The following is a 51,805-nucleotide window of genomic DNA, read 5'->3' on the forward strand; positions in this document are numbered from 1 at the left end:
CATCAGGCATTTTTCCCCAAATATCAAAACCAGAACTCAGTGTTTTAAAATCACCAATAATCCAGCCATTGGCAAAATAGGGCATTTTTTTGTTGCTGTAAAACATCGGATCTGTCCAATTACCAAATGAAGTAAAGCCCCAATCTACCATGCGATCTAACGTTACATCATGCCAGTTTTTTAAGTATGATTGTGGGCTTGATTCGCCATAGCGACGTTCTAAATTAGCTTGGTAAAAACTGAACACTTCACCATGCGGCATTGGACCTTTGTGCGCTTTTCGGCGATAGCCATAATGATTGGCTAATTCATGGTCATAATCGGGTAGCCATTCAAACATATTATGGCGCTGCTGATTGGCGATATAACTTGTTTTTTGCGCTTCACGGTAATTTCCACTTATGCCTTGTGAGTCTTCAGGGGTAACATCATTAGGATCAATCAAGCGTACTGATTCATCATGGTAATCAACACCGGTAAATGTTGATGTATTAGACATTCTTGCGTTAGCAATACCGCTAGAAAAATATAAATAACCTTCAGGATCAATTAATGCCCATTTACCGTCGACTTTCTGAGTTCGAAAATAGCCAGTTGCATGATATTTTTTACCCTTTTTCCAGCCGCCAAATTGGCTGCGTTCAGGCCAGCCAGGGGAGTTTTTAAGTTGTGATAATTCGTTATCTGCGTATTGTTTAAGTTCTTCGGTTGAGGTGACTTTTAATGGGAAATCAATATCTGCCCGTTGACCAAACTTATCTACAATCTTGGTTAAATACTCTTTATTGGCACTAGGCGTTGTTTCAAAACGTAAATTATCAATAACAACTTCTGTTGGTTTTATTTGTGTTTCGGTATAAATTTTTATCGCATAAACTTGGCTAAAATCAATAATCGCTTTTCCGCCACGAATCGGCATTTTACGTGCAGCTGTTTTAAAGGCCGGTGGGGTGTCACGTAAACCGGTATCATGATCTAATTCAAAGCCTTTTAACTCAAAATACAGGGTGACTGTTTCACCTTTGTCTACAGCAACAGTTCGTCGTTGTGTTTTGCCTTCTACCCCTGTGATATTGGTAGATAGCATGATTGAACTATTACCTGTATTTCGAACATCATACATAAAAGCATTATTGCCAAGCTGAGTTGTAGACCAAGGTTGTTTGGGTGTTAGGATGATGCCTGATGAACTATGCTCAGTGGAAAATTTAATGTTTAGGGCATTACCATCAAGTGCGTTTTCTTGCACACTCACTTGTGCGTTTAAAACTTGTAAGTTTTCGGGTAATTGCAAGGCATTAAAATTAGCAACCATCACTTTGTTTGGTGGGGGATTTTTATTATCTACGCTTTGATCGCAGGCAGATAACAAAAATAGTAGGCTACTGCCGAAAATTGTATATTTTATGTAAGAACTGATTGATGTTTTCAAATTAATCACCTAGAAAAATAAGCTTTCTAGATATTGTATTGGTAACAAAAAAGTGACACATAAAAAATAAATTTTATCAGTAAGTTTTTTTATTTTCCCTTAATTGTAATCTTTGCGATTGCTCTAAAGCGCTCTGCAAACCTAATTATTAGCAAACTCGGCAATTCCTGCTCAAATTTAAATATTCAAAGGTAGTATTTAATTTTGAATTCACTGAATTATACAGTGATGAAAAGCTCACGGCGGCTTTAATAATACTCATTTTATAGCTCATAAAGATACTCTCCATAAAACAATATCAACTCTTGAGGTCGAGCTATTTTTTCATCATAAATCATTTTAAATACCCATATGTTAAATTAAATATAAATAACATGATTTAAATATTAAACTTGTGGTGTTAGTATGTGAGCAAATTGAACTTTAATATCATACTCATATATTAGGTATTTTAACGTGTATAAATCAATAATTAAAAAAACAGCTGCTTATATTCACACGTATATTTTTTTAATGTGCCTTTTATCTATTACTTTTATGAGTAATTCGGTAAGCGCTGAATTTCTTCCAGGGCAGAAACTGAGTTTTAATGACGACTGGCTATTTCACAAAGGTGAAGCGAAAGGCAGTGAGAATGTTGAGTTTGATGATTCATTATGGCAACCAGTAACAATTCCCCACGATTGGGCTATTGAAGGGCCTTTCGAACCTAAGTTTAATGCCCGCAATGGCGGTTTACCTTTTCATGGCACTGGTGTTTATCGAAAACATTTTCAGATTGATAAACAACATAAAGGTAAGTTAATTAGTGTTGCTTTTGATGGTGTAATGTACAACGCCCATGTTTATATTAATGGGCATTTTTTAGGTAATCGCCCATTTGGTTACATTGGTTTTGAATATGAATTAAGTGATTATTTAAAATATGGTGAGCAAGATAATGTGCTTACTGTCGCTATGTCGCCTGAAGACTTAAGTGCTCGTTGGTATCCAGGAGCCGGTATTTATCGTGATACTTGGCTTGAAATAAATCATCCTATTCATATTAAGAACAATGAAACATTTATTTCAACCCCTGAGATAACATCAAAAAAAGCAACAATTTCAGTTAGTACTATTATTAGCAATAAAACTAACGTTAGTGATGTTGTCGTCGTCAACAAAATCATTAATGCGCAAGGTAAAACGGTGGCAAATACGACCACTACCGCTTTATCTCTTGATGCAAACCAAGAACAATTGATTAACAGTCAGCTGATTGTTAATAAGCCTATTTTATGGGATATCGCTAATCCTTATTTGTATAAGGTACATACTCAATTATGGCATGGGGAGCAATTAGTTGATGTTCAAATTTCTCCTTTAGGGATCCGCACGCTTGAATTTACGGCTGATGATGGTTTTCACTTAAATGGCCGCCGCGTACAAATTCAAGGGGTTTGTTTGCATCATGATAATGGGCCATTAGGCGCAATTGCCAATAAGCGAGCGATTGAGCGTAAATTAGAAATTATGAAAGCGATGGGAGTTAATTCGGTACGCACCTCTCATAACCCACCATCACCTTTATTGGTTGAACTGGCCGATAAAATGGGGATTTTATTACAAGTAGAAGCTTTTGATGTCTGGAAAATTCAAAAACAAAGTGTTCACAACGCGTATAACAAATACTTTGATGAATGGCATGAACGAGATCTTCGCGACATGATCAAACAGTTTCGTAATAATCCATCGGTAATTATGTGGAGTATTGGCAATGAAATTATGGAACAAAGAGAAAAAAATGGTGCTGTTGTTACTAAAAAACTGACCGATATTGCCCATGATGAAGATCCCACTCGCTTAGTAGCTGCGGGTTTTAATAATCATGGTGGAGCAATTAAAAACGGATTAGCCCATGAAGTTGATATTGCAGGCTTTAATTACAAACCACTTAATTATCAAGATATTCACCAAAAACATCCTAATTGGCGATTATTGGCCAGTGAAACGTCATCAATTACTAGCACGCGGGGGAAATATCACTTTCCGGTCGAAAAATATAATACCCATGACTCTAGATATGTGACTAGTTACGATATTGTTGGGCCGTCTTGGGCATACCCACCAGATATTGAATTTGAATATTTAGCGAAAAACCCTGCAGTGATGGGGGAATATATGTGGACTGGATTTGATTACCTTGGTGAACCAACACCCTATGGCGGCAAAGATCATTCGGGTAATGGCTATTGGAATAAAGACTGGCCAGTACGTAGTTCATCATTTGGTGCTGTAGATTTGGTTGGTTTACCTAAAGATCGTTTTTATCTTTATCAAAGCCAATGGACTAAAACGCCGATGGTACATGTTTTACCCCATTGGAATTGGGAAAACATGCTAGATGAAACTATCCCTGTTTATGCTTATACCAATGCTGAAGAAGTTGAACTTTTTGTTAATGGCAAATCTATGGGCAAAAAAATAAAAGGTATTGATAAAGCGGAGTTGTTGGTTGATTTTTTACGCTGGGAGCAACTTGGCCAACAAAATTATCAAACCCCTTATCGCCTTCGTTGGGATGTCAAATATCAACCAGGTAGTTTAAAAGTGGTGGCTTATACTAAAGGCCAAATTGTCGCAGAAAAAGAGATACATACCGCAGGCTTACCTGCCGCTGTGGCTTTGTCACCAGATCGCACAGAGTTAACTGCTGATGGACAAGATTTGTCTTACATTACCGTTAACATCGTTGATAACAAGGGTAATTTAGTACCAACGGCTGAAAATAAAGTGAGGTTTTTTGTTGAAGGTGCGGGTGAAATTGCTGCCGTTGGTAATGGCGATTCAGCGAGTTTAGCCTCATTTAAAACTGATCACCGTCGAGCATTTTCCGGTCAAGCAATGTTGATTGTTAAAACCTTAAAAGGCAAAGCCGGTCAGATTAAAGTAAGAGCATATTCCGATCGCTTAGCCGAGCAACAAGTCATACTTAATGCAAACTAAATAAATTTAAACATATACATAAACACGAACATGTAGTGTCGTTAACTGACACAATTACATGACTAATAACGACCTAAAACTGGATATTAAAATATGAAAAAAACATCCATTTCATTAGCTATTTGCTCATTATTTATGACCTTGTCAGGTTGTAATGACGGTGATAAAACAGAAACAACATCAAATGCCACACAGCAGAATGCAGCAGTTGTAACCTCTGCCGAGCCTAAACCTTTTTATAGTGAAGATTGGGACGACCTCGCTAGAGTGAATGGACAACCAGATTGGTTTCAAGATGCCAAGCTTGGAATTTATGCCCATTGGGGGCCAGTCGCTACAGCAAATATCGGCATGAAACCTGGTGCCGGTTGGTATGGCTTAAACCTCTATATGGATAAAGTCTATGACTGGAAAACCGGTATCATTAGAACGAATGAGCAAAATCCAGAAGGTTTTCCTTCACCTATTTTTAAACAACATAAAGAAAAATACGGCCATCCGGCTGAATTTGGTTATAAAGATATGATCTCTCGGTTTAAACCGACAGGTTTTGATGCTCAAGAATGGGCGGAATTATTTAAAGCATCAGGGGCTAAATTTGCCGGCCCAGTTGCTATGCATCATGACAATTTTGCCATGTGGGATAGTGAAGTTACTCGTTGGAATGTTAAAGATTTTACCGGTATTGATGTTACCGGTCAGCTTAAAGAATCCATTGAAGGGCAAGGAATGAAATTTTTAACCTCATTTCATCATGCATTTACTTGGATTTATTATGCCAATGCTTATAAATTTGATGCGACGGCTGAAACTTCAGATTTATATACGGATCAACACGAATTAACTGATTTTAAACCGACCAAACGCTTTCATGATGAATGGTTTGCTAAACTCAAAGAAGTTGTTGATAACTATCAACCAGATGTTGTTTGGTTTGACTGGTGGGTGGAAGAATTAGACGAAGCTTACCGTAAAAAGTTTATCGCTTATTATTACAACAAAGGTAAAGAGTGGGGTAAGGATGTTGTTGTTAGCTATAAAAACACGTCTTTTCCAAAAGCTACAGGCGTGTATGACTACGAGCGCGGTCGACCTAAAGAATTAAAAGATACTTTTTGGATGACAGACACCTCGCCAGGAGCTTGGTTTTATCGCCAAGATGCTAAGTTTGTCACGCCAAACGAGATTGTTGATATTCTGATTGATATTGTTGCCAAAAATGGTTTGATGTTACTTAATGTCCCGCCAAATCCTGATGGTTCAATTCCGCAAGAAATCAAAGATATGCTAAAAGAAATGGGACATTGGCTAGCAATTAATGGCGAAGGCATTTACGAAACTCGTCCGTGGCGCGTTTTTGGTGAAGGCCCAACTCGTATTCGTGGTGGTGGTCATAAAATTGAAAAACAAAAAATTTCGTATAACCAAAAAGATATTCGTTTTACCAAAAAAGGTGACGACACCCTTTTTGCCTTGGTGATGGATGTGCCGACAGAAGATATTTTAATAGAAACCTTAAGTACTAATTTAAGTGTACTTAACGGCGACATTCAAACGATTCGTTTATTAGGTAGTGATGAAACGGTTAAATGGTCACGAGATAGCCAAGGTTTACATATTGAAAAACCTCAAAACATTCCTAGTGATTTTGCGTTGGTATATAAAATATCGTTGGTGAAAGAAGCTGAATGGGGCATCGGCGGTGAAGATGATCCAACCTAAAACTTACCTATAATTTTAGCGCTGGTTCAGCGCTTTTTTTCACAATGTGCGGTAAGCGTTTATTTATGCTTTTTAACGCTTACTAGCTTTGCTTTGTAGAAGTGTTTTGAATTAGGACTATGTTAACTATTTTAATTAATTGACCAAGAAAAATATGAATAAAACTATATACATAATGAAGTTTATTTTTTTTGTTTTGCTCCTAACATTAAGTGATAGGTTGTTAGCCGAAGGGCTTAATGAAAAAAAGCGACCGAACGTCATTGTTATTATTACCGATGATCAAGGTTATGGTGATATGTCGGTACATGGTAATCCTGAGCTGCAAACGGTTAATATTGATCAACTTGCCCATGATAGTGTCAGGCTTGATAATTTTCATGTTGATCCAACATGTTCTCCAACACGAGCAGCATTAATGACCGGTCGTTATGCTACACGGGTAGGTGTTTGGTTAACGTTTGGTGGTCGTAATCATCTCTATCGTGACGAAGTTACCATGGCGGATATTTTTAAGTATAACGGCTACAACACTGCCATTTTTGGTAAATGGCATTTAGGTGATAATTACCCGTTTAGACCGAACGATCGAGGTTTCGATTATTCGTTTATTCATCAAGGAGGGGTTGCTGGCGAAGTGCCAGACTATTGGGGTAATAATTATTTTGACGACACTTATTTTGAAAATGGAAAACCGATAAAAACGCAAGGTTACAGCACTGATGTGTGGTTTGATAAAGCAAAAGCGTTTATTGATAAACATGATCAAAAGCCATTTTTTCTTTATCTTGCGGTTAATACGCCACATGGACCATTTAACGTCGAAAAGAAATATCGTCAGCCATATATTGATGTCGGTATTCCAGATATGCGATCGCGTTTTTATGGCATGATCCAAACAATTGATAATAATGTTGGCCAGCTTCGTCAATATTTAGCGTCTAACAAACTTGCTGAAAATACATTAATTGTCTTTATGACTGATAACGGGACCACTGCCGGTTACGAAGGCCCAACTTTAGGCTATCCTAACAGTGGTTATAATGCCGGTATGCGAGGCCGTAAAACTTCTGCATATGAGGGGGGACACCGAGCAGCAGGCTTTATTTTTTGGCCAACAGGCAATTTAAAACATGGTGAGGTATTGCCGGAATTAACTTCACATATAGACTTATTGCCTACTTTTGTCGATATGTTTGATTTAACATTGCCACAGCCGATTCAATTTGATGGTATGAATTTATCACCCCTGATTCAGCATAGTGAAAAGGTCGAACAATCTAAGCTAGCGGCAATAAATGAGCGGACAATTATTGTGCATAATCAGGCGCGATTTGGTCAAAAACTTGGAGAAGGGCTGCCAATCAAAGATAAAGACTTTGCGGTGATGACAAATCGCTGGCGGTTAGTAGGAAATCAGCTTTTTGATATAAAAAATGATCCTAGTCAGAAAAGTGATATTTCAGCAAAACATTCAGAGGTTGTTGTAAGTTTAAAACAACAATATGAACATTGGTGGCGAGACGTTACTGCTAATGTTCGTTATGCGCCCACGGTGATCAATCCATTAAAGCAGCATACAACTCTTTTAAATAGCCAAGCCTGGCATGGAGAAAAGGTGCCTTATGATCAGCAACATGTTAGAAGTGGCTTTCAAGGGCAAGGTTATTGGGATATTAAGGTTGAACAAGCGGGTGAATATCAAATTGAATTAAGGCGCTGGCCACGAGAATCGGGTTTACGTTTTAAAGATAGTTATCAAAATCCTACTGATATTGAAGGCTTAGATCACAACTTTGCACTTTATGCTTTACCTGAAAAACGTTTCATACCAGCACAAGCACAACTTGTGCTCAATAATAAGTTGAAGGTTAAGAATATTCATAGCAATGATAAAAAAGCCACTTTTGATATTATCTTAAGTGAAGGCGTACATAACATAGAGGGCTTATTTATTACCGAAAAAGGTGAAAAGTATGGTGCTTACTATGTGTATATTTCGCCTAAATAAATGTTTATCACAAGCTCAGTAGAAAGTGGAAAATTTCTGGGTTGCATGGTACATAAACTCGTTAACATTCGAATTAACGAGTTTATGTTTTTCAAGATTAAAGTTATTTGCTTGTGTCTTCAAGCTTCCACACTCTCACCCAATCGTACTGTGTAGTGCGTTCATCCCAAGTACCGCTCGCAATTAAGCCGCCATCTTCAGGTACTGGATTCCAGTCATAAGTTTCAATTGCCATTTGGATCCACATTGAGACATTAAAGTCAGTGGGAGGAGTAATGCTATAAGCGTATTTACCGTCAAGATAAAAACGTACTTCGTTAGGCGATTTCCACCACGCACCGTAAACAAAATAACGGGACGAGTTTTTTTCGTTTAATGTAATGCTATTTTCTTTTTGAATACGTTTTTGACAGGAAGTTGAACGGTGAAACGCATTTGAGTGAAAAATATGATCGAAGTCTTTTGCCCACTTTTCGGCATTGGCTGTAACCCGACCAACGTTTTCTTGAATATCTAATTCATGCTTTGTAGTACAGTCTGAGTTTTTAGACATTAACCAAAAGGTAGAAGACATTTCGCTTTGGTTAGCTTTCATTCTGGTTTCATAATACCAACCTGCTTGACCAGGGTTAATGGAACGAACAATCGCACCTTGGTACAAAAACTCTTTGCCTTTGATCACTCGAGGAGAGGGCAGCTTCGAGACAGTAACTTGTAATTTTCCGTTTGCTACATTAATAGCTGAAGTATCGAATAAGCCGGGCGGTCGTCCAATCCACATCCAACCGTTGCCCACTGGCTCAGCCTGCCACTTGTTTAAATCTAATTTATCACCGTTAAATTCATCCGACAAATTAGCGACAGAATGCCAGGTGGTATTTGCTGGTTTAGGATCTTGTCCTGTTTGAAAATAAGGAGCAGCGCTAACTGCACTGGTAATTGAACTTAGCCCGAGTACTACCAAAGCAGGTGATAATTTTTTTGTAAACTTACTAACTTTCATTTTTAACATATTTATCTATTACAATATTGTGTTTTGTTAACTGTAATTAATTTTAAATATGAAAGCAAATAATTATTTATAAATATTATTTTTTGGGAAAAATTATCGCCTGTATACTGGTTGTTTTAGCTAAGGTTAATTAAATCTCTCTAACCCAAATATTTCTGAAACTAATCTCACCATTGTGATCTTGTAATAATATTGGTTTGCAACCATGGGCGTTGAAATACTCCGCTTTTCCTTTGTACATTGTGGTGCCTTGTATTTCAAAGTGGTCTTGGATCAAGACACCATTATGTAATACGGTAATATTTGCGGGTTTAGTTAACTCACCGGTATTATTAAATTTTGGTGCACGAAAAATTATGTCGTAACTGTTCCATTCGCCACTAGGTGATATAGCGTCAACTAGCGGAGCGGCTTGTTTGTAAATAGAGCCAGCTTGACCATTTACGTATATTTTTGTGTTATAAGTGTCTAGTATTTGTACCTCATAACGCTCTTGTATTTTAATGCCACTATTGGCGTGCCTAGGGGCGTCCTTACGGCGCTCACTTGGTTTTGGAGAACGCCACTCTAAATGCAATTGCATGTCACAAAAGCTTTGTTTAGTGATTATTGAGCCGGTTTTGGGTTTCACTGTTAGGCTGTTGTTTTCGTAGCTCCATTTAACTGGCTTACCATTAGTATGTTGCCAATATCTGTCAACATCACTTGCTTGTTGTAGCAAGGGAATGGCATCGGAAGGTATTGGTTTTGTGTCGATTTTTTTAGGGATAGGCTCCCATACTTCAGTTAATTTTGGATCAATGTTATTAGCATATGTACTCGTCGTTAATATCAGCCCTGTTAAGGCAAGGGTTGTTTTAAAATGTGATTTGTTATTATTTGTCATGATGTTTTTCGTTCTCATTTGGGATTTTTAAGGTAACTTATTAAGGTTATATCTCAGTACATGCCCCATAAGAGGGTTATTATTTTTGTCAGTTACGTTTGGTAAATCAATGGTATAAAGATAACCAGCGGTTAACTTAGGAACTGAGACCTTCAGCGTTTTGTTGTTAATTAAATTCAGATCTTGAGCTTGTATTTTTTGTAGATCGGCCTTTTCAGAACCATAGTTAGCGTGGTAATGATAACGGTGTTTGGTAATGTTTATTGTTTCTGGTAATTGGCTAAGTGGTTGATTAAAACTTATTTCGAAGCCATCAGAGAGCAGTATTACTTTGTTGACGATGAATATATCGTTTGTTTTTTTACTGATTTTCAGCAAGCCTTCATCACCGGCCCAACCAAGATGCACTTTACCTACCCACAAATCTCCTTCCGGTGAAAAGTCTAATCTGAAATTACCTATGCCAAGTTCATCACCACTAATAAACGGTATTAATGTGCCTTGCATTAGACCTGTTTGGGGATCAGGCAAAAAACGAATAAGGTTATTAATATTCATATCACCAATGATTAATTCACCTTCAGGTAAGCCAAATAATTCAGGTTTAACCGTTGCTAAGGGCTGAGTTGGCGAATTAGCTAGTTCACCTTGTGGAAATAAGGCGGCAGCCGGTTTACGGATATTAATTAAGTCTTTGGCGGTGACATCTTGATGTTTAATTTTCCAGTTTTTCTGCCAATGTAATGAGGCGGGGTGGCCAGCAAAGTCACCTTGATTAATTTGATGGAGTGGACTCGTGCCAATCCAATCGCCTTGATTATCTGTGACCCAAAGTTTGTCTTGCGGATCAATATAGATTCCAGCGGGTGAACGAAAGCCTGAAGCAAAAGGTTCAGCAGAGCCGTCAGGCGATATTTTTAATATCCAACCACGATAAGGAACACAAGAAAACATACGAGTGACATTTTTTCTAAAGCCGTCTAACCATTGTTTAAAGTCATGCCACTGACGCATTTTGTTTTCTGGTGGGCACATATCACTGTATTGGCCACGGATATATTGATTTATGCCGTTAAAATTAGAAGCTACGTTAAGTGAAATGTAATAATTGCCTTTGCTGTCAACGGCTGGACCAAAAGCAAATTCGTGATAGTTACCCGTCATACCAAAATCACTGTAAACAGTTTGATAAAGATCCGCTTTACCATCGTTATTTTTATCAATAAGTCGGGTAAGCTCGGGCATTTGCATAACGACAAATGTGTTTTCACTTTCCTGTACTATGCCTAAAGGTTGGTGTAAACCTGTCGCAAAGGTTTGCCAAGTTTGCTTTTTGGGATGATACAGAACGACATCTCCACTAATTGTGGTAAGTGCAATTCTGCCGTCTTTTAATGCACTCAAACCACTGATTTGAGGATCAATTGTTTTTGGGTAATCAACTCGTTCAATATCGTAATAGTCTAACCAATTGCTCTCTTTTGCTTGAATTTCGCCTTGGGTGAATACAAGTAATGTTATAAGTAAAGTGAAAAGGCTGATAAATAATTTCATAGTAATCTTACCTCGATACTAAAATTGGCGGCGTCTTTAGCTGTTAAATGCAATGTGCTGTTGATCAATTTGCCCTTGCTTACAAAAATTTTGCTTGGTGAGTTATTCAAGGTTTGATGGGATAAATCGAGCGTGATTTTTTTGTTTTTATCGGCGAGTCCCTTGATCTGGAAATTACGCTTAAAGCTATTTGAAGTAGCACCAAGAGTGATCTGTTCGATAACTTTTATATCTCCAACTTGGTATTGAAACTTTGGTGCGCCATTGATCAACTCGTATCCTTTGAAAAGGATTGGTTTATTTTGGGCAAAAGAAAATCCTGAGCCATCATTCTCTAAATACAAAATTTGTTGCTTATTTTCTTCTCGTTTTTTTTCACCGTTAAAGTTAGCGTGAGTGGGATAAGCGTAACGTACCTTGCCGATATAACTGTCCCAAACAACAGACAATTGAGGTGTTAAGCTTACGACAATGGAAGCTGGGTTTGTAAACGGTAAAACGCCTCGTTTAACGTAGGGAAACGGTTTTGCGGGAGGCTTGAATGGGGGAAATTTCGGTTTGTTTTGCTGTTCTTTGACATGCTGACTGACGGTGAGTATATAGTTATGGATTTCAGTGATGGTTTCTTTGCTTAAATGTCCCATAGGAGGCATTTGTATGGTGTCAGGATTTATCTTACCCGGTGATTGAACCCAAGATATAAAAGCATCCTCTTTTTCAGTTGGGTAGTTATCTCTTATGTAAACGAGTGAAGGACCGGTATTAAATTTGTCAAGTGAGTGACATGCATTACAATTTTTTTGAAAAGCCAACTTTCCTTTTTGGATCGCAGAGGCGTTGGCTGAAAAAACTCCACACAAGGTGAATGTTAGTAACAGGGCGAGAATATTACTTAACGAGTATTTTAAAATCATTATTTACTCTTAAAACTATTAATGGTTAGTGAAATTCAATACACTAGCTTGTTAATAACAAGGTAGGAAAAATTATTACCTTGCTGCTGGTTTTGGTTTAATGTTCGTCATTTTACAAACCAGATAAAGATTACCGTGCTTTTAAGAAATAATAAGTAAAAACTGATATTTAACCGTAACTTGGGCAGTTAATTTAACTGTTATATAACATGAATAATTCACAAGATTTAGCTGATTTACCTAACAAAACTGCCATCATTGAACAGCTAGACAGAATTAAAAATAGTAAAGCTTTTGCGCGTTCAAAAATTAATTGTAAATTGCTTAATTTTTTAGTGAATTACTACCTACAATCGTTAGGTGCTGAGGGCTCAGCTAAAGCGCCGAAAGAATTTGAAATTGCGACTGAAGCCCTGAATAAAGCGGCCGACTTTAACCCCGCAGAAGATGCATCAATTCGTGTTTATGTATCAAATTTAAGAAAAAAACTTGAAACTTACTATCAAAACGAGGGAGCGAATGAAACTTTTCAAATTACCATTCCCGCAGGTGGTTATGGTTTAGAGCTTAATTGGGTAGTTAAACAAGAACTCATGCCCATCAATAATAACAAAAAGGTTACAAGTGCTGCTTTTGTTAGAATTGCCATTATGTTATCTGTTTTGTTTAACGTCATTTTTATTGGTTATTATTTTTTATCTAGTAATTTGCAACCTCAGCCTCGTTTGCCAATTAGTTCGGATGAAATTCAAAAACAAACAGTTCGAGAACATGCGCTATGGCAGCCACTATTTGCTAATGGAAAGTCGACGTTAATTGTTATTGGTGATTTGTTTATGTTAACTGAGGTTGATCCTCAAACAAATATCCTTAGAGCAGTACGTGAATTTAGTATTAATTCAGATGAAGAATTTGAATCGTATTTACATCGTTTTCCAGGTAAAAGAGCGACGATAAACAAAGCTAATAGTGCATTTTTACTTAAAAATAGTGTTTTTGCCTTGCAGCATATTCTACCTTTATTTACTGAAAGTTCTCCGGCAACACTTCGATTAGCCTCAGAGTTAACTGCCACTGATCTTCGTGATTACAATATTGTCTATATAGGTTTATACAAATCATTAGGGTTATTAGATGCATATTTACAAGGATCTAATTTTGAAAACATTCCTCAGCCATCATCGCTTAAACACAGACGTTTAGAGCGTGTGTATACGGTGACGGGCAATTTACAACAGGAATATACAGACTATGGTAGTTTTGCTCAGTTTTCTGGGCCAAGTGGTAATTATTTTTACATTTTTGCGGGCTTTTCTGATGCCTCAGTCATTCAAATGGCTAAATATTTAACTCGTCTTCCACGTTTGACATCCGCTGAGTTTACTCAACACTTTCAGGCAGAAAACATGCCGAACAAAAATTTCGAGTTAATTTTTTCTGCTTCTAGTTTTAATCGCACCGATCTCGACTCAAATATTGTTGATAGTGGTTTATTAGATATTAAAGCTATTTGGTCTATGCCTAAGTAATTACAACTCAACGCTTGATTAATCTTATCCCTAGGGTCTATTTATCTTTGTTTAATAATTCAGCTGAGAGATAAAATCGTTTTAATCAAGGCAGAAATTATGTCGTTTAGTCATCTAAACCAATAATTTTTAACGCCGAGTAAAGCGATTTTAGCCTCAGCCCACAGGGCAATGGCTATTTTTTGCGCTAGCTGCATTAGAATTTCACTCATTTGGAATTCACGCATTTGGAATAAGCAAACAACCTTCATTATGCTTTGCTATCACTTAAAATAGCCTATTGCTGAAAATATAAACAAAGATTAACAGACCCTAGAGTATTTGAAATCTAAAAGCGCCGTTCTGGCGTTTAAAACATCTAGTAACTTTTGTGTAAATTCTTTATTATTGTCAGTCATAAGTAGTCATAACAATTAATTTTTAATCTCGTTAAGTCATATTGTTTCGTTATTAAATAATTGTCGACCAAGTGTTCATAATAATATCTATTTACAATGGGAACTATAATGATAAAAAACATCTTTCAATTCATGCTGATAATCATGTTGTCAGCATGTACGAGTGGCGAGTTACAAAAACTTGAAACTGATACTCTAGCACCTAACAATTTATTGGTTGAGGGTAATCCAACACCGTTAAATGTGCATAACAGCGCGCCAAGATTTTCTTGGCACGCAAACGTTAAACAACAATTTGCTTATCAAATTCAAGTGGCCAGCACAGTTGAATTGTTAAAAAATCAAGACATTGATCTTTGGGACAGTGGCAAAGTAAATAGTGAAGTGTCGTTAAATATTCCTTATCAAGGCAAAGCTTTAGCCGCAAACCAAAAAGCGGTTTGGCAGGTTAGAGTTTGGGCTGTCGGTGAAGAGCAGCCAACAGCATGGAGTGCTTTAAGTTCATGGGAAATGGGGCTGGTCAATAAAACAGACTGGCAAGCTCAATGGTTGCAAGTAAAAAACAGAGTAGTTGCACAAGAAACAGAGCAAACTTTAGATTGGATGATGAATGCAGCAGGTGTTCATCCAAATATCACAGAAAAACTATCTAAAGGTAAACACCAAACGCAATTGGGTGTAGTTGAACAATTAAAACAACAACCTACTGCCAGTTTGTTTAGACACGAGTTCCGTACTAAAACTGAAAACCAATTAGTTCGTGCTAAATTGCATAGTACAGCGGCCGGTTATTATGAAATCTATATTAATGGTAAAAGGGTTGACGACAGATTAATGGATCCGGGTCAAACCGACTATGATAAGCGAATTTTATATAACACAGATATTGTCACTGATTTACTCGCATCAGGCCAAAATACCATTGCTGTTCATTTAGGTAGCGGTTGGTATGACGAAAATATTGCTTTTAGCCGTTGGAACAACCCAGATCAAAAATCAACTAAAAAAGTTAAAAAGACCTTATCTTACGGTCAGCCTAAGTTTATTGCTCAGTTAGAGCTAGTGTATCAAGACGGCTCAACCCAATTAGTGACATCTAATCAGGACTGGTTAAGCCACCCATCACCTATTTTAAAAGAAGGTCTGTTTTCTGGTGAGTTATATGATGCGAATCAAGCTGTAAAAGGCTGGAATTTAAATAGTTCAGCAACGAATAAAATTAATGTGTCAGCTTGGCAACCGGTAGAAGTGTTAGAAGAATGGCCAACTAAAGTATTAGAGCCCCAATTATTACCGGCAATTAAAGCAGTTAAAGAATTAAAGCCGGTTAAATTATATCAGCCAAGAAAAAATGTATGGGTGTTTGATTTTGGCCAAAACTTTACTGGCGTCCCTACGGTTAACCTTAAAAAATTAGGCTTAAAACCAGGGCAAGCAATTCATTTACGTTATGGTGAATGGGCAGACATTTACGGTAATTTAAGCCAAAAATCAGGTGGCGGTGCACCATTACTTAAGCAAGCAGATACTTATATTGCGTCAAATGACGACAGTGACGAATGGACACCGACCTTTACTTGGCACGGTTTCCAGTATTTAGAATTAACCGGTATCGATTTTGAGCCGGCACTGGATGTTGTTAAAGGCCACCTCGTTCGTAGCTCAGTTGAAATTGCCGGTCAATTTAAAAGTTCAAATCAATTAGTTAATCGTGTTCATGATATGGCGTTATGGAGTTACGAAGGTAACCTAATGGCTGTACCTATGGATTGTCCAATCCGTGAACGTGCGGGTTGGACAGGTGATGCCCATGCTGCGCTGATCACGGGTAACTATAACTATAATATGCAAAACTTCTGGGAAAAATACCTAGGAGATTTTCAAACGGCAACTTATGTTGCACCTGCAATTGTGCCAGGTAAGCGTACGCATGGTGGTAATTATGATTGGGCGGTAGCTGAAGTGATCATCGCTTGGGAGCATTACCGTCATCATGGTGATATCCAAGTGTTAGCCGATCAGTATTCAAGCATGCTTAAGTTTATGCGCTCGGCAGAGTCTAAATTAGATAATTCATTATTAAGAATGGGTTATGGTGACTGGTGTGATCCGGTATTAAAACCGGGTATGGGCAGAAAACGTTGTAATCCTGAATATACAACGCCAACTATTACTAGCTCTGCATTTTTAGCGCACGGCGCAGATTTAATGGCAAAAATATCAGGCTTGTTAGATAAACCTGAAAAAGTTGAGCATTTTACCAAATTATACCAACGCATTAGCGAGCAATTTAATAAAGAATTTTATGATGCGGAAACTGGTCATTACGGTAGTCAAACAGCCGATGCATTAGCATTACGCTTTGGTATAGCGCCAGAAGATAAACGTCAATCTGTCGCAGATGCTTTAAACAAAGATGTTGTTGAAAAATGGAATGGCCATGGTTCAATTGGTGCGTTAGGTCAAACTTACGTTTATTTAGCCTTAAGCGACTATGGTTATGGCGACACAGCATATCGAATCTTTACAGCAGAAGGTTATCCTGGCTATAAGTTTCAATTTGAAACATTAAAAGCTACAACTTTATGGGAGCGTAAAGGTGTATATGACCCTGAACTTGATCCAGAGCGTAAAAACCCACATGGCCGTTCGTTAAACCATCCATTCCATAGTGGTTATGACGGCTGGTTCTACGAAGGGATTGGCGGGATCAGACCTTTAGGCGATAATCCAGGTTATCAACATTTTCAGTTGAAACCCGTATTTCCGGTCGATTTAGACTGGGCTGAGGCAAGTTACAAAACGGGTTACGGTAAAATAGAAAGCAATTGGAAAAGGGATGGTAAATCAATTAAATGGCAATTTACTGTGCCGAATAACACCAGTGCGAAAGTTATTTTACCGGGTAAAGAAGCTCAAGTTTACCTAGCTGGTAAGCACAGTATTAGTATTGAGCAATAAAGTAATAAAGTTAAATTGTGGGCTTATTCTTTTTAAGCCCACACTTTCTCACCAGAACTAAGTTCTAAGATCCACAAAAGTATACTTTTAATTATATTTAACCTGTGTTCGGAATAAAAAATTAGCTAATAAATGTAATACAAATATTTTTGATGCTTTGCCTATTACAAGATAAATTTAAGCGGCAATAGCGAGTTCGCTTTGAGCTAAACATTGCTATAGCTTCCTCATACCCGGAAATGTATCGCAATTAAATTTAACACTTTAATAAGGATAACAGCTGCTGGAAAGCAAGTTATTTTCTCGAGTTTAAGTTATTTAATAACTTTTGTTATATAAATATTTAGCCGTTTAGCCAAGCGAATTAAGTTAGCTCGATCAAGGGTTAAATATTTTGCAGTTGCGCTCCAATTGTTGTTATTTGCCACTAGCGCTGAAGTTATTATATTTTTCTGAAAGTCATCAACAGCTTGCCTTAAATTTATATGTTGGTTGTTGGCGGTAAGTTCATTAATCTCATTTTCTATATCTTTCCCCTGTAAATCAGGAGCCGCAAGATCTGTATGAAGTTCATCACAATCGTTGATACTTAGCGTTACTATTCGTTTCTGTTTTTGTTTAGAAAACGCTTTTAAAGCGGCTCGGCTAAGTAAATGTTCTAACTCACGAACATTCCCTGGCCAATGGTATTTAGACAAGTATTGAATAACATCGGGCGTAGTTTTTAACTGTTTAATGCCGAGTTTACGTTTTATTTTTTCAATAAAAAAACCAGTTAACAAAGCAACATCACCCTCGCGCTCTCTCAGTGGTGGTACATTGATTGGATAAACATTTAATCGATGAAATAAATCAGCACGAAAATTGCCTTTTTTTACTTCTAATTGCAGATCACGGTTAGTGGCAGCAATAATTCGCACATTAACAGTAATGGTTTTATCTTGTCCAACGGCCTGAATTTCATTGCTTTGTATCGCTCTTAATAATTTACTTTGCGCGGTTAGAGGAAGCTCTCCTACTTCATCTAAAAATAATGTACCACCATCAGCAATAACAAACTTTCCTTCTCTGTTTTTGTCGGCGCCAGTGAATGCGCCTTTAACATGACCAAATAATTCACTTTCAATTAAATTATCAGGTAATGCAGCGCAGTTTACATAAATGATTGGTGCAGCATTTCGATCAGACTGTTGATGGATTTCATGAGCAACGATTTCTTTTCCTGAGCCACTTTCGCCTTGAATTAGTACATTATATTGTGAGGATGCAACTAAAGTGATTTCTTTCTTTAAGTGTAATATTTTTTCACTTTGACCAATTAATTCATTTTGTTCAACTACAACATTAGGTTGGCTTAACGCAGTAACTACTTGTTGTGAATGATAAATATTAAGTTCTAATTTTTCCAAGGTGAGTGCTGTATTTAAACTAACAGAAGCCATTGCCGTGATTAACTCTAATGTTCGTTCAGGGATATTATCAAAATTTCCTGGTGTTAAACTGTCTAAAGTTAATAAGCCGATCAATTGATCATTAAAATGCAAAGGTAATCCCATACATGCGTGAATAGGTAAATCACCATCATGCGAAATTAATAACCCGTCAAAAGGATCAGGTAAATCGCTGTCGCTTGGGAAACGAACAAATTTTTTTGACTGACATATTTTTTCTAAACGAGGGTGCTCTTTAATATTAAACCTTCTGCCTAATGTGTCTTTGCTTAATCCTTGTAATGCTAAAGGTACTAAATAATCACCTTTAACCGCTAACATCGTTACTGCTTCGCAAATAATTGTTTTTCTGATGGTGGATATTAGGTCATCAAATCGATATTTACTTGTAAGGGATTTCGTTAAATTTAATGAAAGTTCAATTAGGGCTGTCGAAGATATGTCGTTCATTAATGTTCCAATGCATAAATGGAATATGAATTATGTCAAATAGACACCTAAGAGTCAAAATGACACTTTTAATTTGTAGGTCAAATGGACACGTTGTTGTATTTTTTCTTCTGATGATTTCTCTTATCTTATTGATAATTAGTCAAAAAGTATTGTTGGCTTAACTCTTGTAATTACATTTTTAGCTCTATCACAGAACACTGAGCATTTCTTCTTTTTATCTCAGGCATATTATCAATTAATTATAAAGGAGCATTTAATGCTAACAACATCCCATATTGCAACCGTGAAAAGTACGATCCCCTTATTAGAAGCTGGTGGTACGGCAATTACCGAACATTTTTATAATCGATTATTTACACATAATCCGGAGTTGAAGCATATTTTCAATATGAGCAATCAAAAAACAGGTCGTCAAAAAACAGCGTTGTTTGAAGCTATTTTGGCGTATGCAAAAAATATTGATAATCTTGTGGTCTTAAAACATGCCGTTGAGCGAATTGCTCATAAACACACGAGTTTTCAGATAAAGCCAGAGCATTATGATGTGGTTGGTTTACACCTAATCGAAACTTTACGAGAGCTGTTACCGCAGCAATTTACTGCACAAGTTGAGTCTGCTTGGACTGCTGCTTATGGTGTGTTAGCGAATGTATTTATTAATAGAGAAGAGCAGCTTTATAGCGAGCGAGAAAATGCAAATGGCGGCTGGCGTGGTAAACGCGCTTTTTGCTTGGTTGAAAAACATCAAGAGTCGGCATTAGTTACTAGCTTTGTTTTTGAACCGATTGATCAACAACCAGTGATCAATTATCAAGTAGGTCAATACATTGGCATTGAATTAACACCTGAACATAGCGATTATGTTGAAATTAGGCAGTACTCACTTTCAGATAAACCTAATGGAAAAAGTTATCGTATTTCAGTTAAACGAGAAAGTGGTTTACATAACGGGTTGATGTCTAATCATTTACATGACAATTTAAAAGAAGGCGATTTAGTCGATTTACATGCCCCTGCGGGTGATTTTTTCTTTGTTGATCGCTCATCACCTATAGTTTTAATATCAGCAGGTGTTGGTATTACGCCGATGCAAGCGATGCTTGAAAAATTAGCAGAAGAAAAATATCAATACCCGCTATATTTTCTTCATGCGTGTGAAAGCGCATCTGAACATTCGTTTGAACAACGTACAAAATTACTTTGTGATGAAAATAACTGGCAATATCATACTTGGTATAACACAGAAAAAAGTTCAAAAGCCAATACGCATTATGGCTTAATTGATTTTAACAAGGTCGAATTACCGTTAGTTAGGGCAAACTTCTATTTATGTGGGCCTGTTAGCTTTATGCAGTTTGCTAAAGGCCATTTAATTGAATTAGGGGTATGTGAATCACGTATTCATTACGAGGTATTTGGTCCTCATCAAAATTTATAAATTTATTTAATTAAGTGATTGTTTGTTAAGTTATGAAGTGCTGAAAATAAAGCACTTCATTGCTTATTTATCGTTATACCATACCGTATAAATTCTCTCTAAGCGATCACTTACGGATTGGTATTAGACTTGGCTGTACGTGTTTGTTCTAACCCAAACCCCAAGCGTGTTTTGACTTACTTCAAATTTTGACCAGTTTAAAAAGTCGCTAATACTACAATAACCAGATAAGCCCGTATTAATACCGGCAACAATATTAAACCTAACAATATATTGATTTTCGATAGCGGATACCTGCCTGATCTCCCATTTTTTACCAATTTTACCGTTACTGTATTTGTTGCCTAATGCAATGTCATTAGGGTGCTCATTATCTGATTCCGCGTGACATTTAGCGTTTTCAAATATTTCAATCCAGCCTTCATTAGTAATATCGATATAGGAGTCATGTTCGTTTACCGCCTTTAAAAAATCTTCTAGCGTTATCTCATTTTCTCTATCGCCGGGTGATACTTTTGCTGTTAAGTTATTTTTAAAATGGAGGTGTGCAGGGTACCGTCGCCACCGAAAAGGGTAATTCAGTACAATTGCAGACAAAATAATGATTATGCAATTTAATAAGGTGGGTACAAATATATAGCTAAACCCTAAATTGTGAATAGCCTCACCTCCCATTAAAGCTCCTAACGCTGTTGCTCCTCCTGGTGGGTGCACACAGCGTAAGTAAGACATCACCAAAATAGATAAAGATACAGATAAAGCAGCAGCAATAATTAAATGTTCGTTTAAGTATTTCCAGCATAATACCCCAATGAGTGCGCTAGATAAGTTACCCCCTAAAACCTGCCATGGCTGAGATAGGCTACCGTGTGGCACAACAAATACAAGAACTGAAGTAGCGGCTATTGAAACCAATACATAAATATTACTAGACACGAGAGGCGCAATGTTTAGATAACTAAGTAATAATTGAGAAAAGTAAATAACTGATAAGGTAGCTATTAAGGCAGTAATTGAGCCTAGTAGAATTTCTTTTCGCGAATAAGCAGAAATAGGAATGCCTAAGTATAGCTTTAGTTCTTTAAAAAAATTCGCTGTTATCATTCTTCTAACCCAAGAGCTTTAAGACTAACCAACCTAAGTACGTAAGATAGTTTAAATAGCGCGGGCATGATCATTATCGTGATATGACCTGCAATTTGCTGTACCAATGTTAATTTATCTTCTATGCCATAAACTAATGATATTGCAGTTAATGTGACAAAAGCGGTAACCAACATTGATATATTAGCTAAACGCAGTAGATTTGATGCAGATGGCGTTTTCATTTGATTATCCTCATGATGTAGATTTTGGTGAGTTGCACAAAAATGTGCCCTTTGCACTAATTTGGAGCGCAAATGTTACATCAATAAAATAAGTTATGTATAATGAATAATATTTGCTTTTATTATTTGTTTTATTGATACAAATGAGGGTGTATGGATTACTTAGCCGCTAAAACTTTTCTTTCTATTTGTGATTTAGGTACTTTTGGCGCTGCCGCTGATGCACTTAATGTTACACAAACTACGATCACAGCACGTATAAAGGCTTTAGAAAGTGAATTACAATGTTCGTTATTTATTCGCAATAAAAGCGGTGCAAAACTTACTCATCATGGCGAACACTTTAAATCATACGCAACTCAACTTGTGCAAACCTGGCACGCAGCAAAAAGAGATTTACCTCTACCTGATACTTTGATGGATAGTTTAGCTATTGGTGTTGATTTAACGTTATGGAATCCTATTGCTGCTAAATGGTTACTACATATAAAGGAAAATAATCCAGATTTCTCTTTATCACTAGAGATTGGTGATAACAAACAGTTATGCGAAAAGGTACGTTCGGGGGCACTAGATGTTGCATTAGTTCATCAACCTGAATATAGCTCTCATATTGTGGTAGAGCATTTATTGGATGAAAAACTTGTACGTGTACAACATAAAAGAAAAACAGAACCTTACATATTTATTGATTGGGGAGATGAGTTTAAAAAACTCCACAATATGGCATTACCAGATCTCGCAAGAAGTAATATATCAATCAGTTTAGGACCTGCGGCTTTACAAGTTATTCTTAAATCAGGTGGGAATGGGTATTTTCGTACTCGTGTTATTAATAAATATTTAGAGCAAGGTTTATTAGAGTTAACACCTAACTCACCTCAGTTTTCTTATCCTGTTTACTTAATCTGTTATTCCGAAAAAGATATAAATATAAACCAATTAAAACAGAAAGTTATTCAAGTATTTGAAGAAAATGAAGACTGGTTTTAATTAGAGTTAATGAGCTAAAACAGGGGCTGAGGTTTAAATATTAGATAATCTAATAAAGGAAAGGTTAACGTATATAGCCCTTTTATTGGCTGAAATAATTTAACTATGTATCTAATCAAGTATATCTTGCATTCACTTAATAAATACCTCGCAAATTTATTTTTGATATAAATTTTCGAAGTGCATCCTAGAAATTTCAAATATGTTCTATTGAAAATCAACCAAATTAACTTCTTTTTTGCTTTTTACACACTTATTAAATAAATGTCGATGATAAAAAATCTTTGTTATTTTTGTTAAATGTTGACATTATGTGTTAAGTTGAACAACATTTAGTGGATGGGTTTTGAATTAAAATAAACACTCGATTTTTCTATATAGAAATTGATATTTATATATAATTCATATTTCATTTGTTTTTGTTGACAATATTATGCGGTGTTAGCTTGTTAAATAGCGGGACTTGTTTGTTTTAAGTTTTAAATTCGCGTAAATAACATTTATAAAATTTGTGGAGTTAATTGTGAAAATGATCAAAGCATTCAGGCTTATTTTACTTAGCCTATTGTTTTCAACTGGTGTGCAAGCCGAAAAGTTACAACGTGAAGTTGATTTTAACTTTGATTGGAAGTTTACCCTTGTTGATAGCACCAGCTTACCAACTGAATTGCCATTAAACGATAGTCAGTGGCGAGATGTTCGATTACCTCATGACTGGAGTGTTGAAGCTTCATTTGATGAATCACTAGAAGGCGCAACCGGTTATTTGCCTGGCGGTGTTGGTATTTATCAAAAACACTTTAAAACTGAAATTGATCCGTCAAAGCAAAATGTTTATGTATTATTCGACGGTGTTTATAACAATGCTACATTCTGGCTAAATGGTCATGAATTAGGTGAAAACCCTTATGGTTATTCGCCTGTTTATTGGGATTTAACCGATAAATTAAAAACTGATGGTAGTGATAATGTGTTAACTGTGCATGTTGATCATTCTCGTTATGTTGATAGCCGTTGGTATACCGGCAGTGGTATTTACCGAAACGTTAAGTTAGTGACGGTAGATAAATTACATATTCCAATTTGGGGGACTTTTGTTACCACGCCTGAAGTTTCTGATGAACAAGCGAAAGTAAATGTTCAAATTCAAGTTAATAATACCGGTAAAAAACGGTCAAGCTTTCATTTAGAAACGCGCATTATTGACAATACTGGTTTAGCGGTAGCGCACGATAGTGAAAAAGTACGTTTAAGCGGAAATAGTGAAAAAACGCTTGCTCATACCATGACAGTAAAAGCGCCTAAGCTTTGGGATACTGAAAATCCAAATTTATACACAGCAATCACCACTATTAAACAAGATGACAAAATTGTTGACCAGTACGAAACACGTTTTGGTATTCGAGACATAAAATTTGAAGCGAAAAAAGGCTTTATGTTAAATGGCAAGCCAACCTTTATGAAAGGGGTGAGTCTGCATCACGACGGCGGGCTAGTTGGCGCGGCTGTACCAAAAGGCGTTTGGAAGCGTCGCTTGTTAACGTTAAAAGCAGGTGGTGTTAATGCTGTTCGAGTTGCGCATAATCCATATTCACAAGAGTTTTTAGACTTGTGTGATGAAATTGGTTTATTGGTTCAAAACGAATTTTTTGATGAATTTGACTATCCAAAAGATAAGCGTTTAAACAAGAATGATCGTCACAGCGATTATATTTCTCGCGGTTATACTGAGCACTTTCAAAAATGGGCAAAAAGTGATTTAACGCGCACTATGTTACGTGACAGAAATCACCCTAGTGTTGTTCAGTGGAGTATTGGTAACGAAATTGAATGGACTTATTTAAATTATCGTTACGTAACAGGCTATTGGGACCCAGAAAAACCAGAAGAAGATAATAATAACTTTTGGGGCGGGGCACCTAAATTTACCCCTGAAGAGTTAAAAGAACGCTACGATGCTTCTGAAAAAGGTGAATATAAACTACATGAAACGGCGAAGAAATTAGCTGATTGGACTCGTGAGTTAGATACAACCAGGCCCGTTACCACCAACTTAATTATTCCTCAAACCAGTTTAGTGACCGGTTATGCTGACGCTGTTGATATTCTTGGCTTTAGTTATCGCAATGTCACCATTCCATGGGCGCAAACTCATTTCCCCGATAAAATAATTACCATTAATGAAAACCCAGGCACATGGGACGACTGGAAACAAGTATTAGAGCACCCGGGTGTGTTCAGTATTTTCATGTGGACAGGTATTGACTACATGGGTGAATATCACAACAAATGGCCAGAGAAAAGTGGCTGGGGTGATATGCTAAATTTAGCTGGTTTTAAAGTACAAGGCTGGAATTATTATAAGAGTATTTGGGTAAACGAGCCGCACCTTTCTATTGGTACTTTACCATTGGCAACTTCCGGTTTTGTTCAAGATGAGTTTTCAGGTTTAGCTAAACCTGAAAACCAAGGAAGTTACAGATGGCGTAATTCAAACATGCACTGGAATTACCAAAAAGGTGAGAAAGTGCTAGTTGAGGTTGCTTCAAACCATGCCACCGTAGAGCTGTTGTTAAATGGACGCTCGTTAGGTTATCGCAGTATGTCTGAAACCGGTAATCGTATTATGCGCTGGGTTGTACCATTTGAAGCCGGCACGTTAACGGCAAAAGCAGGTTTTAAAGGGCAGGAACAAGAAGTTGTGTTAGCCACTACCACTAAACCTACCGGCTTTACCTTAACAACGGATAAAACGGAGCTAACTGCTGATGCTTATGATGTGGCGCATTTAATTGTGCAATTACATGACAAAGCAGGGCGTGCGATTAAAACCGAAAATATGCATGTTACTTTTGATATTGATGGCCCAGCAAAACTCTTAGGTGTTGATAATGGCGCGTCAGCAAACGTACAAGATTTTCAGTCAAATGAGTTGACGACAGATCAAGGTCGCGCGTTAGCAATTATTCAATCAACAAAAGCGAAAGGCCAAGTAACTATTACAGCCAAAGCAAAAGGTTTTGAGCCACAGCAGCTTGTTTTAGAAATGAAATAAGTTAACTTCTCCCTGTTAATAGCAGTACTTCACATGTTGAGGTGCTGCTATTTTTTTATCTGATGAAAAATAAATGTTAGTGCTGAATCCGTGATTTAATGACTAGGGTCTGTAATATATTGAAGGTTTATATATACTTAGCTTTTATTGAAATTTAAAAGCTTAATAATAACATGACAAAAATAATCAGTGCTAAGTTACTTACTACCGTTGAAGTAGAAAATATTCTAGGCGAAGGGGTACTTTGGGATGAGCTTAAACAATCTGTTTGGTGGACAGATATTCAAGGTTGTAAAATTTTTCAATATTCTTTGATTGATCAGGTTTTGTCTGTTTATCCAACACCTGAGCGAGTCGGTTGTTTTGGCTTCGTTCAAAACAGTGAAAAGTTGATCGTCGCTTTTGCCTCTGGTATTGCTTATTTTACCCCGGTAAGTGGTGAAGTTAGTTGGTTAGTTAAGCCGACACTTGCTGAAGGTAGCCGATTTAATGATGGTAGAATTGACCGCTTTGGTCGATTTTGGCCTGGCACCATGATGGAAGATGAAGAAAATGCGCCAGCATTAGCTAAACTTTATCAAATTAACTCTGCTGGTGAGTCTATCGAACGGCTTGATAATATTCGAGTTGCTAATGGTTTGTGTTGGTCTCCTGACGGTACTGTGATGTATCATGCCGATTCTCCTACACGAACCATTTGGAGATATCATTCAGATCCTAAAACTGGTCAATTAAGTGATAAAAGCCTGTTTAGCCAAACACCGGAAAATATTTTCCCAGACGGTTCCACCGTTGATAAGTATGGCAATGTTTGGAATGCCCAATGGGACGGTAGTCAGGTTGTTTGTTACTCGCCGCATGGCGAAGTGTTAGGAAAAATTAAAGTACCAGCCACTCGTGCTACTTGCGTAGCGTTTGGTGGCGAAAATTTAGATTTGATGTTTGTTACTAGTGCTCGGGTTGGATTAACTGAAACCGAGCTGTTAGCACAACCACAAGCCGGTAACTTGTTTATTTATCAATTACCAGAAAGTGTCGGTTTAATAGAAGCTAGGTTTGAAGGCTAACGTGAAGCATGAATTGTTGTGGCGCTAAGGTTTTAATCGTTAAATAACCAATGCCAGTCGGCGATACGGACTGGCATTTAAATGAATCAGCAAAGATCAACCGACCCTAGTTAGATAATTTCAGACGCTTTATTATTTCTTTTACGCCATAACCCAATCATGGCAATTATCACCAGCCAATAACTGGAACCACCGCCGCTATTTTCGGTGTTTGGGGTAGGTGTTGGTTCAGGTTCAGGTGTCGGCTCTGGGGTTGGTTCAGGTGCCGGCGTTGTATCATTAATGGTAATAGTTATGGTGTCTTTATTGCCTAAATTAGCATTAATAGGTGTGCCTAATGTAAGTACTAGTGTTTCGTCAGCTTCAATTAAATCATCCGTGTTTATTGCTATTAAGAGACTTTTTTCTAGCCCTGAGGTTATTGTTATTGTACCAGCAACAGCGTTATGGTCATCGTTATTTGTACTACCACTTACTGTGTATGGAATACTAACAGGGTAAACTATCGCATTGGCTGAAAGTGTTGCTACTACAGTGATTGAGTCACCTTCATCAACGGTGACGTTAGAAGAAAGCGACACACTTGGTACTTCTGTTGGTAAATCAATACAATCTTCACCGGGTAGGCCATAACAGCCATTACCTGTTGGCCCTAATTTTCTTTCCCAATCAATTCCCGCAACCCAGTCAGCATTATTACCACCGCGCTCATAGGCACCGACATCGGGCTTTTCATCAGTAACATCACTGGTAATATCAACAATTACTCGACCTTGATCTATCGCGGTTGAGTTTTGTGCGAGCCTAAAGTCCTTATTTTGAAAATCAACAAAGGTTGATGAAGTTAAGGTTAAGTTATTTTGTTTGTCCGCTTGCGGCTCCCAAGAGTTTTTATCTGAAATGTTGTTCCACACATTAACATTGGAAAATGCGGTGCCTTCTTTGTGCCAAGCGCCCATGGTTTCTGAGCCATTCCATAAAGTATTGTTGTAAATATTTAAATCTTTGCCATTCCAGTTGATTTGAATATTTGACCACTCAGTATTCCATATCACGTTATGGTGAACGTCATAACCCTCCGAGTCGTTATCTAAATAAATACCAGTAGCTTTTTTCTTGCTACCACTTGAATAAGCGTCGTGTAGCCAGTTGTGATGGATAACACTATTGCTTGGTCCGCCAACGGTATAAAACAAACCGCAATCATCAGCGATTAAGTTACTGTATGAAATATCGTTGTAGGCATATTCTGCATTTTTGTTTACTGATTGAATGGCATCACGGCCTGCGCGAGTGATGGTATTACCAATAGCTTTTGTGCCGTTACCTCCGCGAGCATTGATAATAGCGTCGTAATCGCCTAAATAGTTAAAGTCATGAATATATGAATTTAAAATTTGAGTATTTGTGCCAGCATCATAAATACCGGTGCCTGAGCCAAAACCAATTTCGCTTTTTTCAATAATATTGTTAGCGCCAGAAATGTTAATACTTTGGCTGCCGGAATTAAAACCACGCACAACACCTAAGGTGTAATTACCATATAGGCTGGTTAAGCCATAGATATAGTTATTTGATGCGCCATTAGTCAGTTCAATGGAACCCCCGAATACCGCTAGGTTTTTAATTTGAATGTAATTTCGACCAGCTAAATTAATCGCTGTTTGGCGTTTTCTCATTTGGATTTGATTGCTTGCCGGCATAGCACCTTCAGGTAACTGAACATAAAGCTTGCTACTGTCTGCATCAAAAAACCATTCATTTTGGTAATCTAGCGCTTCTTTGATACCTTGTAGAAAAAAGTCTCCCTTGTCAGCTGGGGCATGGAATGTTCTGATCCACGTTGGGTTTTTATCTAGATCAAAAGTAACCCGAGTACCGGTATTACTAGTGATAAATGCACGCCAAGTGGTCCAGCCTGAGCCTGGTTTATCGCCATAAAAATAAAGAGAACCACCTTTTGACCAATCTCCGTCTGGAATACCCGCGCTATACTCAAGGTAAGCGTCAAAGTCGACATCAGGCCCACTACCACCTGAGTTTCTTAACGTGTTTTGCGTGAACGGATCGCCGTCAGTATTATTAGGCCAGCGGGCTAAATCCATTGCGGTAGTGTTTTGCATAACAAAATTGTTTTGCCCTAAATCCCATGTAACGTCAGCAACGTAAATATTATTTTCAGTTAACGACCAGTTATTAACCGTCTCCATAGCGCTAATGATCACTTTTTCATCTTGATAAGATTGGAAGGTGATAGGTGAGTTTTCTTCTCCAGAGTGGCTAGGTGTTAACGTTTCATGATAAGTACCTTGACGAATATGAACAACGTCACCCGCAGTAGCTATTTGTGCTGCTTTTGTCAGCGTTAAATAAGGGCTAGCTAAGGTGCCATTATTGTTATCGTTACCCGTTTTACTAACGTAAAGATCTGCCCCATAGGTAAGAGGCATAAACGCCATTAGGCTCAAGGCCAATAAGTTTTTACTCAGATGTATATTCACTTTTATCTCTTATATTGTAGTTATGAAAAAGTTTAAACGGTTAAAAAGCATACTTGAGAGTATATCAATTTTACAATTCTATCAATTAAATATAAATAACATTATTCAAATATGATTTTGTATTGGTATTTATTGAAAAGGTATAAAAAAGCCGCTCACTTTAAATGAACGGCAGTAAAATTTTTATATCTTGGTTACATGTTTAGAAACTGGCTCTAATGCCTAAACGATAGATGGTACCTGATGACCATTTACGAATAGTTTTTGATTTATCTGCATTTCCTTCAAGCGCGTTGCCTTCAACAGTTAAGTCAGTATCAATAATATTGGTATAATATTGACGTGACTCTTTATTGTTTAAGTTAACGGCATTAAAGGTGATCGTAAAATTATCATTTACTTGGTAATTTGCTGACAAATCTAACTGACCACCACCTTCATTCCACAATGCGCCGCTTTCAAATGAACGGTTAGCTAAAGAATCTGTGCGGTGATTCCAAGCTAAACGAACTAAGTTGCCATCTTGTTCCCAGAAAGTAGAAATGTTGTAAGTATGCTTAGAAACATTTGCAAAAGGTAATGGTGTTAACTTACCACCTAATTCAATGGCTTCAGCATCAGTTTCTGAGTCAGAGTAGGTATAGTTTATAGCGGCGCCTAAACCTGAGAAAATACCCGGTAAAAAGTCAAAGTTTTGATTGTAACCAAGTTCAATACCTTGGTTGGTTCCGCCTTTACCGTTTCTTAGCGATGTAACCAGAATGGTGTCACACTGTGATGAAACATCAAGTGCAATCGATTGCCAGATATGTCGGTGATCTTCTAAACAACCAGCGGCTTTGCCTGCGGTGTCATAATCTAGCGGCTTGCCATTAGCGTAAGGAATAAAAATATCTTCGTTCGGTACCAAGGTGGTTAGTTCTTCATCAGTTACCGAACGTAAATCTTTCCAATGAGCAGCAATAGAAGCACTTTCTTCAAAGTTACGCATATCTTTATGGAAGTAAGCGACTGTTAAAGCGCCGCCTTCGTTGAAGTACCATTCAAACGATAAATCGATATTTTTTGATTCTAAAGGTTTTAAATACGGATTACTCAAGTTTGCAATCGAGTTGCCTGCACCCCAAACAAATTCACGTATGCTGTAACTTGGTTTTAATGAATCAATTTTTGGTCTTGCCATGGTTTTGGAAGCGGCAAAACGTAAAACCATTTCATCATTTAAGTTATAATTAAGCGTTAAGCTAGGTAGCCAATTTTTGTTTTTATTACTTGCTGAAGCTGAAAATTGCGCTGGATCTTCTAGTTTCGATAAATCTTGGTAACGACTGCGATAATTAGAAGTTAAATCAAAGTTTTCGTCATAACATTCTTGCCCAGGTATGGAAACCCAAGTGCCGTCAGGCCCTAGTTGACCCGCAGGATTTGCTCCACCATTAGCGATATCACCATGATCTACACCATTGGCATATAATTGCTCTGGTGTACAAGCGGGTAAACTTGAGTTTGAAGCAATAGCAACTAAATCGCGGCTAACAACAGCGGTATTTTGAAAATCAACAGATGAATAACCTTTAGCATTGTCTAAATTAGACTCAACATAACGAAGGCCAACATTACCTGTTAAACGATCATCTAAAAATGTAAAATTAGTCTTAACATAAGCGGCGATGTTTTCTAGCTCGATAGTACGATCATTTGCTAAATTAGGTTTTTGGCGAACGTCGTCATTAGCAAATAGTAAGTCGAATGATTTACGAGCATTTATAGTCCACCAACCATCAGTGGTATTGGTGCGTGCATATCCAAGATCGGCTAAGAAGTCACTGCCAAATGGCGTAATTCCATCTGTTACATCAATTAAACGAATTGAATCAACACTTTTACCTAACGATTGCTGACCATCAGGCTCAGGAATACCTTCAAACCAGTATTCTTGGTTAAAGACATCTTTTTCACGGGTTTGATATTTACCACCAAATTCTACCGTGGTGATCGGACCAAGATCTACTTGCCAATCAAAGTCAGCATATAATGACTTTTGTTTGTCTTCCATTAAGCGGTCGCGTGATACCGCTTGTTGTAGGTGTATTGCATCGCGATCATCAGGGTTATAGGCAGTGAGAACAATGTTGTCATCAATTTCTTCACCTATTTCACCTGACTGGCCTGGGCCAAAGTCGACCATACCTGTTCCTGTCACTATGTAACATTGACCAGAGGTACAGTCATAACCGGTAGGTTGTATTTTATCTGCATCAACAGCTATCAACGCATCATCACTTACGTGAGCATAATTATTTGAATTTAAAAAGCTATAGTAGGCATCATCTGCTTTTGTTTTCGAATAACCACCACGAAGGGTCATTGAAAAAGTATCTGAAAAGTAGTGCGTTAATTCTAAATTAACAATTTGATTATCGGTATTAATGCCCGATTGCAAACGCGCTGTTCTACCTCGTGCTGTACGATCGATTTTTTTCTCAAAAAATTGTGTTTCAGGGTTATACACCAACCAGGGATCATTCTCATCAAGCACATTACCAAATGGTTTGTTGCCATATGGCTGAAGATCTACATCTAAATATGCGTCACCGGATCCTAGGGATGCAATAGAGTTATCGTCAGTTTTTCTAAATTGATCTGACATAGTTAAACCAAAATTTAACTCGGTATTGTCAGATACAGCCCACTGTAATGAAGTTGTAAAACCTTGACGCTCCATACTATTTTGAAATAGTTTGTAGCCAGTTTGGGCATTGGTAAAACCATAAAAAGTTTTTGGTGTTATACCGTCTTCTTCAAATTCTTGATAAAGCTCTCCTGATGGTGTTCTTGCCGCAATCGCACCAAATTTTTGCATACGATCGGTCATGTACATATCACGACGAGAAGATTGCGTTTCTTTAAAGGCGGTAATATAAAAACCTAAGGTTTCATCTAAAAATTTTTGTGAAAATGTGCCGGAAATTTTATAATCGTTTTCAGAAGCATAGTCGTCATAACGTCCTTGAACCTCTAGAATACGGCGATCTTCTTTGACGTCGAGCGCTCTTAATGTTTTTAACTCAATATTTGCACCTAAGCTACCTTCGTCTTGATCTGCGGCGGCAGTTTTAATTACTTCAATAGAGTTTAATATATCTGACGAATAAGCGCTTAAATCAACCGCTTGGTTTTCAGTGCTACTAGTTAAGTTAATACCATTTAATGAAATATTATTTAAGTTAGGACCGGCACCACGAATGGTTACTGTGGTTCCTTCATTTCCTCCAGCTCCTTCACCGCGCTGAATTGACACTCCGGTAACACGTTGAAGCGCTTCACCGATATCTTGATCTGCCGATTTACCAATATCTTCTGAGAAGATTGAATCACTGACAGCGTCATTTAATCTTTTATTACTTAATGAGCGCAGTAAACTCCCTTTAAAGCCTGTTACTTCAATAATTTCAATTCCGTCTTCCGTTTTCTCTTGTGCCGCATAAGCACTTGGAACAGTGAGTAAGGCAACAGAAATTGCGGTTGCAATCGAGTTTAACTTGTATCTGTTTGACATGTTTATCTCCATTTTATTATTTTATTTTCGAACGTATTTCTTATTTCCTACAGAATGTCATGGTTTGACATATATAAAATACGATCATTAAATATGAAGATCAACCATCATTTACGCTATTATTCGTAATAGTTTTTTTACTGTTTTTTAAGGTCTTGCTTTATTTTTAGGTTTATATATGCATATTGTTATTTGTATACGATTGTTTTTTTTTGTGTGATTTTTATGAGTGGTGTTGTGCGGTTTGATACTGCTACTGGCTAGATTAGCCAGTAGCAGTACTTTTTGTGGTGAGGAGGAGAGCTAAATTAAACTTAGGGTTGCACCTTTAACGTTAGTGTATTGCTGGTAAACTTTCCTGATGAGGCTGTGATCACAATATTATCTTTGTGTAAATTACTTTGAATAATTAAGAGTGCTCTGCCTTTATGCGTAAATAAATGATCACTTTTGTGTGGCTGTATATTATTTTCAGCACCATTATCAACACCTAAAAGTTTAACATTGCCTTGCAAGTGAAATTTAATGTCACGTTCCACATGCTTTACAGGGTTACCATCGGCATCGATTAACTGAGCAACTACATGTGCAACTTCATAACCGTCTGATGATAATGTTGTTCTATCAGTTGTCAGCAATATTGAATGAGGTTGATAAGCTGTTGTTATTGAACTTTCGAATTTACTCATAGTGTTCACAGCTCTAGCTGTTAATGTGCCTTCGCTAAATGGTACGGCCCATTTCAAAACTCGCTCAGGATTATTATTAAGTTGCTGTATTCCGAGTGATTCGCCATTAAGCAATAATTCAACACTTTCAACATTGCTATAAACTTCCACAATGACTTGTTCGTTATTTTGGTAATTCCAATGCTCATTCACGTCACGCCAACCCCATTTGCCACGTTGCCAATTGCCGGGGATTTTCTCGACCACCTTTTGGCTGATGGTATCTAAACGATAAGTTGATTTTTCTGCCGTTTGTGTTGTAATGTGAATATGCGGTTCATCACTCCATAGTGTTTTCATCATGTGATAACTTGGTTTGGTGAAACCTGCAAAATCAAGCATACCAGAGCTAGAACCCTTCTTTGGCCATTTTCCATTTGACTCACCTAAATAGTCGATACCTGTCCAAACGAATATTCCGGGAATGTATGCACGATCTTTTACTTGCTGCCATTCATGCCATTTCACCCAGTTCTCGGTGCCAAGGATCATTTTGTCAGGGTAGTTTTGATGACCATAATCATAAAGTACTTGGCGATAGCTATAACCAATAATATCAAGTGCATCGGTGTAGCCTGAAAAATGGCTAACGGTAGGCGTAACTAAATTAGCAGTAACTGGCCGAGAGGTATCTAATTCTTTTACCCACCGGCTTAACTTTTCAGCAGATTGTGATAACTCTGGTCCTTTGATTGGACTAGCATCAAATGTTTCTTTCATCCTTTGAATACTATGTGGCGGTAAATCCCAATAATAGTTATGTTTTTCACTATTATCTTTATTCCAGTAGCCTGCAGCATTGGTATATCTAGGGTATGTCCATTCAATTTCGTTACCAATACTCCACTGAATAATTGAAGGATGGTTACGATCACGTAGCACCATAGCTTTGATATCGCGTTCCGCCCAAGTTGAAAAATAATGACTATAGCTTTGTGTTATGTAATCAACTTCACCTGATTGATTAAAGTTTTTTCGTTTGTCTTTTGGATTGTCCCATTCATCAAAAGCTTCAGCTTGCACAAGAAAGCCCATTTCATCACATAAAGTTAAAAACTCATCAGATGGGGGATTGTGCGCCGTGCGAATAGCGTTAACTCCGGCTTCTTTTAAGCGTTGTAACCGACGTTTCCAAACATCTTTCGGCACTGCCGCACCTACTAAACCGCCATCATGATGAATATTTACCCCTTTAATTTTGATGTTTTTGCCATTTAAGAAAAAACCTAGGTTTGCATCGTTACGCAAACTCCGTATCCCAAACGATGTTGTTTTGATGTCGATAGCATGACTGTTTTTTACTATTGAAGTTTTTGCGCTATACAAATGAGGTGAATCAATATCCCAAAGTTGTGGGTTATTGACAGCAATATTTTGCGTAATACTGGTAGAACTACCCGCCGCAATTTTGGCCGTAGTTGAATGATGTGCAACATGTTTACCCGCCGCGTCAATTAATTCGGTAATAACTGAAATGCTAGCTTGCTCTGCCGAATCGTTATTTATTTGCGTTTGTACTTTAACAGTTGCATGTGTTGTAGATACCTGTTCTGAGGTGATAAAAGTGCCCCAAATAGGTATATGAAGTTTATTCGTTGTGATAAGTTTTACATGACGATAAATACCGGAACCGGTATACCATCTGGAGTCAATATAGCGGGTTCTATCAACGTACACCGCGATGACATTATCACCTCCGTTTTTATTTAGGTAAGGCGTTAAATCGTAATGAAACGCTGCATAGCCATAAGGGCGTTCACCTAATAGATGCCCGTTTATCCAAACTTTAGAATGATTATAAACACCATCAAAAAGTATTTCCGTTTTACCATTACTTGTTGGTGATTTAAAATGTTTACGATACCAGCCAACACCACCAGGTAAATAGCCAGTAGCACCAGCGGTATTTTCTTGGCTATAAGGTTGTTCTATACTCCAGTCATGCGGTAATCGCACGTTTTGCCATTGGCTATCGTCAAGATCTATTTGATAAGCATCATGAACTTTTTGTTTGGTAAATTTCCAACCAAAATTAAAATCAACTTCCTGCCGCAATAAATTTTCGTTGGTTATATTTTTGGGGGTTGTAAAAGGTTCAGTGTTATTACAAGCCACTAATAAACTTATTACAATAAATAATAATAGGTGTACAGTATGTTTAATGATCATAGGTAAACTCGATGTTTTTTTATATATGATTGCATTAATTTATTATTAAATAAATACTTGTTGGTTAAGTTTATTTAAAAATGGCAGGCAGGATAGCTGTTGAGGTATATTTTAATCCTCAACAACAGCTAGAAGATAATAACTTAAATGGTATTTAGCTTATTAATTTATCTAACGGCTATATATTTTCGTTTAAATTACGTAATGTTGTTTAGAATAACAGTTATTGCATTTTCAGCATCATAATTTTTTAAAGCATGTAAAATAGAAGCATGCTCTTCAACATCCGTTTTAAGAGTTGCGGATATGCCTTTATTCATATGCATACGAATAACAACAGGATACCAGAGGTTAAATAGGTCATCGCCACCAGCTAGGCGGACAAAATATTCATGAAATTCAATATCAGCCTTAATAAATTCAAGGTGTTCACTTTTTTGGTAATGTGTGTTCATTCGCGAGAGTATGTTTTCTAAGGCGATGAAGTCTTGTTCAGCGGCAATGTTTTTGAAAATTTTTACGGCATATTTTTCGATAGATGAACGAATATTAAAGAGAATTTTGTCGATATTTTTATTTAAGCGAGAAATAACAAAATACCCTTGTCCTTCAACATAATGCAAAAGTCCTTCTTTGTATAATATTAACAGCGCGCGCCTTATTACATTTCTTGAAAGTCCAAAGTCATCCGATAGCAGGGTTTCATTCATTTTAGTACCTGATTCATAGACTCCATCGATAAGCGAATTTCTTAATATTTCGGTAACTTGTTGTTCAATAGATTGAATAGGTTGAGCGTTCATTATTATTGCCTTTTATTATTAATCATCTTGTTTATATATAAATGTTAACAATTAAATAAAAAATGATTTTATCATGAAATCATATTTAATAAAAACAATTTGAATATAAAATTAGTTTTACTTAGCAAAAAGGCAATATTTGATGATTATATTTTGGTTGCAATTAAAATGGTGTCAGCTTGTTCACGCCATGGCGATTGATAAAAAGAAAATTGATCTTTTATAATGCCTTTTTCTTTGATTTCACCCGTTAACGTATTTAGCCATTGGTAACGGTATTTATCGCCATTTTTGGTTAAAAAGCCTAAGGCAATGGAATAATTTTCTTTTGGTATGTAGAGTAAAACGGTGCCGGTTTTATGATCAGTAAGATTATAGCCCGATGAATTTTGATTAGGGTTAGGTGTAAACTCTGAAAATGGATATTTATCCATGAGTTGTTTCATAATTGAAAAGTAATGAAATTTTGGTTTAGTAAAGCTTTCATCTTGCTCAAATGGATTATGTATAACGACATTCCATGACGTTCCTTGCCAATAATAGGTGTTGTAGACACCAGCAAATAAACTCATGTAATTTCGGCGCAATGCCACTTCTGCATTTTCATAAGCACCAGGAAATACTCTTATTGGTGAATATTCGTAACCACCATGTTCAATATTGACAATCGGATGTGTTGGAAATTTACTACGTACCTCTAACATTTTTGAGTAGATTGTATGTTTCCAATCTTGGGTTGAAATAAAGTCAACTTTGTGAGGATGTTGTGCGCAAAAGCCATAATCATGCACTGTTACCAAGCGGTTAAAGCTATCTAATTCTCTAGCGCGATCAACCCGATCCGCAATATAGTTTTTGGTGGTATTTTTGTAAAACAATGCTTCTTTTGAAATATCCCAGATAATATTTGGAAATGCTTGATAACGCTTAATAATATAATCAAAGTAGCGGTTATCTTCTGGTGAGCCAAGTTCTGGCCAATTAACCATTTTATTCCAAACATAAATCATTAAATGATTGACGATTTCTCTGTCATGCATTGCAGACATAACGTGATCATAATGTTGAAAAAATTCCAGATTAAGCGAACTAAAATCAGGCGTTGTATTACTACCTAAAAATGGAAAAATATCTTCACGCGCACCATATTCAAATTCAGGATGTTGTTTGAGTTTAGGATCTTTTTCCCAATAAACATCGTAGGAATATAAGGTGGTGACCACTTGATTAAAGCCATTGTTTTTAACAAGATCTAAAAGGTGGTTGGTTTTTTTTAATTCAGCTAGGTTGTAATCAAGGGCAAATAACCAATCGGCTTCGAAAGCGAGACTAAAATAAGGTTTGCCACTTTCATAATAAAAGTGTTGTGGGTTAGCTTTATTAAGGGTGATAGCACCATGACGATTTTGCTTAGTATTTTTATTAACCTTGATGGTGCCCGTTAAAGTATTTAATTCGGGTATTTCACTTTTGATCTGATAGGAGAAACTACCGGTTTTTGCGTTGGAATAACGTAAAACCCATTGGTTGTCGCCATTGTAAAAAAGGGGAATACGTTGTTGGTTTTCAAAGTGTGCAAAAATTTCTTGTTCGAATGGCTTAGCAATGGGCTTATGACTTTTTAAAATAATATCGGCAACTTGCCATTGCTCTATTGATATTGGCTGAGCAGAAAAATTATGTTGGCTGATGGCCGCTAAACTCTGTGTGCTAAGTAATAACAGCGTTATTAAAAAAAGTCGATGTAACATTGTTTTCCTCTCATTAGCCCGCTCAATTTCGGCTACCAAACTAGGATGATGGTCATTTATTATCCTAGCTTGGCAGCGGTTGGTTTTTAATGAATGATTAGTTTGGAATAAACTCAGCAGGAATAGCTGCTACTTTGTCATCAGCCCCTTGGGCAAAGTTACTTAAGTGATAAGTATTTTCTTGTGACCAATCAGCTTCTACTCTCCCGTCGCCTAAAACTATATTACCTAATTTAGTTCTAAACCAATGCGCTAGCTTGCTATATTTAGGAGCATTAGCAATATTGTTTTTTTCCAGCGGATCATACTTTAAGTCGTATAAAACGAGTTCAACTTTTTCAACCGGAGCAGTTAACCCCCATTTGATATTTTTACCTAATTGTTCTGGTGTTAGGTTGTTATTATGATGAGGTCGAGTTCGCATTGAAAAACGAAAACGATCAGTATGAAGATAAGCTCTAGGGCCATAAACAAGATTAATTTCACCTAAAATATAATCGCGTTTAACTTTGCCTTTTATAACGTCAACTAGGTTAAAACCATCTAAATAATCAAATTGTTGATCCGCGATATTTACGCCGCCAGCCGCTAAAATAGTAGGTGAAAAGTCAACAAACTCAACAAGTTCATGGTTAATTTTATTTTCAGGTATTAATGTTTTATCGGAAGAAACGACAATCGCTGCATTGTTAACCGATTGCACCCAAGGGCCAAATTTAGCTTCAATGCCTTGCTCACCTAAATGCCAACCATGATCCCCAACAGTAAAAATAATTAAATATTCTTGATTATTGGCAATGCTGTATTTTTTGAAAGCGTCAATCGCTTCACCCATTAAGTGATCACCATAGGCACAAAAAGCATAATAATCTTGAATAGCTTTTTGTTTTTCTTCTACAGTGAAACCATCTACTTTCATTGTTTCGTAAAGTTTAACTAATTGTGGTGGTAATTTGCCCAGCTCTGCTTTTTTTTCAAAATCAGGAATGTTGTACACTTTATCTTTAAAGCGATCGCGGAATGACTTAGGTGGTAATACCGGGGTATGTGGTAAGTGGAACCCTAAATTAATAAATTGTGGTTTTGAACTATCAGCGCCTTGTTCAGTTTTTCCCCAACTGGTTTTAAAAGGTTTATCGGCATTTGCTAAATAATTTACCATTTCTTTGACGATATAAGCATCAACAGTTTCGCCTGCAGGCTGTGGGTTGACACCGGCAAGAATAAGTTCCTTATTACCGCCACGAGTATAAGAGCGAATAATATCAAATTCTTTATCTGTTTGAGCTTTACCTGCAATATCGGCTTGAGTTAATGGGCCGTCTTTGCGTTTGAGATAATATTTTCGTTTTTCGCCATTAGGGTATAAAACATTTTCAGTATAACCGACAATTGTATTGTTATCGTCGTAACCAGCTTTAGTGAAAATATCACCTAAACCATTTTTTTGAATGTCATGTTTAAAGTGTACTTTGTAATCAAATAAGTTGGCATCATGGAAACCTTGTCCAGGACCCCATTTATAAATGTAACTGTCTGATTTACCAAAGACTGAGGTGGCATAACCGTTTGTGCGCATTGTTTGCGATACAGTAGGTTTAACGAAGTCTGGTGCTTGATGGGTTAATTCAAAAGCGTAATGGCCATTTCTAAAAGGATATCGGCCAGAATGCATTGAGCCGCGTGATGGTCCGCATACCGGCGAGTTATTAAAAGCTTTAGTAAACAACACCCCTTCAGCTGCTAATTTATCGGCATTGGGTGATTCAACATAGCCTAATGGGCTATTGTTAGTACCATATACCGCTTGATTGTAGGCGGAAATAGAATCAGGACGTTGATCGTCAGTAATTATCCATAAAATATTCGGCTGTTTACCCGTTTTAGCCAGTTGCGAGCGAGTGTCTGCTGGTACCGTATTGTCACTGCGGCTATTTGTATCATCTGCTGTTATTACATTTGAACAAGATGATAATAGTAATACCAATAGTGACGACATGAGTAAGTAAAGTGTTTTCATTAACCTTCTCCGAGGGAATGCGAACGATTAGTTTTATTCGCATTTAATTATTATATTTTGTATATAAATTGTAAATCAACGGCATTTCTATGTACAGTTAATTGTTAACTGTAGTCTATATTAGCAAAGGTGAAAATCATATATTATTAAAATAAAAGTAAAAAATTATTTAACTTACTGATTTAAAGGTTTTTTATTTCTTTTATTTGTTTTTAGTTGTTGTGTGTAATTTTTTGTCATTGATTTAGCCGACTATTTTTTGTTGATGTTGTCGATATAATTTTAGCCACTGAAATTATTTAACATCGACAGGTAAAAATAACATTATGCGTAATCGTTTATTAATAACATTCAGCTTGATAGTTTTATCGCTGACCAGTTTAACCGCAAAAAGCACACCATCTTCAACTGTTAATACAGAAGCGTCGAAAGGCACGGTACTCATTACAGGAGCTAATAGAGGATTAGGTTTAGCCTTATCTCGTCATTTTATTAATGATGGCTATCATGTTATTGGTACGGCACGTAAACCGCAGAAAGCGACAGAGCTGCAAAATGCAGGGGCACAAGTTGTACAACTGGATGTAACTGATGATGCTTCAATAATGGCAATGGCGGAGACGCTAAAAGATACTCCTATTGATATTATTGTTAATAATGCCGGTTATGTGAATAGCCAAACTCGCGGTATAGAATCATTTAAGAATACAACCCGAGACGAGTATTTAAGAACTTATAATATTAATACTGTTGGCCCTGTTATGGTCACGAGAGCGCTGTACCCAAATTTGTTGTTATCAAAAAGTGAGGTGAAAAAAATCATTAATATTTCTTCTCATGGCGGGATTGTTGCGCGTAAAGGTGCTCATGCCATTTACGCTTACGACGCTACAAAAACAGCCTTAAATAAGATGACTAATGAGCTGGCTAAAGACTTAAAACCCGATAATATTGCGGTAATTTCATTAGCTCCTGGCTGGAATAAAACGCGCACGGGTGGACCACAAGCTCAATTAGAACCTGAAGAGTCGATGGGGCAAGCCAAAAAAGTGATTGAAGGGATCACAATGACAGAAACGGGCAGTTTTGTTGGTTATTCTGGCTTTGCGATTGCGTGGTAATGAATATGACTCATCAAACGTTATTTAGCCGCTTAACCCAAATAGAGCCTGAAGAAACAAAAGCCGCGTTGTTTTCATTTCTTTTTATCTTTTTATTAATGACCTCATACATGATTTTAAAGCCGGTAAGAGATGCCTTACCGAGTGATTGGGGTGATGTTAGCAGAGCAACGCAATGGACATTTACCTTTATTTTCGCAACGATAGCGGTGATGTTTTACAACTATGCGGCATCAAAAATTTCAATAAAAAAATTAGTTCCTAGAGTATTTATTGCTTTTTCAATCAGTTTTATGATGATTTTTGCCGCCTTTAAATTAGGTGTTGAAGTCACATTTTTAGGAAAAGTCTTTTACGTATGGAGTAGCGTTTTTAGTTTATTTCATATCTCGGTATTTTGGAGCTTTGTTTCGCAACATTACTCTAAATCTCAAAGTAAACGTGTTTTTAGTTTTATTAATACAGGCGCAAGTGCCGGTGCCATTTTAGGGCCTTTAACGGTTATGTTATTGGCTGAGCAAATGAGCATTGAAAACGTACTGTTGGTGACAAGTACCGTATTGTTATTAAGTTTACCTATTATTGCTATTTTAAATAAACAGTTTGAATTGTTAGTGGCAAAAACTCAGGTGAAACAAAATGACACTGACAATGGCTCTGATGCTTTACAGGCAGATATTTTTTCGGGGTTTAAAAAGCTATTTACCGATAAAAAGTTACTTGGGATCGCCGGTTTTATCTTTTTGTTAACAGGGGTTAGCGCTTTTTTTTATACCACCCAAAGTGATGTTTTAGCTGAATATAGCCGCGCTGAACGAAAACAGCTGTTAGGTGGGATTGAATTAATTACCAATAGCTTAACTATTTTAATTGGATTGTTTGTCTCAAACCGTTTATTTAGAAAATTTGGTTTGGCGGCAAGTTTGTCTTTTGTTCCTTTTGCTATTGCTGGCTTGATGTTAATTCTGAGTGCAAACCCAGTAATACTCTTTGTGTTAATTCTTGTTGTTGCACGCCGAGCCGGTAATTACGCCATTGTTAGACCTGCCCGTGAAATTCTCTACACCGCCGTTGATAAAGAAACCCGTTTTAAAACTAAACCCATTATTGATATCGCCGTTTATCGAGGGGGTGATGTGTTTTGGATTTGGACTATTGCGTTTATTGGTGACGGTTATTTAGGCTTTAGTACGCCTGAGAAAATTATTGCTGGCGCTGTTGTTGCCTTTTTATGGGGGTTATTAGGTTTTTATATTGGCAAGCGGCATGAGAGTGCTGAAAAGCAAGAGGAAGCTAACTCGCAAGAGAATGCCAATGATTTTATCGGTGCTAAACAAGTAATTGAGTAGCGTTGTTTTAACTTGATGGCTATGTGTGTTGACGAATTTAATAAAAAATCAACACAAGCTCAACACAATTGAATGATGAGAATAGATAAATGAATTTTTTTAAAAACGTTAAACAGAGTGATTTTAAACACTTGTCTCGTAGTTTTTTGCTGCTACTGAGCTTGTGTGTTTGGTCAGGTCAGGCCAAGGCAAATGCGCCGTTAGAAAGTACGGATGATTACAACCTTAGCGCCGCCATGCAGCCCGTTGCACCAGAAAATATCTTTCATGATGAGGAATATTTCAACTGGGGCTCAACCATAGTAAAAGGTGATGACGGAAAATATCATTTGTTTTATGACCAAATGCCTAAAAAACACGGTTTTTATTCATGGTTAACCGATGGCATAGTATCCAGAGCGGTTTCTGACAGCCCAACCGGGCCATGGAAAAAAGTTCAGGAAGTATTGAGCGCTAGAGGCGATGGCTTTTGGGATCAATACACAGTGCATTGTACTAAAGTGTATAAATTTGATGGAAAATATTACCTTTATTATATGTCGACCAATTCTGGCATTATGGACTTAACCGAAGCACAACTTGAAGAAGTGCGTCACGGCAAATGGCAACCTGATAATTTACGCGGCATGATGCGTTTAAATCAACGAATTGGTGTGGCCGTAGCAGATAACATTGAAGGCCCGTGGAAACGTTTTGATAGACCTTTGTTTGAACCGCAATTACCAATTGCCAATCAATCAAATAATGTTACGGTCACTGAACGTCCTGACGGTGGCTATTTAATGATTATTCGTGGTGATCAACCGGATCAAAAACCGAATGAGATCATTAGAATGCAGGCGGTATTACTAGCCGATCATCCTTTAGGCCCTTGGAAAATGCAATCTAAGCCAGTGGTGATTAATTATAATTCGGAAGATCCGGAAGTTTGGTACGACGCTAAGCGAAAACGCTATTATAATTTATATCATGCCTTTGGATATATGGGTATGCTTACCTCAACTGACGGATTAAATTGGGAAAGAGCAAAACACTATAAAGTGGCTGACAAGGAATACACAACCGTAGAGGGAAAAACCGTGCAAGTACATAGGTACGAGCGAATGGGGATATATACGGAGAACGGTAAACCTGTTGTCATGACAGCCGGAATATTTTTGAAAAACGGTGACACCCATTCATTGTTTATTCCACTTATGTAGTCACTAATCAGCCGCGCTAACTTTATTACCAGTGCGGCTGATTTTTATTTACACAGCGATAATTTATTGGATATTTCTGTATTATTTTATTGCGCTAGTTTATTGACTGGTTTATTGCATTAGGTTTTTTCATTAAGGTTGTTATGATTGTTAAATTGTTGCTTTTGATCAGTTTGTTATTCGCTACCGGAATATCGGCTGGCGAAATTGTTGATCCGCGCAATCTTAAAGAACAACAAGTGCTGCTAAGTAAAGCAGAGCTTAATTTATCAAATTGGCCGGTTGCCCGCATTCGGCAACTTGAAGAACGCCGTGATCGCTTAATCAAAGAAATTTCTCAGCTACCAAGGCATTGTCCAATAATTTCAGACAATCACTTAGGCTATCATTCATCTTTAAATTTCGATAATGGTATGGAAGTTTCTGATGTACATCAAATAGATTTTGTTTTTGAACGTGCTCATTACGTCGAGTCTATTGCTTTAGTGCCAGCATTTAACCCGTTAAAACCTTATGGTGGCTCTTATGCCTTTCCTAAACGTTTTAAAATTGAAGTTGAAACACATGATGGTGCTGGCTTTGAAGAGCTAGTTAATTGGTTAGAGCAAGATTTTCCTAACCCAGGCTCTTATCCTGCCTTTTTTAATAACATCGATAAAAGCTTTCATAAACTTAGGATCATAGTGCCGGCAAAACTAGAATCTTCGATTAAAGATCATTTTGCTTTAGGTGAAGTTTATATTTGGGCCAGTGATGCTCAAACCGGCTCGATTGAAAATATTGCCAGTTTTACCAGTACCAAAGTGTCAGCCTCAAGTCGTTACGAACAGCCGTCGAAGTGGCAACTTGATTATTTAACTGATCAAGATACTGGACTCGGTTTTCCAATAAAAGAACAAACAGAAGCTCGTGAAGATGTTTTGATCATTCCAACCATAGGTCATGAATTAGACCAAGCCATTGAAATTTTAATTGATTTAAATAAACCACAAAACATCAGCCGTATTGATTTTTGGCCAGGTAAACCCAGCAGTAATGTTATGTTGCCAGATTTTGGTTTTCCAGAAGATATTATTGTCGAAGTGGCGAATGAGCCTCAGTTTATTAAGCCAACGATATTATCGGCTGAATCAACAGGGGAAAAATTTGGTACGCTTTTTTCGGTAAACGCCAACTCACAAAAATGGCAGTATATTCGTATTCATCTGACAAAGTTACAAGAAATAAACAAACAACGGATTTTAGGTCTAGGGGAAATCGCGGTTTATGATGCTAAAGGGCAATTGCTTAAAAGTCCCGTCATTAAGACAACCGGTATTCCCGACATTTATCTTGAACAATTACCTCAGTTAATGGACGGATACAGCTGGGGGCGGCAGATAGTGCCAGATCGAGATTGGATCATGGGACTGGCTCAAAGAAGGCCGCTTGATCAGCAACTTAATTACGTAGAAAGTGAAATAAAATCAGCCCATGATTACTGGGAGTGGTTACTGGTTAGGATTATTGTTGGCAGCGTTGTTGTGGTATTTTTATTATTAATTAGCGCTGTTTTGCTCTATCAACGGTACCAGCGCCAGCATCTACTTTTAAAACAGGGAGATAGAATTAATCGTGATTTACACGATGAAGTGGGTAGTAGCTTAGGCAGTATAACTTTATTGGCGGATGAACTAGCTAATAAAAACGAGAATAATGTTCTAGGTGAAGATCTTGATGATCTAGCCTTAATGGCCAGAGAAGCTAATGCGTCATTACGAGAAATTGTTTGGCATAATGATGGCAAATCGGTGTATTTACCGCAGCTTTTACAAACATTATTCGAACGTGCTCAAAGGGTACTTAGAGGTGTTAAAGTAACTCACGTTGTGCCTGACAACTGCCCGAATATTAAAATATCATTAGTGATCAAACGGCATTTAACACTCTTTTTCAAAGAAGTTATTCACAATTGTGCCCGTCATTCAAAAGCAAGCGAATTAACTATAGTCGTTACTATTGATGAAACGGCGTTATCAATTGAGGTGGCTGATAACGGTTGTGGTTTTGACCTGACACAATCTCATCAAGGTTGGGGCTTAAATAATTTAACCGAGCGAGCTAAAGAGATAGCGGGCGAGGTTAGTATAAAAACAAAACTGAACCAAGGCGTGAGTGTTAAATTAACGGTTAACTTGAATATGCTCAGCAAAGATCTTGAGCGAAGCTACCAAACGTCGAATTAAGCATGGGATAAAATGATGACGCCTATTACTGTTTGGATTGTTGAAGATGATGCTACTTATCGCAGAACCTTAATACGGGTTATAGGTCGAGCCGATATTGTCGCGGATTGTCGTACTTTTCCCTCTTGTATTGAGTTTTTTTCTGCACTTAACAGCAGTGATGAACACCCAGATCTCGTCCTTATGGATTTAGGTTTACCTATTATGGGAGGGGTTGAAGGGATCAAAAAACTAACGCTTGAATTTCCAGACATTAACGCTGTTGTATTAACGGTATTTAGCGAAAAACGTAAGGTACTAGAAGCTCTAGAGGCAGGGGCTTCCGGTTATTTACTTAAATCAGCAAGTGGCACCGAATTGTTAAATGGTTTAGCCGAAGTTGTTAAAGGTGGCTCGGTTCTCAGCCCTGAAGTTGCTAAAATTGTGCTACAAAACCTTCAAAAGCCAAACCAACAACCCGATTATAAATTAGCTGCACGGGAAATTGCTGTTTTAGAGCAATTATCGTTAGGACAAAGTGTAAAAGAGATTTCACGTAGTTTAGATATTTCTCAAAGCACCGTTTCAACCTACCTCGCAAGAATATATGCCAAACTACAAGTACAGTCACAATCAGGGGCTGTGGCAAAAGCATTACGTAGTGGGATTATTAGTTAAGCTCTAGATCAAAACCACTAGACCACTACTTTAAGTTTGACTATAGAGTTTTGCTCATATATATATCAAGCCTAAATTAATTATCTATCAATGTGAAAGATAGTTAATTCCATATGCAGTCTTTATAAGGATATTTTGTGACAAAACTACTAACAGTACTTGCTTTTAGCTCAACATCAGTATTTTCTTTTAATTTATTTGCTAGTGAACGACCTTTCCTAGAGCTTGGTTTGGGCGTTGAATATGGTGGGCTTGGTACGCAGATTTATTTGCCATTAGTATTAGATAATATTGATGTATATCTTGCAGCAGGAGTTTTCTCATACTCTAGGCGAACTGATGAAGAGTATGGCCTTGGTGCAGGCTTAAATTACTACTTAGAAAAAAATCATTCCGTCAACCTGTACTATGGCGTGCTCAATGAAGAAAGTTATTTAAACGATCAGTTCGAAGTTCAAAAAGAGCAAGATTATGGCCTCTCTGTAGGTTACAAATATTATTTTTCAAATCGAAACCAATCTGGTTTTACTCTAGGGGCTACATTTAATGTGTATGATGGCGACACATATCCAATGTTTAGTCTTGGCTATAGATATTAGCTAAAGGTTTATTCATACCGAGGCTATAAAATTAGCCTGTTTTTTGTCAAAAGTTTAGACTGCTCAATATCAAAAATTAACACAACTAGAGCCTAAATTATGAGTAAAATACCAACATTGCTTTCGAATATTCGCTCTTGTCATCTTTGTCATGAACATTTGCCACTGGGGCCAAGGCCTGTGATTCAATTTGATCCTCGCGCTAAGATCCTTATTGCAGGACAAGCGCCGGGCAAAAAAGTACACGAAACCGGCATTCCTTTTGATGATCCTAGTGGTAAGCGTTTGCGGGAGTGGTTAGGGATTGATAATGACGTTTTTTATGATGAAAAACACATTGCGATATTACCTATGGGGTTTTGCTTTCCGGGAACGGGGAAATCTGGAGATTTACCACCTCGGCCAGAATGTGCGGCCACTTGGCGAGCTGAACTGCTTGATAATTTGAAGCATCTGGAACTCACACTTGTCATAGGAAAATACGCGCAAGAATACCATCTTGGCAAAAGCGGTTCTTCGGTAACGGAAATTGTCAGCACATGGCAAACTTACTGGCCTGAAATAGTACCACTCCCTCATCCTAGCCCAAGAAACAATCGTTGGCTGCGAAATAATCCGTGGTTTGAAGCCGAGTTAGTGCCACGTCTTCAAAAACGTGTATCAGAAGTATTAAAGCGGTGAGCCTAGGTTATTTACATGACCAGTTGTTGGAACAAAATGCCGTTTTATGTTTTTTAAACAAGCATCGTTCACTGTGTATTTTTGCTTTATAAATTATTTAGCTGGCTTGTATGTTCTTATGCAATCAACATACATACGGTTTTTACTCTTATTATAAAGTTCCGCCATGTTAGAACTAATTTCTTTTCTAACACACCAAACGTGATCATCCATATCAAAGATTATGCGCATAGCCCGATCTATAAATTTAGTTTAAGGATCGTTTAAATCATCGTCTGTGGATAATGTTCTGACTAATTTATCAGCTAAATAAAATTCCGTACATGGTATGGTTTTTAATATAAAAATCAATTTTTACTTATGGACTTTTATTCATTTGTAATTTACGCCATTGATTAGGGGGAAAACCGAATTTTTTTTTGAAACAACGAGTGAAATATTGACTATTTGAAAATCCCAAATCAAAGGCTAAATCGGTTATAGATGAAACCTTGTTATTAATAAGTGCATGAGCAGCATGTTGTAGTCTGCAACGATTTAAATAAAGCATAGGACTAGTATTAGTTAATTGATGGCAATATTTACTAAAAGCAGATCGTTTCATATCACAATGTGTAGCCATTAATTGTAAAGTCCATTCAAACGCCGCAATTTCAGCATCAGTCTTTAATTCTTCAAAAAATACCTCAACAGTTCTGGCTTTAGTTGTTAGTCGCTCTTGAGTCACAATATTTTGTGTTCTTAATAATTCAAGTAAAGCGAGAAGTAATTGATTTAAATATATTGTGATATGTGAAAAATAATCCTTAATCGTCTTCGATACTATGTAAGTCTGTAAACGTTTAAAAATATGTAATATTTCATTATTGGCTTGCCAGGCTGGATGTTCATTTCCGCGTAGCAATTTTTCTAGTTCGTCCATATTTTCAGCCGTTAATACACACCAATTAGGCCATTGCCAAGCTTGATTTGGTTGACGTACACCAACATCTAAAATGATCCAATGCAGCCGTCCTGGTGCTAAATTTGGATCGCCTATTTGATGCAATTGCCATGGTCGGGTAATAGTCAATGTTTTTGCAGGTGTTGAGTACTTTTTACCATCTACTATTAATGCATTATTGCCATTTTCTTGAAAACAAATTTCTATGCCCTCGTTACTATGCGGTTTAATTCCCCAGTCCTGCTCATCTACTACATCCATAAAACCCATACTACTAATGCCTAACAATAAATTTTTCGGGATGATTTTTCCTGGGTAATTTCCATTTGATATAGCTTTAAGTGCTATTTTTTGTTTTTTCATATATGATACAGTATAATTAAGTATAAATTGTATTTGTGTTATTTACCAACAGTAAAATAGTGCAAGTAGTATTTGTATTGATAGGATAAATTTATAGGCTATTTGTGAAATTAGACGGAATACGGCTCGAAATTGAACCAGCAATGGATGAATTTTAATCGTTTAGTGAGTGTCGTATTTTCAAAAAAATATTATAAAAAGAGATGTCAATGAAACAATTTAAATATACTAAATTAGCGGCAATTTTATTATCTGTTGCTGTTGCAGGTTGTGTGGGTGGAGGGAGTTCTTCAGAAAGTTTGGAACTTTCACCGACTCCAACACCAGAGCCGACTCCAACACCAGAACCTACTCCAACACCAGAACCTGATGCTGCAGAAGTGACTATTACCATAGATTTAAATACTAAACAGTTTTATGGCAATGTGAGCCGTTTACAACGTAATAAGTTTTTCAATATGCATGATAATTTTGGTCACAATGAATATGATGATTCATTTGTAGACTTGTATGTTGATGAATATCAGGTAGATCATGGCCGTCAATTTTGGGGACCGTTTTCTCAAAACATATTTAAAAACCAAATCGATACTGATGGTACCTACCCAACAACTGCCCAAGCAATAACTAACGGAGCTTCTGGTAGGTCAGGATCTTTGAGAAATAAAACATCAAATCGAATGGTAATCACCGAGCGTCATAACCATCCTTTATATAACCCTGATAACAATGATCCGGTCGAAGCAGGACGTTGGGCTGCTGATTATTTTGAGCAATATTTTAATGACCAAAATCGCCCACTATTTTATGAGCCGATGAATGAACCTTTTGTTCATGCAGCTGACTATGCTGAAATCCTTGAGTCTTGGGAGTCAAATATCGATGGCAGAGTATATGCCGGCAAAGACTCACAAGCTGTAAGTGAATATATGGCGACTATTATTAATGAAATAGGCAAAGAAATTGATACTCGTCCGGAGTTAAGTGAATTACAAGTTATTGGTTTTGCTGATGCTTATCCTGCGTTCGAAGTGCGTAACTTTGGCAACTGGGAAAGCCGTATGAAAATGTTTATGGACACTGCCGGCGCTAACGTTGATGGATTTTCCACACATATCTATGACGGTATTAACGTACAAGGTGAAGAAACCAAGCGTTCAGGCAGCAACTCAATGGCAATTCTTGATTTGATTGAAACTTATTCAATGTTTAAGTGGGATGTAGTAAAACCTCATGCAATTACTGAATACGGCAGCATTGTCCAACAAGCAAACCTTGAATATAGCGAGCGAGATAATAGCCAAACAATAAAGTCGTTTAACTATATGATGCTTGAGTTAATGGAGCGAGAGGACAAAATTTTAACCTCTATCCCTTTCATCACAGGCTTTACCAGTTGGTACTGGACTGCAAATGGTGGAAATCCATACAATTCATCTATGTGGCGACCTAATCCAGATAACCTGATCATTAATGGTAATCAAGCGTCATTTAAACCAGATAGTGAAATAGTGGGCGATAAATATTTATTAAATAAGAACCATTTATTTCTCGAATTTTGGAAAGATGTTGATGGTACGAGAGCCGAATATCACAACAGCGATCCAGATGTGCAAGTTGCCAGTTACGTAGACGGTAATAAAGCATATATTATATTGGCCAACATTGAAGATGGTGAAAAAGACATTCAACTAAATTTATCTGAAATGATAGGTTACAACTATTCATCGATTAAGATTGAACGTCTAAAAGTACCATTTGATGCAGGTGCTACTTTAACATCAACAATCAATGATACTATCTCAGCAAGTGTTGATGTGAAGTGGTCAAGTCATATTGGCCACGTATTTGTAGTTTAGCCAGTATCTTTTCTCTGACTCATTTGGACTTAAACCAGCATTGTATCTATGTGGCCTAGTCTGATTGTAATAACCAATGATGTAAT

Annotated in this window: 33 protein-coding genes (1 of these 33 only partly in view); 17 read left to right on the top strand and 16 right to left on the bottom strand. The window is 37.2% G+C overall.

The window, feature by feature from the left end:
• Positions 1-1,432, bottom strand: partial view of an agarase gene (locus ACSLUO_RS12555; RefSeq protein WP_448248926.1) — the 5' portion only. It extends 887 nt beyond the left edge of the window; the window shows 1,432 of its 2,319 coding nt (coding positions 1-1,432); its start codon is at positions 1,430-1,432; its stop codon lies off the left edge, out of view.
• A gap of 537 nt (positions 1,433-1,969) precedes the next feature.
• On the opposite strand from ACSLUO_RS12555, the gene ACSLUO_RS12560 reads away from it, so the two are divergent.
• From ACSLUO_RS12560 to ACSLUO_RS12570, 3 genes are all read left to right on the top strand, one after another.
• On the top strand, positions 1,970-4,417 hold the full coding sequence (locus tag ACSLUO_RS12560) for a glycoside hydrolase family 2 TIM barrel-domain containing protein (protein ID WP_448248927.1): 2,448 nt from the start codon (positions 1,970-1,972) through the stop codon (positions 4,415-4,417).
• A 93-nt stretch (positions 4,418-4,510) separates the two neighbouring features.
• Positions 4,511-6,139, top strand: a complete 1,629-nt coding sequence (locus ACSLUO_RS12565; RefSeq protein WP_448248928.1) for an alpha-L-fucosidase — start codon at positions 4,511-4,513, stop codon at positions 6,137-6,139.
• Between the two features lie 154 nt (positions 6,140-6,293).
• Positions 6,294-8,150: an arylsulfatase gene (locus ACSLUO_RS12570; RefSeq protein WP_448248929.1), complete on the top strand. Its 1,857-nt coding sequence runs from the start codon at positions 6,294-6,296 to the stop codon at positions 8,148-8,150.
• A gap of 103 nt (positions 8,151-8,253) precedes the next feature.
• Here the strand turns inward: ACSLUO_RS12570 and ACSLUO_RS12575 are convergent, their stop codons facing one another.
• The 4 genes from ACSLUO_RS12575 to ACSLUO_RS12590 form a co-directional block, all read right to left on the bottom strand.
• Complete coding sequence (locus ACSLUO_RS12575) at positions 8,254-9,153, bottom strand: LamG domain-containing protein (protein ID WP_448248930.1); 900 nt, start codon at positions 9,151-9,153, stop codon at positions 8,254-8,256.
• Positions 9,154-9,292: 139 nt separating this feature from the next.
• The gene (locus ACSLUO_RS12580) at positions 9,293-10,048 is read right to left on the bottom strand and encodes a 3-keto-disaccharide hydrolase (RefSeq protein WP_448248931.1); all 756 of its coding nucleotides are present in this window, start codon (positions 10,046-10,048) and stop codon (positions 9,293-9,295) included.
• Positions 10,049-10,075: 27 nt separating this feature from the next.
• Positions 10,076-11,602: a PQQ-dependent sugar dehydrogenase family protein gene (locus ACSLUO_RS12585; protein ID WP_448248932.1), complete on the bottom strand. Its 1,527-nt coding sequence runs from the start codon at positions 11,600-11,602 to the stop codon at positions 10,076-10,078.
• Positions 11,599-12,516, bottom strand: a complete 918-nt coding sequence (locus ACSLUO_RS12590; protein ID WP_448248933.1) for a c-type cytochrome — start codon at positions 12,514-12,516, stop codon at positions 11,599-11,601. The genes ACSLUO_RS12585 and ACSLUO_RS12590 overlap by 4 nt, the downstream gene beginning before the upstream one ends.
• A 209-nt stretch (positions 12,517-12,725) precedes the next feature.
• Between ACSLUO_RS12590 and ACSLUO_RS12595 the strand changes: the two genes are divergently transcribed.
• Positions 12,726-14,045, top strand: coding sequence for a helix-turn-helix domain-containing protein (locus ACSLUO_RS12595; protein ID WP_448248934.1), 1,320 nt, complete (start codon positions 12,726-12,728; stop codon positions 14,043-14,045).
• A gap of 110 nt (positions 14,046-14,155) precedes the next feature.
• On the opposite strand, the gene ACSLUO_RS12600 is transcribed toward ACSLUO_RS12595, so the two are convergent.
• A complete protein-coding gene (locus ACSLUO_RS12600) occupies positions 14,156-14,296 on the bottom strand; it encodes a hypothetical protein (RefSeq protein ID WP_448248935.1) in 141 nt (46 codons plus the stop codon).
• A gap of 255 nt (positions 14,297-14,551) precedes the next feature.
• Between ACSLUO_RS12600 and ACSLUO_RS12605 the strand changes: the two genes are divergently transcribed.
• Positions 14,552-17,404: a family 78 glycoside hydrolase catalytic domain gene (locus ACSLUO_RS12605; RefSeq protein ID WP_448248936.1), complete on the top strand. Its 2,853-nt coding sequence runs from the start codon at positions 14,552-14,554 to the stop codon at positions 17,402-17,404.
• A gap of 314 nt (positions 17,405-17,718) precedes the next feature.
• On the opposite strand, the gene norR is transcribed toward ACSLUO_RS12605, so the two are convergent.
• On the bottom strand, positions 17,719-19,305 hold the full coding sequence (gene norR / locus ACSLUO_RS12610; protein WP_448248937.1) for a nitric oxide reductase transcriptional regulator NorR: 1,587 nt from the start codon (positions 19,303-19,305) through the stop codon (positions 17,719-17,721).
• 259 nt (positions 19,306-19,564) lie between these two features.
• Between norR and hmpA the strand changes: the two genes are divergently transcribed.
• A complete protein-coding gene (gene hmpA, locus ACSLUO_RS12615; protein WP_448248939.1) occupies positions 19,565-20,746 on the top strand; it encodes an NO-inducible flavohemoprotein in 1,182 nt (393 codons plus the stop codon).
• Between the two features lie 123 nt (positions 20,747-20,869).
• Here the strand turns inward: hmpA and ACSLUO_RS12620 are convergent, their stop codons facing one another.
• Both ACSLUO_RS12620 and ACSLUO_RS12625 read right to left on the bottom strand, forming a co-directional pair.
• The gene (locus ACSLUO_RS12620) at positions 20,870-21,850 is read right to left on the bottom strand and encodes an HPP family protein (RefSeq protein ID WP_448248940.1); all 981 of its coding nucleotides are present in this window, start codon (positions 21,848-21,850) and stop codon (positions 20,870-20,872) included.
• Positions 21,847-22,074, bottom strand: coding sequence for a hypothetical protein (locus ACSLUO_RS12625; protein ID WP_448248941.1), 228 nt, complete (start codon positions 22,072-22,074; stop codon positions 21,847-21,849). The genes ACSLUO_RS12620 and ACSLUO_RS12625 overlap by 4 nt, the downstream gene beginning before the upstream one ends.
• Positions 22,075-22,227: 153 nt before the next feature.
• Here ACSLUO_RS12625 and ACSLUO_RS12630 point away from each other — a divergent pair, with 153 nt between their 5' ends.
• From ACSLUO_RS12630 to ACSLUO_RS12640, 3 genes are all read left to right on the top strand, one after another.
• On the top strand, positions 22,228-23,067 hold the full coding sequence (locus ACSLUO_RS12630) for a LysR family transcriptional regulator (protein WP_448248942.1): 840 nt from the start codon (positions 22,228-22,230) through the stop codon (positions 23,065-23,067).
• A 529-nt stretch (positions 23,068-23,596) separates the two neighbouring features.
• Positions 23,597-26,122, top strand: a complete 2,526-nt coding sequence (locus ACSLUO_RS12635) for a glycoside hydrolase family 2 TIM barrel-domain containing protein (RefSeq protein WP_448248963.1) — start codon at positions 23,597-23,599, stop codon at positions 26,120-26,122.
• A gap of 173 nt (positions 26,123-26,295) precedes the next feature.
• Positions 26,296-27,189 carry an SMP-30/gluconolactonase/LRE family protein gene (locus ACSLUO_RS12640; RefSeq protein WP_448248943.1) on the top strand — a complete coding sequence of 298 codons (894 nt, stop codon included), beginning with the start codon at positions 26,296-26,298 and terminating at the stop codon, positions 27,187-27,189.
• Positions 27,190-27,299: 110 nt separating this feature from the next.
• Here the strand turns inward: ACSLUO_RS12640 and ACSLUO_RS12645 are convergent, their stop codons facing one another.
• The 6 genes from ACSLUO_RS12645 to ACSLUO_RS12670 form a co-directional block, all read right to left on the bottom strand.
• Entirely contained in the window at positions 27,300-29,690 is a 2,391-nt protein-coding gene (locus ACSLUO_RS12645; RefSeq protein WP_448248944.1) for a right-handed parallel beta-helix repeat-containing protein, read from the bottom strand.
• Positions 29,691-29,892: 202 nt separating this feature from the next.
• Positions 29,893-33,249: a TonB-dependent receptor gene (locus ACSLUO_RS12650; RefSeq protein ID WP_448248945.1), complete on the bottom strand. Its 3,357-nt coding sequence runs from the start codon at positions 33,247-33,249 to the stop codon at positions 29,893-29,895.
• A gap of 314 nt (positions 33,250-33,563) precedes the next feature.
• On the bottom strand, positions 33,564-36,146 hold the full coding sequence (locus tag ACSLUO_RS12655; protein ID WP_448248946.1) for a glycoside hydrolase family 2 TIM barrel-domain containing protein: 2,583 nt from the start codon (positions 36,144-36,146) through the stop codon (positions 33,564-33,566).
• Positions 36,147-36,343: 197 nt separating this feature from the next.
• Positions 36,344-36,949: a GntR family transcriptional regulator gene (locus ACSLUO_RS12660; RefSeq protein ID WP_448248947.1), complete on the bottom strand. Its 606-nt coding sequence runs from the start codon at positions 36,947-36,949 to the stop codon at positions 36,344-36,346.
• Positions 36,950-37,095: 146 nt separating this feature from the next.
• Positions 37,096-38,700 (bottom strand): apiosidase-like domain-containing protein, encoded by a 1,605-nt coding sequence (locus ACSLUO_RS12665; protein ID WP_448248948.1) that lies wholly within the window; start codon positions 38,698-38,700, stop codon positions 37,096-37,098.
• A gap of 97 nt (positions 38,701-38,797) precedes the next feature.
• Positions 38,798-40,720, bottom strand: a complete 1,923-nt coding sequence (locus tag ACSLUO_RS12670; protein ID WP_448248950.1) for a sulfatase-like hydrolase/transferase — start codon at positions 40,718-40,720, stop codon at positions 38,798-38,800.
• 326 nt (positions 40,721-41,046) lie between these two features.
• Here ACSLUO_RS12670 and ACSLUO_RS12675 point away from each other — a divergent pair, with 326 nt between their 5' ends.
• From ACSLUO_RS12675 to ACSLUO_RS12705, 7 genes are all read left to right on the top strand, one after another.
• Complete coding sequence (locus ACSLUO_RS12675) at positions 41,047-41,841, top strand: SDR family oxidoreductase (RefSeq protein ID WP_448248951.1); 795 nt, start codon at positions 41,047-41,049, stop codon at positions 41,839-41,841.
• A gap of 5 nt (positions 41,842-41,846) precedes the next feature.
• The gene (locus tag ACSLUO_RS12680; RefSeq protein WP_448248952.1) at positions 41,847-43,190 is read left to right on the top strand and encodes an NTP/NDP exchange transporter; all 1,344 of its coding nucleotides are present in this window, start codon (positions 41,847-41,849) and stop codon (positions 43,188-43,190) included.
• A gap of 89 nt (positions 43,191-43,279) precedes the next feature.
• Entirely contained in the window at positions 43,280-44,392 is a 1,113-nt protein-coding gene (locus tag ACSLUO_RS12685) for a glycoside hydrolase family protein (RefSeq protein ID WP_448248953.1), read from the top strand.
• Between the two features lie 143 nt (positions 44,393-44,535).
• Positions 44,536-46,617, top strand: coding sequence for a sensor histidine kinase (locus ACSLUO_RS12690; RefSeq protein WP_448248954.1), 2,082 nt, complete (start codon positions 44,536-44,538; stop codon positions 46,615-46,617).
• A gap of 12 nt (positions 46,618-46,629) precedes the next feature.
• Positions 46,630-47,274 carry a response regulator gene (locus ACSLUO_RS12695; RefSeq protein ID WP_448248955.1) on the top strand — a complete coding sequence of 215 codons (645 nt, stop codon included), beginning with the start codon at positions 46,630-46,632 and terminating at the stop codon, positions 47,272-47,274.
• A gap of 137 nt (positions 47,275-47,411) precedes the next feature.
• Entirely contained in the window at positions 47,412-47,873 is a 462-nt protein-coding gene (locus ACSLUO_RS12700; RefSeq protein WP_448248956.1) for a hypothetical protein, read from the top strand.
• A gap of 99 nt (positions 47,874-47,972) precedes the next feature.
• Entirely contained in the window at positions 47,973-48,554 is a 582-nt protein-coding gene (locus ACSLUO_RS12705; protein WP_448248957.1) for a uracil-DNA glycosylase family protein, read from the top strand.
• 358 nt (positions 48,555-48,912) lie between these two features.
• On the opposite strand, the gene ACSLUO_RS12710 is transcribed toward ACSLUO_RS12705, so the two are convergent.
• Positions 48,913-49,860, bottom strand: coding sequence for a helix-turn-helix domain-containing protein (locus tag ACSLUO_RS12710; RefSeq protein WP_448248958.1), 948 nt, complete (start codon positions 49,858-49,860; stop codon positions 48,913-48,915).
• Between the two features lie 209 nt (positions 49,861-50,069).
• Here ACSLUO_RS12710 and ACSLUO_RS12715 point away from each other — a divergent pair, with 209 nt between their 5' ends.
• Positions 50,070-51,719: a hypothetical protein gene (locus ACSLUO_RS12715; RefSeq protein ID WP_448248960.1), complete on the top strand. Its 1,650-nt coding sequence runs from the start codon at positions 50,070-50,072 to the stop codon at positions 51,717-51,719.
• Positions 51,720-51,805 lie beyond the last annotated feature (86 nt).

The organism is Thalassotalea agariperforans (assembly GCF_053470345.1).

Excerpts from the sequence above, each read along its gene's own strand:
- ACSLUO_RS12560 (WP_448248927.1), top strand. The coding sequence starts at position 1,970 with ATGAGTAATTCGGTAAGCGCTGAATTTCTTCCAGGGCAGAAACTGAGT.
- ACSLUO_RS12565 (WP_448248928.1), top strand. The coding sequence starts at position 4,511 with ATGAAAAAAACATCCATTTCATTAGCTATTTGCTCATTATTTATGACC.
- ACSLUO_RS12570 (WP_448248929.1), top strand. The coding sequence starts at position 6,294 with ATGAATAAAACTATATACATAATGAAGTTTATTTTTTTTGTTTTGCTC.
- ACSLUO_RS12575 (WP_448248930.1), bottom strand. The coding sequence starts at position 9,153 with ATGAAAGTTAGTAAGTTTACAAAAAAATTATCACCTGCTTTGGTAGTA.
- ACSLUO_RS12580 (WP_448248931.1), bottom strand. The coding sequence starts at position 10,048 with ATGACAAATAATAACAAATCACATTTTAAAACAACCCTTGCCTTAACA.
- ACSLUO_RS12585 (WP_448248932.1), bottom strand. The coding sequence starts at position 11,602 with ATGAAATTATTTATCAGCCTTTTCACTTTACTTATAACATTACTTGTA.
- ACSLUO_RS12590 (WP_448248933.1), bottom strand. The coding sequence starts at position 12,516 with ATGATTTTAAAATACTCGTTAAGTAATATTCTCGCCCTGTTACTAACA.
- ACSLUO_RS12595 (WP_448248934.1), top strand. The coding sequence starts at position 12,726 with ATGAATAATTCACAAGATTTAGCTGATTTACCTAACAAAACTGCCATC.
- ACSLUO_RS12600 (WP_448248935.1), bottom strand. The coding sequence starts at position 14,296 with ATGAAGGTTGTTTGCTTATTCCAAATGCGTGAATTCCAAATGAGTGAA.
- ACSLUO_RS12605 (WP_448248936.1), top strand. The coding sequence starts at position 14,552 with ATGATAAAAAACATCTTTCAATTCATGCTGATAATCATGTTGTCAGCA.
- norR (WP_448248937.1), bottom strand. The coding sequence starts at position 19,305 with ATGAACGACATATCTTCGACAGCCCTAATTGAACTTTCATTAAATTTA.
- hmpA (WP_448248939.1), top strand. The coding sequence starts at position 19,565 with ATGCTAACAACATCCCATATTGCAACCGTGAAAAGTACGATCCCCTTA.
- ACSLUO_RS12620 (WP_448248940.1), bottom strand. The coding sequence starts at position 21,850 with ATGATAACAGCGAATTTTTTTAAAGAACTAAAGCTATACTTAGGCATT.
- ACSLUO_RS12625 (WP_448248941.1), bottom strand. The coding sequence starts at position 22,074 with ATGAAAACGCCATCTGCATCAAATCTACTGCGTTTAGCTAATATATCA.
- ACSLUO_RS12630 (WP_448248942.1), top strand. The coding sequence starts at position 22,228 with ATGGATTACTTAGCCGCTAAAACTTTTCTTTCTATTTGTGATTTAGGT.
- ACSLUO_RS12635 (WP_448248963.1), top strand. The coding sequence starts at position 23,597 with ATGATCAAAGCATTCAGGCTTATTTTACTTAGCCTATTGTTTTCAACT.
- ACSLUO_RS12640 (WP_448248943.1), top strand. The coding sequence starts at position 26,296 with ATGACAAAAATAATCAGTGCTAAGTTACTTACTACCGTTGAAGTAGAA.
- ACSLUO_RS12650 (WP_448248945.1), bottom strand. The coding sequence starts at position 33,249 with ATGTCAAACAGATACAAGTTAAACTCGATTGCAACCGCAATTTCTGTT.
- ACSLUO_RS12655 (WP_448248946.1), bottom strand. The coding sequence starts at position 36,146 with ATGATCATTAAACATACTGTACACCTATTATTATTTATTGTAATAAGT.
- ACSLUO_RS12660 (WP_448248947.1), bottom strand. The coding sequence starts at position 36,949 with ATGAACGCTCAACCTATTCAATCTATTGAACAACAAGTTACCGAAATA.
- ACSLUO_RS12665 (WP_448248948.1), bottom strand. The coding sequence starts at position 38,700 with ATGTTACATCGACTTTTTTTAATAACGCTGTTATTACTTAGCACACAG.
- ACSLUO_RS12670 (WP_448248950.1), bottom strand. The coding sequence starts at position 40,720 with ATGAAAACACTTTACTTACTCATGTCGTCACTATTGGTATTACTATTA.
- ACSLUO_RS12675 (WP_448248951.1), top strand. The coding sequence starts at position 41,047 with ATGCGTAATCGTTTATTAATAACATTCAGCTTGATAGTTTTATCGCTG.
- ACSLUO_RS12680 (WP_448248952.1), top strand. The coding sequence starts at position 41,847 with ATGACTCATCAAACGTTATTTAGCCGCTTAACCCAAATAGAGCCTGAA.
- ACSLUO_RS12685 (WP_448248953.1), top strand. The coding sequence starts at position 43,280 with ATGAATTTTTTTAAAAACGTTAAACAGAGTGATTTTAAACACTTGTCT.
- ACSLUO_RS12690 (WP_448248954.1), top strand. The coding sequence starts at position 44,536 with ATGATTGTTAAATTGTTGCTTTTGATCAGTTTGTTATTCGCTACCGGA.
- ACSLUO_RS12695 (WP_448248955.1), top strand. The coding sequence starts at position 46,630 with ATGATGACGCCTATTACTGTTTGGATTGTTGAAGATGATGCTACTTAT.
- ACSLUO_RS12705 (WP_448248957.1), top strand. The coding sequence starts at position 47,973 with ATGAGTAAAATACCAACATTGCTTTCGAATATTCGCTCTTGTCATCTT.
- ACSLUO_RS12710 (WP_448248958.1), bottom strand. The coding sequence starts at position 49,860 with ATGAAAAAACAAAAAATAGCACTTAAAGCTATATCAAATGGAAATTAC.
- ACSLUO_RS12715 (WP_448248960.1), top strand. The coding sequence starts at position 50,070 with ATGAAACAATTTAAATATACTAAATTAGCGGCAATTTTATTATCTGTT.